This is a genomic window from Robertmurraya mangrovi, assembly GCF_034427655.1.
Taxonomy (GTDB): domain Bacteria; phylum Bacillota; class Bacilli; order Bacillales; family Cytobacillaceae; genus Robertmurraya_A; species Robertmurraya_A mangrovi.
Window position 1 is genome coordinate 403,700 of the sequence record NZ_JAXOFX010000002.1, and the last position, 57,671, is coordinate 461,370.

Here is a 57,671-nt window from a genome sequence, read left to right on the forward strand (position 1 = left end):
CCAGTAAAAGTTGCTAACCTCATTATAGCTGCCCGAAATGGTGAGCTTTCCCTACAAGCGGGTGGGGGAGGTAACTATGGAAAGGTAGCTGACCAATAGTGTAAAAATACAGACCGGTGAAAGTATCGGTCTATTTTTATTGGTCTTTACTTTTGTAAAAATAGATTCTTCTATATCCCCCTAATTCAAGAATATAATCCCAAACAAGTTGTGCTACTAGACAAAATACTAGATTTCTATGTCATATGAAATCGTGTACAGGCATAGGATTTATTAAGAGTGTTGGAAGGTAAGTTTTGACCAAGGGATTATTTTTAATAGGAGATTTTAGGAGGAAAAGCAAATGAAGAACAAAATGTACCAGAACGTTGTAGCCAATCATATTCGGGAGCATTCCTCAATTTATCTTTTTGTAGTCGTCCTATTTTTAATGGGAGTTATTTTTGGAGCGATAGTCGTTAATAGCTTAAGTTTTACTCAAAAAGAAGATTTATATTATTATTTATCACAATTTTTTACTCAAGTATCTGACGGTAAGGTTGCAGAATCAAGGGATCTATTTTTTCAAAGTTTCCTTCACAATAGCAAATTCATTGGTTTGATGTGGATATTAGGAGTTTCCATTATTGGCTTACCGGTAATTCTTATATTATTATTTATTAAAGGAATGGTGGTTGGCTTCACTGTTGGGTTCTTAGTGAATCAAATGGGCTGGGATGGATTTATCCTTTCTTTTGTGTCCGTCTTACCTCAAAACTTAATTATCATCCCTATTTTTATTATTGTAGCTACACTTTCTGTGTCCTTCTCTATGAAGATGGTTCGAAGACAGTTTATGAAAAAACTAGCACAACCGGTAATGCCTCTATTAGGTAGATATGCGTTTGCTTTATTTGTAGCAGTTGTCTTTTTAACAGTTGCAGCTGGAGTAGAAGCATACATATCGCCTTCATTAATGAAAACAATTGTTAATTCCATCCAATAGCAAAGGGGTATTATTGGAGATTTTTCCTGTATTAACAAGATGCAGATTATAATTATTATTAAATAGTAAACATTATTTTTACTAAATTGTAATGATTTCATTTTGAAACCTTTCCTGTTTCTGTTATAATGGTAATTGACAGTGGCGAGGGAGGACTTTCGTTATGGAAAGCAGAATTGAAAGAATTAAAAAGCAGTTGCATTCATCTAGTTATAAATTAACGCCTCAGCGTGAAGCGACCGTTCGAGTGCTTTTAGAACATGAAGAGGATCATTTAAGTGCAGAAGATGTGTACCTCCTTGTTAAAGAAAAATCGCCTGAGATTGGTTTAGCAACTGTTTATCGAACGCTAGAATTACTTACTGAATTAAAAATTGTTGATAAAATAAATTTCGGAGATGGAGTATCTCGTTACGATTTAAGACAAGAAGGAGCTGCTCATTTCCATCATCATTTAGTATGTATCGAATGTGGTGCTGTTGATGAAATACAAGAAGATTTACTAGAAGATGTGGAAGAAATAGTAGAGCGTGATTGGAACTTTAAAATTAAAGACCACCGCCTAACTTTCCATGGTATTTGTCATCGTTGCCTAGATAAAGAAGAAATAGAAGAAGTTAAAACAAATTAAAGTCAAAACCCTTTTCAATTGAGAAAAGGGTTCTTTTTTGAATCAGGTTATGGTAAATACACGTAACCACATAATTTATGGTTCATTCAGGGAGTAATAAGGTATAATTCTTGTCCTTTTTGGCATACCTTTTAGTATAAAAGACTAGTTTCTCAATTTAATGAAGAATCTAGGAAAAGGTTGTTGGAGGATATAGAAATGAAATCTTGGTTTAAATTAGTTTTTCAAACGTTAAAAGTATTTATTCTGTTCACTGGATGCACAATTCTTTTTTATTATGGTATCATGTGGGTAAATGAAGAGTACCAGGACTATCACCGCTACGATGAGCCTAGGGGTTCTGCCGTAAAGGTTTCAGCAAGTGGAACTAGCGAGGAGTCAGGGTGGTTCGATCGTTTAATATTGTTTTACAAAAACGGGGAGTAATGTTTTTAATGGAAGACCAATTAAAGGATTTTATCCACTTCTTATTAGTAGAAAAAGGATTAGCAAAGAATACATTAGTTTCGTATGAAAGAGATTTAAAAAGCTATCTAAAGTACTTAAAAACAGTCGAAAACATAAAGGATTATAATGGTGTTCAACGGGCTCAAATTGTTCACTTCTTAGCACATCTTAAGGATCAAAGAAAATCTTCCAAGACGATTGCTAGGCATATAGCGTCTATTCGGGCATTTCACCAGTTTTTACTAAGAGAAAAAGTGGTTGATCATGATCCTTCCGTTCATGTGGAAACCCCTCAATTAGAAAAGACTTTGCCAAAGGTACTAAGCTTACCGGAAGTTGAGAGATTACTGGATACGCCCGTAGCAAATGACCACTTTGGTTTGCGGGATAAAGCGATGCTTGAACTACTATATGCAACGGGAATAAGGGTTAGTGAGCTGATTGGGCTTAACATAGGAGATGCACATATAACCATGGGCTTTGTCCGCTGTATTGGAAAAGGGAATAAGGAGCGAATCATTCCTATTGGCAGAACGGCAGCAGAAGCTATACAAAAGTATTTGGACGAAGGAAGACCTCATTTTGTTTCCAAAAAGCATCGAGATGAGTCGTTATTTTTAAATCATCATGGAAAAAGATTAACGAGACAAGGGTTTTGGAAGATCCTTAAACGACTAACGAGTCTTGCTGGTATTGAAAAGGAACTCACACCACATACACTAAGACATTCTTTTGCTACTCATCTGTTAGAGAATGGTGCTGACTTACGTGCTGTACAAGAGATGTTAGGACATGCTGATATTTCAACGACTCAAATCTATACCCATGTAACGAAAACAAGGCTGAAGGATGTATATAGTCAATTTCATCCAAGAGCTTAGTAGTTTCATATAATGTTCAAAAAGCTGCCATGAATTTGAGGGAGCTTTTTCTTGTTCAGACGAATTTTCTCTAGTAAAATACAATTAAGAGGTCAGACTTCTGACAAATGACTTCGTTAATTATTTTACAGAGGGTAACATAACTATAATTGTATAGAGTATAACAACCGAACTAATTTACCCTTTCAACAAATAAATGAACCAAGTTGTAAGCTTTAATTTTTGTAAATAGTACATAATAAAAATGTAACCGTGTTCACAAAAGGAGGAATTATCATGCCTTATAAATATAATAGAATATTTTTGATTGTGATGGATTCAGTTGGAATAGGTGAGGCACCAGATGCTGAACAATTTGGTGATAAAGGCTCAGATACCTTGGGACATATTGCTGAGAAAATGAATGGTTTACATATGCCGAACATGGCAAAATTGGGTTTAAGTAATATCCGTGAAATACAAGGAATTGAGAAAGCTTCGACACCTCTTGCCTATTTTACAAAAATGCAGGAAGCTTCAAATGGTAAAGATACTATGACTGGACACTGGGAGATTATGGGTTTGAATATTAAGACACCGTTTAGAGTGTTTCCAGAAGGCTTTCCGGCTGAATTAATTAATGAGTTAGAAGCTAGAACTGGAAGAAAAGTGATAGGAAACATTCCTGCGAGTGGGACAGAGATTCTTGATCAGCTTGGGGAAGAACATATGAAAACGGGTTCTCTCATTGTATATACATCTGCTGACTCCGTGTTACAAATTGCAGCTCACGAAGACATCATTCCTATCGAGGAACAATATAAAATCTGTAAAATTGCTCGTGAATTAACATTAGATGAAAAGTATATGGTAGGTCGTGTTATTGCAAGACCATTTGTTGGTGAACCAGGTCAATTTAAACGTACAGCCAATCGCCATGACTATGCATTAAAGCCTTTTGAACGAACCGTTATGAATGAATTAAAAGATTCAAATTTAGATGTAATAGCAATTGGGAAGATTTCAGACATTTTTGACGGTGAAGGAGTAACCCAATCTTTAAGAACCATTTCCAACATGGACGGAATGGATAAACTTTTAGAGACTTTTGATATGGAATTTACAGGGTTAAGCTTCTTGAACTTAGTAGACTTTGATGCATTATATGGCCATCGTCGTGATCCTATTGGGTATGGGAAAGCTCTAGAAGAATATGATGCTCGTCTTCCAGAAGTATTTGAAAAAATGAGAGACGGAGATTTATTAATGATTACGGCTGACCACGGAAATGACCCTGTTCACCCAGGAACAGATCATACACGTGAATATGTTCCATTACTTGTTTATGCAAAAGACATGGGAGAAGGTAAAGAGTTACCAATTAGTGAAACATTTGCAGATATCGGTGCAACAGTAGCGGATAACTTTAAAGTGACTATGCCAAAATTCGGTAAAAGCTTTTTGGATGAATTAAGTCAATAGAGAGGGAGATAAGAAAATGGATTTTAATAAAATACAAAATGCTGCAAACTTTCTTAAAGAAAAATATACACAACAGCCAAGAATTGGACTAATTTTAGGATCCGGTTTAGGGGTTTTAGCAGACGAGATTGAACAACCTGTTAAAGTGCCGTATGACTCTATCCCTGATTTCCCAGTCTCAACTGTTGAGGGGCATGCAGGTCAATTAGTATTTGGATTATTAAATGGAGTACAGGTTGTGGCCATGCAAGGCAGATTCCATTACTATGAAGGCTATAGTTTTGAGAAGGTTACTTTTCCCGTACGAGTTATGAAGGAGCTTGGGGTTGAGTCTCTCATTGTTACAAATGCAGCAGGTGGCGTGAATGAGAGTTTTTCTCCTGGAGATTTAATGTTGATCACGGACCACATAAATAATATGGGGTCAAATCCTTTAATCGGGAAAAACGATGAACGTCTAGGTGTTAGATTCCCTGATATGTCAGTTGCATATTGTAAAGATTTACGTAACCAAGCAAAAGAAATTGCTAGCTCATTAAATATTAAACTACAAGAAGGGGTGTACGTGGGGAATACGGGACCTACTTATGAAACACCTGCTGAAGTGAGAATGCTCCGTACTCTAGGTGGAGATGCAGTTGGTATGTCTACTGTTCCGGAAGTGATTGTAGCACGTCATGCTGGCTTAAGAGTATTAGGTATTTCTTGTATTTCTAATATGGCGGCAGGTATTCTAGACCAGCCTTTAAACCATGAAGAAGTAATTGAAACGACGGAAAAAGTAAAAACAAACTTCCTTCGTCTGATTAAAGAAATCGTTAAAGAGATGGGTAAATAATTCTTTCTAAAAGTGGTGATTAGGATGAGAATGGTCGATTTAATTGAAAGAAAAAGAGATGGCAAAGAATTAACCGAAGAACAAATTCATTTTATTATAAAAGGCTATACAGAAGGCTCGATTCCCGATTACCAAATGAGTGCTCTAACAATGGCCATATTTTTTCGTGGTATGACCGAAAATGAAAGAGCAACATTAACGATGGCCATGGTTGAATCAGGTGACCAAATTGATTTATCTGAAATCGAAGGGATTAAAGTGGATAAGCACTCCACTGGCGGTGTTGGTGACACGACTACACTAGTATTAGGACCGCTTGTTGCTGCAGTTGGTGTTCCGGTTGCAAAAATGTCTGGTCGTGGTCTTGGACATACAGGTGGAACGATAGATAAGCTTGAAGCAGTGGAAGGGTTCCATGTAGAAATTGATAAATCAGAATTTATTGATCTTGTAAATAAAAATAAAGTAGCTGTAATCGGTCAAAGTGGAAATTTAACTCCGGCTGATAAAAAGCTGTACGCTCTAAGAGATGTTACTGCAACAGTAAACAGTATTCCATTAATAGCAAGTTCCATTATGAGTAAAAAAATTGCTGCTGGTGCAGATGCAATCGTTCTTGACGTAAAAACCGGTGCCGGTGCATTTATGAAAACGTTAGATGACTCAAGAGAATTGGCAAGTGCTATGGTTCGAATCGGAAACAATGTTGGAAGACAAACAATGGCGGTTATTTCCGATATGAGTCAACCCCTTGGATTTGCGATTGGGAATGCATTAGAAGTGAAAGAAGCAATTGATACGTTAAGAGGACAAGGACCAGAAGACTTAACGGAACTCTGTCTAACTTTAGGAAGTCACATGGTTTTCCTAGCTAAAAAGGCTTCTTCTCTATCTGAGGCTAGAGAACTTTTAGAAAAAGCGATTCAAGACGGATCAGCTCTAGAAGCCTTTAAGACATTCTTAAAATCACAAGGTGGAGACCCATCTGTTGTGGACGATCCTACTAAGCTTCCACAAGCTAAATATAAAATAGAGCTAGAATCGAAAGAAGCAGGTTATGTATCTAATATAGTTGCAGACGAAATAGGAACAGCAGCTATGCTACTTGGTGCAGGTAGAGCAACAAAAGAATCAGAGATTGATTTAGCTGTAGGCTTAGTACTAAATAAGAAAATTGGCGACCAAGTACAAGTTGGAGAATCAATGGTTACAATCTACAGCAACTTTGAAGATGTCACAGAAGTAAGAGAAAAACTGTACGCTAATATCTCTGTTTCAAGTGAAAAAGTAGATGCACCAATTTTAATTCATGAGGAAATTACAAAATAAGTCTTTTAATTGCCAAGGGATGTGATTCCCTTGGCAATTTTTTTATTAAAACCTAAAGGTAAATCTTGTATAAAATTCTTTTTGTTGGTGAAAAATGGAGAGTATAAAGAATGGAGGGTTTATGTCATGAAAAGATTGGTTTCTTTAATGCTAATTACCATGTTGATAACAACTTTTGTAGCACCATTAGCTTCAGCAGAAGAAAAGACTGGAGTTGATTTAGTCGACAATGCCAGTTCAGCGATATTGATTGAGAGAGATACTGGTACTGTGTTATATGAAAAAAATAGTAGTGAACAATTACCCCCTGCAAGTATGACTAAGATCATGACAATGTTGTTAATTATGGAAGCGGTGGACCAAGGGAAAATAAAGATGAATGAAAAGGTTCGTACGAGTGAGCATGCAGCTTCTATGGGTGGCTCTCAAATCTTTTTAGAGCCTGGTGAAGAAATGACAACCGAGGAAATGCTTAAAGGTATAGCGATTGGATCAGGTAATGATGCATCTGTTGCTATGGCAGAAAAAATCGCTGGTTCAGAGGAAGCCTTTGTAGAAATGATGAACAAAAAAGCTAAAGAATTAGGTCTAAAAGATACAGTGTTTAAAAATACAACTGGACTTCCGGTTGATGATCATTTTAGTACAGCCCATGATATGGCTATCATGGCAAAAGAATTATTAAAGTATGAAATGATTACAAAATTTACGGGTACATATGAAGCGTACTTACGTGAAAATACAGATAAAAAGTTTTGGTTAGTCAATACAAATAAGCTTGTGCGTTTCTATCCAGGTGTCGACGGCTTGAAGACTGGGTTCACAAGAGAAGCAAAGTATTGTTTAACGGCAACAGCAGAAAAAGATGGTATGCGTGTAATTGCTGTTATTTTTGGAGCCCCAACTTCAAAGGATCGAAATGCTCAAGTAACAAAAATGCTCGATTATGCTTTTAGCCAATATAAGACTCACCCAATGTTTGAGCGTAATTTCTCTCTAGGGAAAGCTACGGTTAGTAAAGGTGCGAAAAAGCAGGTAGAAGCCCTAACAAGCGAGCCAATCTCTTTATTAACAAAAAAAGGCGAAAGCGTTGAGAAAGTAAAGAAAGAAATTACTTTAAAGAAAGACTTAAAAGCGCCAATTAAAAAAGGAGACAAAATTGGTACATTAAAGCTTGTTAAGGATGGCAAAACCATTGTAAAAAGTCCATTAGTTGCAAAAGAGAATGTTAAAGAAGCAAGCTGGTGGCAGCTGTATAAACGTTCATTTGGAATGTTCACTAAGACTGGTGAGTAGGAGTTGTTCGCAGATAAAACAAAAATAACGCGGATATATTGAGATTTTCGCGGATAAGACAAAATTAACGCGGATAAATTGAGTTTTTCGCGGATAAAACGAAATAAGCGCGGATATATCAAAAATTTCGGTGTTTTTATAACCAACTAACACACGGGAATGAAGACCATACAATAATACCTCCTAGTTTTTTTGTCGAAAGTTTGCTGTATGCCAACTTTTTTTAGCGAATCACCACTAGTTTTGTAATTAAGAAGGAAATGAAAGTACAGGTATCGAAATTGACTCACTATACCAGATAAGGAGGCTATGGATAGTGAGTCTTAACATTGAAATGGAAGTAAAGAATGATGTATTGTGCATTCGTCTCAGCGGAGAATTAGACCATCATTCAGCTGATGAACTGAGAGAACAAGCAACGATGGCAATTGAAAATTACGGTATTCGTCATATTATCTTAAACCTAGAATCTCTTTCCTTCATGGACAGTTCAGGTCTGGGCGTGATTCTTGGAAGATATAAACAAATTAAACAGCTACATGGAGAAATGGTTGTATGTGCAATATCCCCAGCTATTCAAAGACTATTTGATATGTCAGGCTTATTTAAAATTATTCGTCTTGAGCCGACAGAAGAATTTGCTTTGCAAAGATTGGGGGTAGCGTAAATGAAAAATGAAATGCAGCTTCAATTTAGTGCGTTAAGTCAAAATGAATCTTTTGCTCGGGTGACAGTTGCCGCTTTCATAGCGCAGTTGGATCCGACAATGGATGAATTAACAGAAATTAAGACAGTTGTTTCTGAAGCCGTTACAAACTCTATCATCCATGGCTATGACAATGATCCAAGTGGTATCGTGTATATAACTGTAAAGATTGAGAATGGTTTTATTGATATGACTATCAAGGATAAAGGGATGGGGATCACTGATATTGAGGAAGCCCGCCAACCGTTATTTACAACCAAACCGGAATTAGAAAGATCGGGCATGGGATTCACTATTATGGAGAATTTTATGGACGATATTGAAGTGCACTCAGAGATTGGAAAAGGGACAGAAATTCGACTAAGAAAGCAAATAGCAAAGAGTCAACTGCTATGCAATTAAGGGAGTCTTGCCTATGGATGTGGAGGTAAAAACTGAGAAGAGTCAGCCGTATTTAAAGGATCATGAAGTTAAGGAACTCATAAAAAAGAGCCAGGACGGAGACCAAAGTGCTCGTGATTTAATCGTTCAAAAAAATATGCGACTCGTCTGGTCTGTTGTCCAACGTTTCCTTAATCGAGGCTATGAACCAGATGATTTATTCCAAATCGGATGTATTGGACTTTTAAAATCAGTTGATAAATTTGATTTATCTTATGATGTTAAATTTTCAACGTATGCTGTCCCGATGATCATTGGTGAAATTCAACGATTTATTCGAGATGATGGGACCGTAAAGGTAAGCAGGTCTCTTAAAGAGATGGGTAATAAAATTAGAAAAGCTAAAGATGAGCTATCTAAAACTCTAGGAAGAATCCCGACTGTTTTAGAAATCTCTGAGTATCTTGGTATTCCTTCAGAGGACATCATCTTAGCTCAAGAAGCTAGCAGGACTCCTTCATCCATTCACGAAACGGTCTACGAAAATGATGGTGACCCTATCACCTTACTAGACCAAATTGATGATGGGAATGAAGGGAAATGGTTTGATAAAATTGCTCTAAAGGAAGCGATCCGAGAGCTCGATGAAAGAGAGCGTCTGATCGTTTACTTGCGCTATTATAAAGATCAAACTCAATCAGAAGTAGCTGAACGCCTGGGTATATCCCAAGTTCAAGTATCAAGGCTTGAAAAGAAAATTCTTCAACAAATGAAAGACCGTATGGACCTATAATGCTCCTACGGTCTTTTTCTATTTTCTCCTAAAAACACATAAATAATCCACAGCCACTTTCTTTCCTTTCTATAATATTTATTTTACCAATCCAACCATTTATTGGTGTTCATGAAGGTATTAGCTGTTACTCATACTATTTATACAAGGAAATCAATGTGTGGGAAGTGAACGTTTTGGAAAACACGATCTATATTCGCATGCGCCACCGCGTACAGGTCCGACCGCACGAATCAATTTTATTAGGCGATATTGCACAAGTTATTGCTCATGATTCCATCCATGACAGACTTAAAAACTTGGTTGTATACAAGATTAACGAACATGATCGGAACTTTGTCATTATTGACGTTATGAAAGTTATTTCGGAAATTACTCATCTGTATAACGAAATCGATGTACAAACACTTGGGCCTGCCCAAACCATTGTTGAAGTTATTTTTAAAAAGAAGAAAGTATCTATACCTATTGTTGCTCTAATATGGTTTTTACTATTTTTCGGAGCGGCGCTAACGATTATGAACTTCCATGAAGATGTTAGTATGCAGGAGGTCCAACAGCGAATTTACACCATCATCACAGGCAAAGTCGAAAAAAAGCCGCTGTTATTTCAAATTCCTTATTCTATAGGATTAGGCTTAGGAATGGTTATTTTCTTCAATCATGTGTTTAAAAAGCGACTGAACGAAGAGCCTAGTCCATTAGAGGTAGAGATCTTTAACTATCAACAAGATTTAGATCAATACGTAATCATGCATGAAAACAAAGAAAGTATGAAGAAAATCCATGACCGCTAAAATTATTTTCGTAATATTTGTAGGCTTTGCTGGAGGATTAGCTGTTGGAGCAGGATTTGTTGCCTTTTTAGCTGTTCTTGGAATCATTCCACGTCTTACTCAACTTTCGAAAACATTAAGATATATACACTTATATGAGTGGGCAGTTGTCTTAGGTGCAGTGGTAGGTGCCATCGCGACATTAAGGGATCCAGTCTTAATGATTTCGCCTTACACACTCATTCCATTGGGATTGGCCGGAGGAATTTTCGTAGGAATGTTAGCAGCGGCACTTACAGAAATATTAAACGTTTTTCCTTTATTGGCTAAAAGAATACACATTGAGGATAAGCTTCTAATTTTATTAATGGCTTTCGTCTTTGGGAAAATATTTGGTTCCTTATTTCAATGGATCTATTTCGTAAATGACTAAGAAAGGAATTTTTAACATATGGCAGAACGTCGTCGTGTCATCTTAATAACAGATGGGGATGAATATGCAAGAAGAGCCGTTGAACATGTGGCAATGGATATAGGCGGAAGATGTATTTCTATGTCACATGGAAATCCAACAGTTTTAACAGGTGCAGAAATGGTTGAACTTATAAAAAAAGCTCATCATGATCCTGTTTTAGTCATGTTTGATGACAGTGGATTTGTAGGTGAAGGGGCTGGTGAGCAAGCTCTTATGTATGTGGCACGACACCCTGACATTGAAGTTTTAGGTGTATTAGCAGTTGCTTCAAAAACAAGACAAGCGGAATGGACCAAGGTTGATATTTGTGTTGACCGATATGGGGAACTTACTCCTTATGGCGTTGATAAATATGGTGAGCCAGAGATGGATATTGGACGGATGAATGGTGATACGGTGTATTGTTTAGACCAGCTGGATGTTCCTATTATTGTTGGAGTTGGAGATATTGGGAAAATGGCAAGAAGAGATCACTATGAAAAAGGAGCCCCCATTACAAAGAAGGCAATAGAGATTATTTTAGAGAGGAGCGGTTTTTATGAGCACTGATGTGAAAAATCAAAAGCCAATACCAAAATCCTTAGATGCAATTGAAAGCTTTATGAAGGAGCGTATTGGATTAGAGGTTTCGTTCGATTTAGGAGTTAGAAAACTAAAGATTTTAAGAAAAGACGTACACGTATATTTTGTTGGAGGTCTATGTGATACGGGCTTTATTATTGAAAACTTAGAAGAACTCGTGAATATTAATGACAATGAGAAATTTTCTTCTAATTTATTTTCAATTCTAGAAAATCGGCTAGTGCATCAATCGGTTGCACAAGTTAAAACTTTAGATGAATTCGTAGACCAATTGTTAGCTGGTCTTATTGTTATTTTTGTCGAAGGAGAAACATTAGGGTTAGCGGTTGACGTACGTAGTTATCCGGGAAGATCCCCTGAAGAGCCGGACACAGAAAAGGTTATTAGAGGTTCAAGGGATGGATTCGTAGAAAATATTATTGTCAATACGGCATTAACTAGAAGAAGAATTAAGGATGAACGACTCCGCTTTGAATCAATTAAAGTTGGAGAAAGGTCTAAAACGGATGTAGTAGTAGCTTATTTAAAAGATGTTGCTAATCCAGACTTGATTGATGTAATCAGAAAGAAAATAAAGGACATTGAAGTTGATGGTCTAACCATGGCGGATAAAGCAATTGAAGAATTTATAGCTAACCAAGGGTATAATCCGTATCCACTAGTAAGGTATACGGAGCGAGCTGACGTTGCTGCTACCCATATTCTTGAAGGCCATGTATTAATTTATGTAGATACATCTCCAAGTGTCATTATTACACCTACTACTTATTTTCATCATTTGCAGCATGCAGAAGAATATAGGCAATCAGCATTTATCGGAACTTTCATCCGTTGGACACGTTTTCTTGGGGTGTTAGCATCGTTATTTCTGTTACCACTATGGTTTTTATTTGTATTAGAACCGAGTTTATTGCCTGAACAATTAGCTTTTATTGGTCCAAACGAAAAAACAAAGGTTCCTACTGTCCTACAAATCCTGTTGGCAGACATTGGGATTTTATTTTTAAGATTAGCAGCTATTCATACTCCAACCCCATTAGCTACATCAATGGGATTGATTGCAGCGGTATTAATCGGACAGATTGCTATTGATGTAGGATTGTTTGTTCCGGAAGTAATTTTATACGTAGCGGTTGCGGCAATTGGAACATTTACAACACCGAGTTATGAATTAGGAATAGCGAATAAAGTTTCAAAGTTCTTTTTACTGATTTTAGTTGCGATCTTTAAGACTCCAGGCTTCGTTATAGGAATAACCGTATATATTTTATTCCTAGCGAGTCTGCGTTCTTTAAGCAGCCCTTATATGTGGCCGTTATTACCCTTTAGCCCTAAAGCGTTCTTACAAATCTTATTTAGGCGTTCCGTACCTGGGTCTAAAATACGCCCAAGTATTGTAAAACCTTTGAATCGTAAAAGACAGCCAGCGGGGTCTTGACTATTGGATAAAATTGAAAAAAGTATACAAATTAAGCTTTAAAAATAGACAAACATAAATTGCGGTTTCCTTCATGATATGGTAAAGTAATTTTAATTAAATACAGGATTAAAGTAAAAACAAAATAGACAGTTTCTTCTGGGACACTGTCTATTTTGTTTATCATAGGGAATGAGGGAAAAAGACATGTTTTTACACGGTACATCTCGCATTAATAAAAACGGTCATTTAGAAATCGGCGGAGTAGATACGGTTGAAATCGTTGAACAATTTGGTACTCCTGTATATGTATATGATATAGCTTTAATTAGAGAAAGAGCTAGAGGTTTCAAAGAAACTTTTGATAGATTAGGGATAAACGCACAGGTTGCATACGCGAGTAAAGCATTCTCTACGGTGGCCATGGTCCAATTAGTTGATCAAGAAGGTCTATCTCTTGACGTTGTTTCAGGTGGAGAATTATATACAGCGTTAGCAGCTGATTTCCCAGTGGAAAGAATCCATTTTCATGGTAATAATAAAAGTCTAGAAGAACTAGAAATGGCAATTGAACACCAGATTGGTTGTATTGTTGTCGATAACTTCTATGAATTGGAGCTTTTAACTTCAGTATGTGAAATGAAACAAGCTAAAGCGAAGATCCTACTACGAGTTACGCCTGGTATTGAGGCTCATACCCATGATTATATTTTAACAGGTCAAGAGGATTCTAAATTTGGTTTTGACCTTCAAAATGGACAGGCAGCTTCAGCAGTAAAAATGGCTCTTGAGTCTAATCACCTTGATTTATTAGGTCTTCACTGCCATATTGGATCTCAAATTTTCGACACGACAGGCTTTATTTTAGCAGCAAGAAAAATCTTCACGAAGTTAAATGAATGGAAAAATGAATTCGGATTCGAGTCAACAGTGCTAAATTTAGGTGGAGGGTTTGGAATTCGCTATACAAAAGAAGACGATCCAATTGCTCCGTCTCAATATGTAGAAGAGATTATTAAAGAAGTAAAAGCACAAGCAAACGCATTTTCAATGACTGTTCCTGAAATTTGGATTGAACCTGGCCGTTCATTAGTTGGTGATGCAGGGACGACTTTATATAAAATTGGATCTAGAAAAGATGTTCCAAATGTAAGAAAGTATTTAGCTGTCGACGGTGGAATGAGCGATAATATTCGTCCAGCCCTGTATGAAGCAAAATACGAAGCAATTTTGGCGAATAGACCTTTAGATGAGGTAGAAGAAACGGTTTCGATTGCGGGGAAATGTTGTGAGTCGGGGGACATGCTGATTTGGGATCTTCCTTTACCGAAAGCTGAAAACAACGATATTCTTGCAGTTTTTTGTACAGGTGCTTACGGTTATTCAATGGCTAATAACTATAATCGTATTCCAAGGCCGCCAGTGGTATTTGTGGAAAATGGTTTAGCTCATTTAGTTGTACGCCGTGAAACATTTGAAGACATTGTTCGTTTCGACTTATCTTTATCTCAAAAAGTGAACAATTAAGCTGCCTAACTAGGCAGCTTTCTATATGATAATGTGAGTAGTGGTTGAACCTGTTCTAGCCGAGTTAAATGTTACAATGGAGGCATATAGTTGTGAAGAAAAATAATTGGTTATTATTCATATTTATCTTGTTAATCTCGATTATTTGGGGTGTTTACTACTGGATGTTTGTTGCACCAGGTACTTAATCATCTTGAAGTATAGGAAGTAATCCTGTATGATGGTATCGTGTTACATAATAAAGAACACTCGCATATAATAGAAAAAGTTTATAAATATCACAATATGGAAAAAATAGTATGAAAACGTGATATTAATAATGAGGGATACTATGTTAATTCGCTATAAGAAAACGTTAGAAAAGATAGCTATGGGTTTATTGTCTTTCATGCCTAACGAAAAAGATTTAAAAAAGTTACAGCAAACGATGAAGCAATATGAATCTGAGGACGATTGGCAGCTTTTCCTATGGAAAGAGGAAGATATTATTGGTTTGATAGGTGTTCATTTCTTTGATGAGTCTATAATAGAAATTCAACATGTATCTGTTAATCCATCTCATCGGCAACAAGGAATTGGTAAGGCAATGGTTAAAGCCTTGCAGGAACTTTATCAAGACAAAGAGCTAAGACCTAACGTAGATACAGCGGCATTTATTGAAAAATGTGATGTAAAAAAAGATATTATTTAAGCAGAGAATATATTTATTCCCTGCTTTTATTTTGCTTATTTTTCAGGGACTGCATACGTTCTTGAATGACATCACTTCTGTCACGTGTTGAATGTCTATGAATAAGTTCCTCGTTTGTAAGATCGCTTTCTGTACCCCACGTAAATCCTTTCATACGACATGTCCGAATACATGCCTCGATTAGTTGGGCATCACCTATTGGTAAATTCATACTATCATATGGTTTTTGCGCTTCCATTAGTTTAAGTCTCTCCTGAATTAGTATAAAGAAACCTTCCTTGTCTAACCCAAAAGAGTGTATTTTTTGTTCTTGTTTTTTAAAGATCTCAGTCGCTTTAATTAAAGTCCTTACAGCACCACTAAAATTATTACGTCTATGGTGATAAGTTGAAACCGCAAGTAAAATAAACCCTACAAGAATAGACTCTTTATTCCCACGATCTACTTTCTTCCAATATTCTTCAAGGATTTCATGACACTCAAAGTAATCCCTATCTCCATGAAAATGAACTAAATAATCAATATATTCTTGAGCATACATGTCATTCACTCCCTGGTTTACTAAATTTTTTATCTGCCCTTAAGTGTAGCATATTTTTCTGTATTATATTCAATCTGTAAAAAACAATCTAAAAAATGAAAGGAGCTGATGATCAGCTCCTCGTTAATCTATTTAAACAATCTTAGAGAATTGGTTGATTAAAACCAGGCAGTACCTATAATCACAAGTAAAATAAATAATACAACGATTAAGGCAAAACCTGCCCCAAAGTTAACACCAGCTACATCTGACATATTATATGACCTCCTGTTTTTAATTAAGTTTAAGCTGTTTTGTTGCTCCATTAAGCAATTCATACTTATTGGAGCTCTTCTTTTCTCTTCAACAGCTTAGCTACAATTACATCCTATGTAGGCTGGGCAAAAATGTCTGGGCTATTGTACTATTTTCATAAATAATCTATTCTTGGAAAATATGGAAAAACGAAAATTCAATAAACAAAAACTAAACCTTGGATAAAGAACATGAATACTCTATACTATTATTAGTTGTTTTAGGGTAAAAATAATATCTTAAAAAAAGCATGTAGAAATAATTTTATTAGAAACTTTGGTGGAATGTATGCAGTATAATGTTAAGATTGATGCGTTTGAAGGACCTCTTGATTTGCTACTTCATCTCATTAATCGTCTTGAAATAGATATATATGATATTCCAGTATCACAAATTACGGAGCAGTACTTGCTTTATATACACACAATGAAGGAATTACAGCTGGACGTAGCCAGCGAGTATTTAGTAATGGCTGCAACTTTATTAGCCATTAAAAGTAAAATGCTTCTTCCTAAGCATGAGGAAGAACTTGAGGAAGATTTCGAATTTGAGGTTGAAGATGATCCTCGAGAAGATTTAGTGGAAAAGCTAATTGAGTATAAAAAATATAAAGAGGCTGCATCTGATTTAAAATTGTTAGAAGAAGAAAGAGGACTTATGTTTACAAAGCCTCCAACCGATTTGTCCGAATTTACTAAAGACATGAAGACCGAGCGGCTTGATTTAGATATCTCATTGTATGATATGTTAGGAGCATTTCAGAAGCTTCTTAGACGTAAAAGGTTGCAAAGACCGATGAGTACAAAGATTGCTAGAGAGGACATCTCGATTGAACAGAGGATGACAGAGATCATTCATGAGCTTAAGAAAATAAAAGGTAGACAAAGTTTTTATGATCTTTTCCCCTATAAAGAAAAGGACCATATTGTTGTGACATTTTTAGCCATCTTAGAACTAATGAAAAGAAGAGAAATCATCGTAGAACAGGAAGATAACTTTTCCGAGATATTTGTTATGGGGAAGGATGTGTAAGACAGCTTGGAAATTGTAAATTGGAAAGGCATTTTAGAGAGTTTGTTATTTGCAGCGGGAGACGAAGGGCTTTCTATAAAACAAATTGTACACGTACTAGAAATTGATAATCTAATGGCCCAAGAGATTGTAGAAGGTTTAACCGATGACCTGAACTCGGATAGTAATAGAGGAATAACGGTTGTTAATCTAGCCGGAACTTATCAGTTGGCTACTAAAAAAGAGAACTCCGCTTATTTAAAAAAACTAGTTGAATCTCCTAGCACAACGACATTATCCCAGGCTGCACTAGAAACACTTGCTATCATTGCGTACAAGCAGCCCATTACTAGAGCAGAGATAGAGGAAATTAGAGGTGTTAAAACAGAACGCCCACTGCAAACTCTAGTAGGTAAAGCGTTGGTGAAGGAAGTAGGTCGTGCAGAGGGTACAGGAAGAGCGATTTTGTATGGTACAACAAAAGAGTTCCTAGACTATTTTGGACTAAGAAGTATTGAAGAACTTCCACCATTACCTGAAAGAGTGGATGAAGATCAAGTACAAGAAGAAGCAGATTTGTTTTTTGAAAAGTTTCAAGAAACAATGGATACTTGAGTTCATGACACAATCATTTAAAAATATGGTAAAATAAATCTATCTTTTTTAGTGCTTCATACATGTATGAAGCACTTTGTCATAGGTTCTATTCATATAATTTGTTATATGAATAATCGTCACATAAACTTATGACATAAACAGTTAACGTGTACATAGTTATATTCATAGATAGGGAAGGATGGTTGTATGTTAGTAAAAGTTTGTAAAGGCTTTGAACTAGAAAAAGAGAAACCAAATACTTCTGAAGACTTTTTTAATAGAAGTGAAGTTACTTTTGAGGAAGATGGTGTTGAAAAAACATTAAGCGTTTTATACGTTCGATTTTTTGAAGAAAAAATGAACGAGTTCACACCATATGAAGAAAATCCTATCATTCAAGATGGTTCAAAACCAGTAGAATTAAAGGATATCGTTGCTCTAGTTTGTTTGATTAAAAATCCTGGTCTCCGCCATCGTAAAAGAATTTATATAAATTCACAAGTTGAATTTGCTTCATATTTTAAGGGGATTGATTACAGCAAATTAGAGACTTTGTTAAAATCATTAGAATCTAATCATTCTTTTAAACTTCAGTCTCCTTTGGAGTTTATATTACAGCCATAAGTGGTATTAGATGTAATAAAGACTGGTACTCTACATTATAATTAGGGGTGTATGACTTGGGAAACTCGATGGTAAAAACTCAACTGGAAGAGGTAAAAAGTTTCTTAACTAGCACGGTAATAGAATTAGAGAATTTCTTAAATGACACGACTCTCTCCCAATTAATGGATGAAAAGTCAGGTGAAGAGGATTATTATAAAACGATTCTTTCTAATTTAAGAAAACTACTTGTGTTCTGTGAAGAGAGTCTAGATGCATGCTCAGTTATTATCCAATCTGATACCTTTCAAAAGGGTGCAGCGGAGAAAACATTGTATCGTATTTACCACCAATGTATAGAGGAATTCTTTTCACCAAAGAACGATGCTTGGTTTGAAGATAGCCGCTCGGCATACACAGGGAAAAACTCCATTAAACCTCATAAAGAAGTGCCAAATAGCATTAAGAACCTTTTGGCAGGTTTAGAGGGAGAATTCCAAAGAATGAGAGAAGAGTTAGAGTATTATGAAACCGATTATCGAACAAAAATGATCCAATCAAAATAAAGCACTAAGACCTCGTTGTGAAAGCGGGGTCTTTTTATTTGTTTAATATACAATGAATATTTGTTGTACGCTACATTTTAATAGTGCCTGGAGCGAAAAGAAACGGTCCAAAATATACGCAGAAACAACAATGATTTAGAAAAAAATTAAAAAAGTTTCCCGGAAAATAATATCATAACCTGTCGATTCACTAGGAAGTAATGACTATAAGTTTATTAAAACAAAGATACGTAACTTAAATGAAACAACCAAGCCCTACTTTCATACGATAGGAAGAACGCTTAGAGGGAGGTTTGGGAAGTGGAACGTTTCCAGAACTACATTAAAGAAGTTATAGATTGGAATGATCATATTAAAACCTTTTTGAATTCTGAGAATATAGATCGTAACGATGATATCTGGGGAAAACTAAATCAGTTAACAGACGTTATTGAAGGGATTTCAAACCCAGCAGAATTAAACCAAGAACAATTATTGAACCTTCAACAACAAGTCGATCACTTGCATGAAGATTTAGAATCGTATTTTACGAAGCGGCAGCAAATAGGTTCCATTTACATGAATGAGCCATTTGTAAATATTGGGGAACATAAGCTACCTCCTTTACCTTATTCGTATGAAGCTCTTGAGCCGTATATATCTAGGGAAATCATGAGGCTACACCATACTAAACATCACCAATCATATGTCGATGGTTTGAATAAAGCAGAGAAAAACTTAAAGGAAGCGAGAACGAAAGGTGATTTTTCCTTAGTGAAGCATTGGTCTAGGGAATTGGCTTTTCACGGATCAGGACATTACTTACACACCATTTTTTGGGATATTATGAAACCAAAAGGGGGAGGGAAACCTAGTGGTGCCCTACTTCAGGAAATCAACAAATATTTCGGTAGCTTTGATGCGTTTAAGAAACACTTTACTGAAGCAGCAAAGGCAGTTGAAGGTGTCGGTTGGGCTTTATTAGTTTGGTCCCCACGCGCAAGACATTTAGAAATTCTTCAATCAGAGCGACATATGCTTTTGACCCAATGGGACACTATTCCAATTCTTGTTTTGGACGTATGGGAGCATGCGTATTATTTACAATACAAGAATGATCGGGCCGAATACGTTAATAACTGGTGGAATATCGTAAACTGGAGAGCGGTTGAAGAACGCTTCGATAAAGCTAGCCAGTTAAAATGGAAGCCTTTTTAAATTAGGATGCTTATTTTAAACCCTTCGCTGTGAAGGGTTTATTATTTTAATATTCAAAAAATGAGGCTTTACCTAAGTTTTTGTCATAACACACCTTGTCCAGCATAAACTTGTACAAATCACAAAAGGAGACGAGGTTTTGTAATGAATTTAAAACTTAAGTTGATCATCTTTTCCCTCATAGTCTCAATAATCATTGCAAATTTTCCACAGAAGGTACAAGCTTCTGTTTCTGTAAGCGCTAGAAATGCTATTTTAATTGAACAAGAAACCGGAAGAATCTTATATGAAAAAGCAGCAAATGAGAAGAGACGGATTGCTAGTATTACCAAAATCATGACGGCTATTATAGCGATTGAGTCAGGAAAGTTGAATGATTTGGCAACAGTTAGTGAGAAGGCTGTTAGAACGGAAGGCTCCGCGATTTATTTAAAACCAAATGAGAAGATTAAATTAGAAGATTTAGTATATGGTCTAATGCTGAGATCTGGGAATGATTCAGCTGTGGCGATAGCTGAACATGTAGGAGGAAGCTTAGAGGGCTTTGTCTATTTAATGAATCAAAAAGCAGAGGAAATTGGTATGAAAAATACGAATTTTGCAAACCCCCATGGGCTAGATGATTCAGACGAACACTATTCCACTGCTTATGATATGGCTATCTTAACTAGATACGCCATGATGAATGATACATATAGAAAAATTGCTGGTACTGAAGTTCATCGTGCTCCGAATCCTAATGATAAGTGGGATAGAGTTTGGAGAAATAAAAATAGATTACTAACTGATTTATATGATTATTGTACAGGTGGAAAGACAGGGTACACAAAGCTAGCTAAACGCACGCTAGTAACAACGGCTACAAAGGATAACATGAATTTAATTGCGGTTACATTAAACGGTCCAGATGATTGGAATGATCATATTTTCATGTATGAAATAGCATTTAAAAATTATGATATGGTACAGGTTTTAGAGGAAGGGATGATTCCAACTATAAAAGATAAGATTTATAAGAATCATGTTTTTCTAGAAAGAAATTTTTCTTATCCAGTGACAAGTGATGAAAGAGATTTATTTAAAGTAGAATACAAACTTTTAAAACCTAAGAAAGAATGGAACGATGAACGAAACGTCCCTGAAGTGGTAGGTAATGCGATTGTTTATTTTGAGGACAAGGAAGTAAAGAAAGTTCCAATCTATTATAAGATGCAGGAAGAAAAGCCGACCTTCATGGATGTTTTCAAAAGTATGTTTACTTTATTTATAGGTGTGAGACCAAATGGTTAATATTATATGGGTTTGTATGACTGTCATCGGGATTATTTTTGCCATGATTAATGGCACAATGAGTGAAGTAAATGAAGCAATCTTTAATGGTGCAAAAGAAGCCGTTACTTTATGTATAGGATTAATTAGTATTCTCGTTTTTTGGCTAGGGATGATGAAAATTGCTGAGCATGCAGGCTTGCTTCAAAAATTAGCTCATTTATTTAGGCCTCTAGTTAGAAAGCTTTTTCCTGACATCCCGAATGACCACCCTGCCATGGGCTACATCTTATCAAATATGATGGCAAACTTTTTTGGTCTAGGTAATGCCGCGACTCCACTTGGAATTAAGGCCATGGAAGAAATGAGGAAATTAAACGGAGATACAACAGAAGCTAGTCGCTCCATGATTACATTTCTTGCTATTAATACATCGAGTTTAACCATTATTCCAACAACCGTTATAGCCATTCGAATGAATTATGACTCTGCAACGCCAACCGATATCGTTGGACCTACATTAATTGCCACTTTCTGTTCTACTGTTGGAGCGATATTAATTGATCGATATTTCTATTATAGAAGAACTCGCAAAGGGGTGAAGAAGTAATGGGCATTGTCTCAACGATTTCCCTTTGGTTAATTCCGATTATGATTGGTTTTATATTATTGTATGGGACTTATAAACGTGTACCAACCTATGAAAGCTTTGTTGAAGGAGGAAAGGAAGGAATAAAAATTGCCGTATCAATTATTCCCTTCCTTGTCGGTATGTTGGTTGCTATCTCTGTATTCCGTGCATCCGGGGCTCTAGGTTTCTTAATGGAGTTCCTACGTCCGGTCTTACAGGCAATAGGTGTTCCTGCAGAGATTGCGCCACTTGCTATTATTAGACCTATTTCAGGAACTGCTGCACTTGGAATGACAAGTGATTTAATAGGCACATATGGACCTGACTCGTATATTGGAAGACTTGCAGCAGTATTACAAGGAAGCACAGATACCACCTTTTATATCTTAACCGTCTACTTTGGAGCAGTAGGAATCAAAAAAATGGGAGATGCTCTAAAAGTGGGGCTCCTAGCTGACTTAGTAGGAATCATTGCATCCATCGTAATCGTTACAATTGTATTTGGTGGGTAATTGAATAGATCATATAAGTTTAGACTGTAGACAAGTTCGTGGATATTGAATTTGTCTACAGTCTTTTTATTTAGTTTAGACAAATAGCTCATCTTGCTAGCAAAGTGAATCCTCTATGACTGAAGACTCTTAGTAGGTTAGTATTAACCCTAAAGTAGACCTACTAACTATTTATTATGAGTAAGTTAGTTGATTGGAGCGGAAGGTGCTTGACTCCTGGGGGATTAGAGTTACAGTCGAGACCCCACAGGAGCTTGCGACGAGGAGGCTCGACGAACGCCCCCCGGAAAGCAAGCACCTGGAGCGCAAATCAACCTTTCACGTACAGAATAGGTTTTAAACTTTATGATTAATATCATTCATTATGCGAAAAAAGCCTTTTAAAACCATATGTCTAAACATGAAAGTTAATGTTGGTTACTTTGAAATCAAGTCGATATATGTCATAATGCATAAAGATAGAAAAATTGAATGGAATTAATTATAGAGGTGACATATGGAAAGACTTCAAAAAGTAATTGCAGCAGCTGGCTTTGCGTCTAGAAGAAAGGCTGAAGAATTAATATTGCAAGGTCAAGTTAAAGTAAACGGTAAAGTAGTGAAAGAGTTAGGTGTTAAAGTATCACCAAGCGATAGGGTAGAAGTAACAGGAATTCCCGTCGAAAGGGAAGAACCTATCTACTTTATGCTATATAAACCTAGAGGGGTCATCTCTAGTGTCAGTGATGACAAAGGTAGAAAAGTTGTTACAGATTTCTTTCATGAATACAAACAAAGAATCTATCCTGTTGGAAGACTAGATTATGATACATCAGGATTATTATTATTAACAAACGATGGTGAGTTTGCAAATTTACTTATGCACCCAAAAAATGAAATAGAAAAAGTTTATGTTGCAAAAATAAAAGGAATTCCTCCTCGTGAAAAAATTAGAAGCTTAGAAAAAGGAATCCGTTTAGAGGATGGTAAAACGGCTCCTGCAAAGGCAAAAGTGTTAAGCATCGATAAGAAAAAACAAACGGCAATTGTTGAGTTGATTATTCATGAAGGAAGAAACCGACAAGTACGTAGAATGTTTGAAGCTATTGGACATCCGGTTCTTAAACTTAAAAGAGAGAGATACGGTTTGCTAACTCTTCAAGGTCTTAGTGTTGGAGATGCGAGAGAACTCTCACCACATGAAGTAAAACAACTTCGTACATTAGCAAGTAAAAAGTAAGCTTGGTTTTAGGTTTCTTTCTCCCAATACTTACTATTTGTGGCATGAAAAAATTCATAGAAGTGTCACACTTACTTCACAATGATAACAATATGTGTATGTTGAAAAATGATATAATAGGAACCAATGTGTTCATTTTGTTTTTACAGGGGGATGCTTATGAAGAAACAGCGTTTAGTGATGCGCACGGTGATCCTAATATTACTAGCTGCTGCGGTTGGCTATACTTTATATGCAAATTTTACAAAAGATGAAGTTGAAAGGGTTGCTAAAGGAAAGATAGCACCCGATTTTGTTTTAACCGATTTGAATGGACAAAAACACCGCTTGTCCGATTATGAAGGTAAGGGAGTTTTCTTGAATTTCTGGGCTACCTGGTGTAAGCCTTGTGAAAGAGAAATGCCTTATATGAATAATCAATATCAAAATTATAAAGACCAAGGTGTAGAAATAATTGCTGTCAATGTGGCGGAGTCCGATGTGGCAGTAAAAGAATTTGCAAACCGATATCAACTACAATTTCCTATAGTTATAGATAAAGATCAACAAGTCATGACAGCATATGGGGTTAATCCTTTACCTATTACCTTCTTAATCGATAAAAATGGTGAGGTAGTAGATGTGCATAGAGGGGAAATACCTACTGAAGAGCTGCTAATTGAGCTGTTAGAAAAGATAAAACCCTAAGGGGTATGAGGAGTATTTACAATGAACGAAGTAAAGTGCGAGTGTGGACATGTAAATCCACATGGAACGATTCTTTGTGAAGCATGTGGAAAAGTATTCGAGGAACAAAGTAATGACGACAAAAAGCTACTGGATATGAGATATGAAGGAAGCGCACGTCGTTCACAAACCTACAATAAAACATTTATTGATAAAATATGGAACTTCTTCTCATCAGTAAAAGTAGGTGTATGGTTAATTGTTATTACCCTAGTTGCTTCAGCACTTGGAACCGTACTCCCTCAAGAGATGTATATTCCACCTGTTATGCCTGCTTCAGAGTATTATGAAGACCAGTATGGGTGGTTTGGAAAACTATATTATGATTTAGGTTTTCATAACCTTTATAGTTCGTGGTGGTATTTAATTTTAGTAGCGTCAATAGGTGTGTCACTTGTAATCTGTAGTCTTGATCGAGTCATACCATTGTATCGTGCACTAAAAGCACAAAAAGTAACCAGACATGATGGATTTTTAAAAAGACAACGTGTATATGGTGTTACTCAATTAAACAATAGTGAAAAACCATACGATACTATTAAGGAAAGATTAAAACTAAAACGATATCATATTCGTGAAGAAGACGGTAATCTTTTAGCGGAAAAAGGGCGTTTTTCTCGCTGGGGCCCTTATGTAAACCATGTTGGATTAATTATTTTTTTAATCGGTTGTATGCTTAGATTTGTCCCTGGGATGTATGTGGATCAAATTCTTTGGATTCGTGAAGGAGAAACAAAAGTTATCCCTGGAACAGATAGCGAGTACTTCTTGAAGAATGAAAAGTTCACAGTTGAAGTGTACGACAAAGAAAAGGATAAAGAAGTATTTAATAAAGCACTTGAGAAGTCAGGAATGGTAGCGAAAAACTATCAAAGTGACGTCGTTCTTTACAAAAAGAAAGGCGAAACAGTAGCAGGGGAAGAGGCTGAGCTTGAAAAGGTAAAGGATTATAGTATCCAAGTAAATAAGCCTTTAAAATTTGAAAAGTTTGCTTTGTACCAAGTAGATTACAAGCTAAATGAATTAAATAAAATGTCTTTCAAATTAATTAATAAAGAGACGGAAAAAGAGTTTGGTAGTCTGACTGTAGATTTATATAATCCCCAAACAGAGTATGAACTTGAACCTGGTTATTCTGTAAATATTATTAGTTACTTCCCAGATTTTCAGTTTGGAGAAGATGGCAAACCAATGACTAAGTCTCGAATTCCAAATAATCCAGCTTTTGTTTTTGAAATGTTTACTCCAGATAAGCCTGAAGGGGAAAGAAGTTTTGTTGCTATACGACAAAATATAGAGCCTTTTGGAGATAATGAGTATAAAATGGCCTTTAATGGGATTGAGACAAAACATGTTTCAGCCCTAACAGTGCGTAAGGATTTAACCCTTTGGACTATTGGAATTGGCGGAGCCATCTTTATGATTGGTGTCATCCAAGGTTCATATTGGAATCATCGTAGAATTTGGATCCGTAGGAAAGATGGAGAGGTAATCGTCGCAGCACATACGAATAAAAACTGGTTCGGAATAAAGAAAGAACTTCAGGTTGTTTTAGACGGTACCGGGATAGAAGAGCCTATAGACCAATCAATTGATGAAAAAAAAGTAAATGAAGAGAAAGTCGGATAGGGGGAATAAAGGTTGGTCACTTTAAGTGCAAATCTTTTATATATAGCTTTTTTTCTTTATTTAATCGCTGTGCCATTGTTTGGAGGAGCCATTAGACAAAAGAAAAATCTAAAAAATAATGACAAGCCTAATAGAGCAGCTAATATTGCCATTGTTGTATCTATTTTAGGTTTTATCTCTCAATTAGGATATTTTATTACAAGATGGATAGTTGCAGGACACGCACCTGTTAGTAATTTATTTGAGTTTACTGCTTTCTTTGGAATGTGTTTAGTAGGGGCATTTATTGTTATTTATTTTATATATCGAACACCAGCCCTAGGCCTATTTACGATGCCAATTGCTTTACTAATTATTGCATATGCTAGTATGTTCCCAAGAGACATTTCTCCACTCATTCCAGCTCTTCAGAGTGATTGGCTTCATATCCATGTAACGACAGTCGCTCTTGGTCAAGCTATACTTGCTGTAAGTTTTGGTGCGGCATTAATTTATTTAGTAAAAGTTGTGGATCAGACAAAAACTACAAAGAGTTCGACATGGCTTGAAGTGGTTATGTTTGGATTAATTGCAACACTTGGATTTATTTTAGTTACTTCAACATTTTCTGTTCAAGGCTATCAAGCAGACTTTAATTGGATTGATAAAAATGGTAACGAATCAAAAATGGAGTATCGTATCCCTGCATTAATCGGACCAAACGATGGAGCTCTTTTAACAGAAGGAAAATTTGAGCCATTAGTAGAAGTACCAGCTTTCGTTAATGCAAAGAAACTAAATACAGTAGTATGGTCTTTAGCAGTTGGACTAATTTTATATGGTTTATTTAGATTAATTCTTAGAAAACGAATTGGTGCAGCATTAAAACCATTAACAAAGAATATCAACTTAGATTTAATTGATGAAATCAGTTACCGCTCTGTATTAATTGGTTTCCCAGTATTTACGTTAGGTGGACTTATTTTTGCGATGATTTGGGCCCAAATTGCTTGGACTCGTTTCTGGGGATGGGATCCGAAAGAAGTATGGGCACTAATTACTTTCTTATTTTACGCAGCCTTTTTACATTTACGTCTATCAAAAGGCTGGCATGGAGAAAAATCAGCATGGCTTGCCGTGATAGGTTTCATTATTATCATGTTTAACCTAGTTGCTGTAAACCTAGTTATTGCTGGTCTTCATTCATACGCTGGCTCTTAATAAATGAATTGTATATGCCTTCACTTTTTCAATAGTGAAGGCTCTTTTTAAAATAATGAAAGCATACCAAGGGGGATTATCTATATGGAAAAAGACGTGAAAATTTTAGTTGTTGATGACGAGGAAAGAATTCGCCGTTTATTAAAAATGTATCTAGAGCGTGAAAACTATGCTATCGAGGAAGCAGAAGATGGAAATGAGGCATTAAGTAAAGCCTTATCAAATGACTATGACGTTATCCTTTTAGACTTAATGATGCCAGGTAAAGATGGGATAGAAGTTTGTCGCGAGTTAAGAGAGAAAAAAGCAACACCTGTAATCATGTTAACGGCAAAAGGGGAAGAAGTGAACAGAGTCCAAGGTTTTGAAGTGGGGACAGATGATTACATTGTTAAACCGTTTAGTCCTAGAGAAGTGGTTTTAAGGGTAAAAGCATTGCTTCGTCGCTCATCTAAAACAACCTATTTACAAACGGAAACAACAACAAAAGACGTGATCGTTTTCCCTCATCTAACAATAGATAATGATGCTCATCGTGTTTTAGCAGATGGAAGAGAAGTCAGCCTTACACCTAAAGAATATGAATTACTTTACTTCTTAGCAAAATCACCGGATAAAGTGTTTGATCGTGAACAGCTTTTAAAAGAAGTATGGCATTATGAATTCTTTGGTGACCTTAGAACAGTTGATACACATGTTAAACGCTTACGTGAGAAACTTAATAAAGTGTCTGAGCAGGCAGCTCGTATGATTGTTACCGTTTGGGGCGTCGGTTATAAGTTTGAGGTTGTCAATGAATGATGTTCTGGCGAAGTGTCGTAGGTAAACTTTGGTTTACGATTTTATTACTAGTTTCCTTTTTATTATTTATCTTAACCGTTATGCTTTTAGAGTTTTTTGAAAATTATCATATAAGAGAAACAGAAAGAGACTTAACAAATACAGCCTTTAATATTGCTCATTTCTTAGAAGACCAAGAGTTAGACATTGGGTTAGAGATCTCATGGGAACTTCTTGATGAGGTAACTGGTGCTATGGTTATGAAGAATAAAAATGAGTATTATTATTCTCCTAATAGCGCGAGCATAGCGGAATTACCAATAAAATCTATGGTAGAAGATGAACAGCTCTCAAAAGTCTTTACTAATCGAGACACGGTTAAAAAGATTGTTACTGCTCCAAACCCTGAATATTCAGAAGACGCTCGTACGTTAATTATTGGGGTACCGATTAAACAAAAAGAAGGGGAAACAGGAGCGGTCTTTATCTTCCAATCATTGCAGGTTATGCAAGAGACTACTAGATCCACAACGAAGTTTATTATATTAGCTGCAGGTGTTGCTATTATATTAACGACGATATTTGCCTTTTTCTTATCCACTCGTATTACAGCACCTCTTAGAAAAATGAGAGAGGCTGCATTTGAAGCAGCGAGAGGGAAATTTGATACAAAAGTCCCGATTTTAACAAATGATGAAATCGGAGAACTGGCTACTGCCTTTAATCAGATGGGCAGGCAGTTGAAATTTAATATGAATGCTCTTAGTCAAGAAAAAGAACAGCTTTCTAGTATCTTAAGCAGCATGGCGGATGGAGTATTAACTTTTAACAGAGATGGAACGATATTAATCACGAATCCGCCAGCGGAGAGGTTCCTACAGAACTGGCATTACGATCAAGGGGAAATGTCGTCAAAAACAGAAGCAATTCCTTCTGAAATAATGGAACTGTTTCAACTTTCCGTTAATACAGAGAAAGAACAAATCGGGGAAATTTCTGTACAAGGTAGATTTTGGGTCATTATTGTTACACCACTATATAATAATAAGTTTATACGAGGTGCTGTTGTTGTCTTAAGGGATATGACGGAAGAGAGACAATTAGATAAACTTAGAAAAGACTTTATTGCCAATGTTTCTCATGAACTAAGGACTCCTATTTCCATGATGCAAGGTTATAGTGAAGCAATTGTTGATGATATTGCAGAGAGTGAAGATGAGAAAAAAGAAATGGCTAAGGTTATTTATGATGAGTCTTTAAGAATGGGTAGATTAGTAAATGAGCTATTAGACTTGGCTAGAATGGAAGCAGGTCATATTCAATTAACGATTGAGGAAATTGAGATTAACTCTTATCTACAAAGAATTATTCGTAAGTTTCAAGGCCTTGCCAAGGAAAAAGGCATTCATTTAACTGAAACCCTCGAGACTAAAGAGACTTATTATTACTTTGATCCTGATAGAATTGAACAAGTGCTAACGAATCTTATAGATAATGCTATTAGACATACCCCAGATGGTGGAGCGGTTACCATTATGACAAAAAGCGATGCAAAAGGATTGTTAGTATCCGTGAGTGATTCTGGTTCAGGAATTCCCGAAGAGGATTTACCATTTGTATTTGAGCGCTTTTATAAAGCGGATAAAGCTAGAACAAGGGGACGTTCTGGAACTGGACTCGGCCTTGCAATTGCTAAAAATATTATAGACAGTCACAAAGGTCATATCAGTGTACAAAGTAAATTGGAACATGGAACGACATTTTCCTTCTTTTTACCTCGAAATAACGAATAAAATAGAAAATGTTGCCGATTGTTCTTGATTCATGAGAAACATTATGGAACATGTATCTTTTTAAAGATAGTAGGAAGGGTGCTAAGTAACCCTTCCTTTTTTAATAGAAAAATAATATAGTTAAAGTGTAACTTTATAAATACATATTACGACTAATTAAATGAACGGGGAGGGGAACAGATGGACTCCGTTTTCGACGAATTATACTCAAAATACCACCATGATATATTTCAATTTCTTTTTTATATGGTTAAAAACCGGGAGCAGGCTGAAGACTTAGTTCAAGAAGTTTATATTCGTGTTTTGAAGTCTTATAAACAATTTGAGGGGAAAAGCAGTGAAAAGACTTGGTTATTTTCAATTGCAAGGAACGTAGCCATTGATTCTTTCCGTAAACAAAAGGGTTGGAAGCAAAGAATTATGGAAAAGTTCGATTGGTCTACTCAGCAAGTAAAGGATGATAATCCCATTCCTGAAGAGATTGCCCTTCGCAAGGAAGAGTACCAATTGATTTATAAGTGTTTAGACCATTGTACAGTTGATCAAAAAATGGTTGTTATTATGAGATATATTCAGGATCTATCTATAGCTGAAACAGCAGAGACTTTAGGTTGGACAGAGAGTAAAGTAAAGACTACACAGCACCGAGCACTAAAGGTGTTAAAGAAAGAAATGGCAGAAATGATGGAAAAGGAGGGGACTGATATTGAAAAAGTCAGAGTGGAGCGATAAGCAACTTGAAGAACTTCTTCGTGAAATGCCAAAAATTGAAGATCATCGCGATCCTCGTGACATTTATCAAAATGTAGCTTCTAAACTAAAGAAACGTCAACAAAGAACATGGGTTGTTCCATCCATCGCAACTGTAGCTGCAGCTGCTTTATTCCTTATCCTTTCTCCAAATCTTATGAATTGGGAACAATCTACTGATCGATCTGTGGAAAGTCTTGATCAGTCTAATTCTGCAGTTGAGATGAAGATGGTCCAAAACAATGAAGCTAAAGATTCAAACATAGAATCAATAGAAGAAGAGGAACTAAAGGATGATGCACAAGGAGTATCCATCCAAAAAGATGATACAGAATCAAACAAAAGAGTCTTAACAGTTGAGGAAATGCGAAAGACTGCAGTATATGAACAGGATGCAGAAGGAAATGAAGTGTTTACGTATGCCATTCCTGATCAGAATGCCCAGTTAGTTGTCCCTGTAAGTGTTGTTGTCCCGAAAGTGGAAGGAAAAACTAAATTCACTACCTTTGAGGAATGGATGGCAAAACTATCTGAACAAGAGTGGGGGTTAACTGATTATTATCCTTTAAACGCTTCTTTACAATATGATGATGAATCTAAGGTACTCAATATCGATGTACCAAAAGACCATCAATATGGTATAGGCAGTGCAGAACAGACATCCTTTTTGAAAATTTTAAATGATACTCTATACATGATGAATATCGAAAAAGTTTCTCTAACTACTGAGGGATCACCAGGTATTATGTTTGATAATTACGGGATGAAAGAGGAAATAACGGTACAACCAACTAGTAACCATGCCTATTATTTTTTCTATCCAAATACAGAAGAAGAGAAACCTTATCTTGTGCCTACAAATGAAACCTTTAATAGTGTAGAAGAAGCATTGCAAAAAATGAAAGAACCGATGGAGGAATTAGGGCTCACGCCTTCCATTCCAAGTGATATTAACTTTGAAGTTATCCCTTCTAAATCAAAAGATCTTTTAGTTATTCAATTAGATAGTAATTCCAAATTAACAGATGACTCATCGACTTTGTATATGATTGAAGCCATATTATTAACTGCAAAGGACTTTAATTATCAAAAAGTAAAAATAGAAAACTCTAACTTAGCTCAAATTGGAGATTTTATATTCAACGAAGAATGGAAAGTACCTGTTGCTCCAAATAAGCAAACAGTCACTGAGTAACATGGAAAAGGCCAGTTTAAATGCTGGGCTTTTTTTGTTGCTCAAAATTCATTCCTAAGTCCTATTTATTACACTAGTATTTAGAGAAATATTGTCAATAAGTAGGAAAAGTTTAAGATTTTGCATAAAAAAAATACTAAAGTCCAAATAATAACAAATGTGTTTTAACAGCAAAAAATTGCTTGAAAACCAAAGGGAATGTTTGAGTGGAAAAAGGAGGTTTAGTAGTGTTGTCGTATAGTACTTTCTTTTAATGAGTTCTAAAAAAATACATGTCTACATATCGTGAAAAAGAGAGTACAAGTACAAGGAGGAAAAGAATGCGAGACTACATAAGGTGTATTATGATTGCAAGTATGTTTGCAATATGTGTAAGTGTGTTATTTCTCGGCGGTAAGCACTCTCAAGCAGCCACGAATATAAAAGATGCGACTGACCATTGGATATGGCCGGCTGATGGTATCATTACTGATACATTCGGGACGAGACAAGGTAATCATAAAGGAATAGATATAGCGGGGGATTATGGAACCCCTATTTATACAGTAGATGACGGTGTTGTAACAAAATCTTATTATTCGTACTCTTACGGTCATGTTGTGTTCGTTAGACATAATAATCACATGGAGACCGTATATGCTCATCTAAAAAGTAGAAATGTAAAAGAGGGTCAAAAGGTTTCACAAGGTCATTTAGTAGGTGAAATGGGAAGTACTGGTGATTCATCAGGTGTTCATCTACATTTTGAAGTTCATCAATCAGAATGGACTTTGAATAAAGAAAACGCTATTAATCCTGTATTAGCACTAAATGAAGTAAAAATAGGAGAAGTAGTTACCGTTTTTAAATCGATAAAAGACTCGGATGTACTAGCAGCGAATGGAAAAATGGACACAGCTGAAGTGGAGGAACTTTTACAAAAGGGGCATGTTCATGAGGGTGTCAATCTAGGAACAGACATAGAGGCAAATGAAACAAGTAATAAAGATATTGAGGAACAAAAGGTCATACATATTGTTAAATATGGAGAATCTTTATGGACGATTGCAAAAAAGTATGAAACAACTGTAGATGACATCCTTAGTACAAACAAGATAAATGGTGAGTTAATTCAACCAAACCAAAAAATTATCATTCCCAATCAGGAACAATATGTGGTTAAATCAGGTGATACGTTAAGTTCAATTGCTGCGAAAAGTAATATGACTGTTAATCAAATAAAAACTCATAACGAACTAACAAGTGATACGATAAAACCTGAACAAGTTCTAATTTTGCAAAAATGATATTGATGCTAGTCTCCTTTAAGTGTATAATGGGAAAAAATTTAAAGGGGACTGGATTCGTGCTGACTGACTATCATAATCATTTAGAAACGGGAACGTTAACATTAGAGTATTTAACTAAGTTTACTGATATGGCTAAGCAAAAAGGAATTGAGCACTTTGGAATTTCCGAACATGCTTATCATTTTTATCAAACAGCTGATATTTTGAGTAATCCTTGGGTAGAAGAGCGCAGATACTATGATATGAGTGATTATGTTAATCTTTTTCAGGAAGCATGGAAACAGAATATTGATGTAAAGATGTCAATAGAAATGGATTACACTCCAGGTAAGCATGGTGAGATGGAGAAATTCATAAAGACATATGATTTTGATTATGTCATTGGTTCAATACATTGGGTGGATACCTTTGGAATTGACTTGGCTGAATTTAAACACGAATGGGACCGGAGAGATTTATTCGACACGTATAGGAAGTATTTTGATCAAGTGGTTACTTTAGCACAATCCAATCTATTTGATATTGTAGGGCATTTAGATTTAGTGAAAATCTTTAAATATGTTCCCGAGGACGAAGAATTCCTATTAGAGCAATATGAACGTGCAACCGATGCTCTTGCAAATTCTAAAACATGTGTTGAAATTAGTACAGCAGGATTAAGAAAGCCAGTTGGACAACTGTATCCTGACAAAAGACTTCTTCAAAAGTGCTTTGATAAGAAAATACCGATAGTCTTGTCTTCTGATGCGCATTTTCCAGAACATGTTGGAGCAGACTTTGACCAAGCCATTGCACTCGCAAAAGAAGTAGGATATGAAAAGATCATGACTTTCTCCAAAGGGAAGAGAACGGAATATACAATAGGTTAGTAGTTTTGTAATAAGTAAAGTCGTAGGGATGCCTACGACTTTTGTGTTTATATTAGCTTGTTTTGTACTAATTAATACGAATACGGTTGAGTGAAACAATGTCATCAAGACTTGTTAACGATGTTAGAGATTCATCATCCAACGGTTTATCAAAAGATAACACCATGATTGCTTCTCCCCCAACTTGTTTTCTTCCTACTTGCATCGTTGCAATATTTACTTCATTATCTCCCAGTATTTTACCTACACGACCAATGACTCCTGGTCGGTCCATATGTTGAATGTACAGTAAATTTCCCTCAGGATGAAAATCAATGTTAAAGTCATTTAAATACACAATTCTAGGGCCGTAATGATCAATGTATGTTCCTCTTATTGAATAATGTTGTTTTTCACCTTTTGCTGTAACCGAAATTGCATTGGCATATCCAAAGGAATTAGTAGAAATTTTCTCTCCTATTGTAATTCCACGTTCTTTTGCTGTCAGGAGTGCATTTACTTCATTTACGTGTACATCGATTCGGTTCTTAAAGAATCCTGCTAAAAGTGCTTTCGTTAAATAGGACGTTTCCAAATCGGATACGGTGCCAGAATAGGTTATCGATAATTCATCAATGCCTTCTTTTATGCACTGAGACAGTATTAATCCTATTTTTGTTGATAAGTGATGAAACGGGCGAATTTTTTCAAAAATGTCTCTAGACATAGCTGGGAGGTTAATAGAGTTAGACACTGGTTTATCTTCAAAATACGTTCTTACTTCCTTAGCAACCTGTGTTGCCACATTTAATTGAGCCTCTTTTGTTGAGGCTCCTAAATGTGGAGTAACGATAACATTATCAAATTTAAATAACTGATGTTCTCCAGGAGGTTCGGTTACAAAGACATCGATAGCGGCTCCTGCAACGTGACCATTTCCTAGGAACTTAGCAAGTGCATCTTCATCAATAATCCCACCACGTGCACAGTTTAAAAAGTATACACCTTTCTTTGTTTTAGCTAGTGTATCTTCATTAATTAGACCTTTAGTTTGAGGTGTGAGAGGAGTATGAACCGTAATGATATCAGCTAGTTCCAAGACTTCATCTAATGAGCTTGATTCTACACCAAGTTTGTTTGCTCTTTCTTTCGTTAAGAAAGGATCGTACACATGGACAGACATACCAAAGACTTTAGCTCTTTTAGCTAACTCTGAACCGATTCTGCCCATTCCTAGAATTCCTAACATTTTTCCATATAGTTCGGTACCGATAAAGTCATTTCGACGCCATTCTAAGTTTTTTACAGATTGGTGAGCTTGAGGGATGTTTCTCATTAAAGAAGCCATCATGGCAAAGGTGTGTTCTGCAGTTGAAATAGTATTTCCATCAGGGGCATTTACAACAATAATGCCACGTTTAGTTGCAGCTGTAACATCAATGTTATCAACCCCAACACCGGCACGAGCAATGATTTTTAATTGAGGCATTTTTTCTAAGAGGTCATTTGTTACTTGTGTGGCACTTCTGACTAGCAGGGCATCGACTTTATCTAATTCCACATCCGGATCTGTTACTTTTTTGATAATTAATTGGCCATTTTTAAAGTCTAAGAGTGGTTGTAATCCGTCTTCGCTAATAGCATCAGCTACTAATATTTGATACATAAAGAACCCCCTGTAAATATGTATTGTAATTTTCTGATTATTTTACAAGACGAATATTTAATTGTCAATTGGTGAAAATGTTCATGTTTAAAATGAAAACGCTTTAAAATGTAAAAGGATGCGTTTTATTTATTATTAAGTTTTATTTTTGCGATTAGGAGCTTAGAACATGAGTAAATAAATTGCTTAAATTAATTTGGTTAACATATGTTGCCCGTTAATTTCCGCTCCAGGCACTTGCTTTCCGCAGGGAAGAATTAAAGAAAAAATCCAAAACCCGATTTTTTCAAAGAGCAAATTCTTCCTCGGGAGGGATGGGAGCCTCCTCGGCGTGCCGCCATGCGTGAGTCTCCCATTCCCTCTATCCCTGCAGGAGTCAAGTGCCCTCCGCTCCAATCAACTCAGTGATTTTAAGCTAAAATACCTTTGCTTACAATGATTCAATATCATTAATGTTCGGATATTATAAAAAGATTTATTTTCTAACACCTACCAAACAATCAAAAAAACACGCAGATTATAAATTCTGCGTGCTGTTAATGGTTATCCTCTTGCATTAAATACATCTGTTAAAATAGGTACGATTTGTTTCTTACGTGAGACTACACCTTTTAATAAAGCTTTGTTGTTTTCAAGTGTAACGTTGTATGCTTTCTCAACAGCATCTGTCGCTTGACCTAAAGCTAATGCTGTGGAGTCATTGTTAAGAATATCGGTTACTACTAATAAGAATAAATCTAAGTTTTTATTTTCGATATTTTGGTTCAGTGCTGCTTCTAGTTCGTCTTGTTTTGATAGAACATCTTGTACATCAACCGCGTTTACTTGAGCAATTTCTACCTTGGAATTACCCATTTGGAATTCTTTCGCATCAAGTGAAATTAGTTGCTCGACTGTTTTATCACTTAAGTCCGCACCAGCTTTTAGCATTTCTAAGCCGTATTGTTCAGCATTAACGCCCGCGATTTCCGCTAGTTCTTTAGCTGCATCCACATCTTCCTGTGTGCAGGTTGGAGATTTAAATAATAAAGAGTCAGAGATAATAGCTGAAAGCATTAGTCCAGCAACTTCTTTACGAATTTCTACTCCATTTTCTTTGTACATTTTCTTTAAAATCGTTGCAGTACAACCAACAGGCTCCGCGCGATAATATAGAGGGTCACTAGTTTCAAAATTTGCAATTCTGTGATGATCAATTACTTCAAGTACACGAACTTGATCAATATCATTTGCACTTTGTTGACGCTCATTATGATCCACTAAGATAACTTGATTTACTTCGCTCGCTACTGCTTCAACTAAACGAGGCTGTTTAACTTTAAATGTTTCAAGTGCATAATTTGTTTCACCGTTAATCTCCCCTAGGCGAATAGGTTCAACGTTCATTCCTAGTTCTTTCTTTAATTCAGCGTAAGCGATTGCTGAACAAATAGAGTCAGTATCTGGGTTCTTATGTCCAAAAATAAGTACTTTTTCCATGTTGATCTCCTTTTAAATGGATTTTGTTAATATGTAAAATTTGTGACTGCTGCTAACTTAAATAGCCTAATGAAAACTTGATTAATAATCAGAAGTTCCACCTAATAATTTAACATAAAATTAAGAAGAACCGCAAAAGAAATTATGCTACCTAAGCCGGTTTAGTTTGTTCCAAATTGATCATATTAGTCAATCAAGAATAGTAACTAAACAAACTTATTTCCAAATGAGAATTTGTGCGCTATAATAAAAACGTTAATTAAATATTGGTCTATCTTCGGGGCAGGGTGAAATTCCCGACCGGCGGTGATGAGATATTTTCTCTAAGCCCGCGAGCCTTTTGTTTTGGGCAGGATTTGGTGCGATTCCAAAGCCGACAGTAAAGTCTGGATGGGAGAGGATGGAGGTTCTGCAAACGTTCAAAAAATGTAAGTTTGAACGTTTATTAAGCATACCTTTTTATCTAATCCCTCAAGTGGCAGCTTGAGGGTTTTTGTATAGACTGGTATGTTAAAATTGCTGAACTTTTCTTCTTTAAGCGAGATGGCCTAAAAGGAGAGAGGAAGAAATGAAAAAACTTAATGTTAAAGCTTTAGTTTCAATTGGAATGTTGAGTAGTTTGTCTTACATCTTGATGTTATTGAATTTTCCACTGCCGCCATTTCCACAATTTTTAATGATCGATTTCAGTGATGTACCTGCATTAATTGCCGCCATCATCTTTGGTCCAGTTGCAGGAATACTAGTAGAGTTATTGAAAAACATACTAGATTACTTTATGACAGGTAGTGCGACAGGAGTTCCGGTGGGGCATTTTGCAAACTTCATAGCAGGCATACTATTTGTACTTCCGACTTACTATGTGTACCAAAAGCTTAAAACTACTAAAGGCATGACAATTGCTTTAGTAGTAGGCTCAGTGACAATGGCTGTATTAATGAGTGTATTAAATTATTTTGTCATTTTACCTGCCTATACATTCTTTTTGAATATGCCAGCAATGTCGGGAGCTGAAACTCGTACACTAATCGTAACGGGTATACTACCATTTAATTTAATTAAAGGTGCTTTTATTGCTGTTATCTTTATGCTGTTATTTACTAGAATGAATACATGGATTATGAAGCAAAGTACGTATAAAAGTGCTTAATAAATATAAGTTAACAACAGCAACGATGGAAACGTTGCTGTTGTTTATTTTGTGACAAAAAAAATCCCCTACTAGGGGATTTTTTATTGAATACTATTCAAATTTTAATGCATCGCCATCAAAAGATTCGTCTGCAACTTTAATTGAATCAGTTGGACAGCCTTCGAATGCATCCATCATATCGTCGATTAATACATCAGGAATTTCTACAATCCCTTGGTTGTCGTCAAGAGTAACGAACGCAATGCCTTCATCATCATAATCATAAATATCTGGTGCAGCTGCTCCACAAGCGCCACATGCGATACAAGTTTCTTTGTCTACAATTGTGTATTTTGCCATGAAAAAAAACCTCCCAATGAATTAAAACATTTTTCTCTTAATAGTGTATTCCATTTTAATTTAAATGGAAACGCATTCCTCATCTTTTATTGTAAAGGTGAATGAATAACTTTTCAATAGAAAAAGCATTGAGAATGCTTATCATATAAGGGTTTAGACAACTTTTAGCCTTAAAATAAGGACAGGATGTTTAAAAAAATGTTTTTATTATGTGAAAAATGAATCCTGAACTAAACACACTAGGAAGTTAAAGAAGAATTTACTTCAACTTAATTATTCTATTCGTGATAAAATAGAATTATGTTTAAAGTGAGAAATTTGCATATTAATCACTAACCAGGAGTTAAAATATTTTCTTACAATATTATTACCATGGTTATATTGATTATTTAGTCACAAAAAAATATTATTCCTAAGGTGATTGAATGAACCTTCTATTTATAGAAAAAGTTATCCTATTCTGTTTATATAAAATAGACGGTGAGAGGACCATTTATTCTATATACCACCTGTTAAAAGGCAAGAAGTCTTCCCAAACTTTACAGGATGCCCATCTTTTTCAGCTGTTACCTTATTTTGGTTCCTACCATCAGATAACACGTGAACAGTTAGAATCTATTATTAAAACCTTGCTGAATCAAGGACACATTATGAAAAAACAAGATTCACATGTTTTAGTAACTGAAAAAGGTTTAGAAATTGTAAAACCCTTTTGTAATCAATACCCAATATTAAAATATTTAAACGGCTGGACCTTTCAGTATACAGAAATATTTTGGAGAAGGCTTTCCTTGTTGGTACAAGTTGCATCCAACCTTCAACATGGGGAAACAAGGTATTTGCCGATTCAAAAAGATAGAGAAGTTCAAATTTGGCTTAAGAAATTCTTACTTACTATTCCAGTTAATCGTAGTGAGTTAAGCGAAGTCCTTTTAAAAGAATTAATTGGCTGTTTTGAAAATGAACCTGATTTAGACCCTTCATCTGTCGTTATTAGATTAACAGGTTACAACACAATAGGGTTAACTGATCAACAAGCTGCAGGGGTGTTAAATATAGAGAATAGCTTTTATCATTATAATTTTATTAGTTTATTACATTATATGATTAGCGTCATTTCCACGAATCCTGAATGTTACCCCATATTGTTCTCTATGATTGATAATTTTAATGAGGAGCTTCCACTCACACATTCTACCAAAAGTACTTATAATCTTATCCAAAAAGGCTACTCAATAGAGGAAATAGCCTTTATGAGGAGGTTGAAAATGAGCACCATTCATGACCATATTGTTGAGTTAGCTCTGAACATGAAAAACTTCAGTATAGAACCTTATGTTAACGAAAATGAACAAGCTGAAATATTAGCTGCTGCTAAAATATCTCCCTCAAAACAATTAAAGCAAATTAGACAGTATGTTCAACATATGGATTATTTTAAAATACGCTTAGTCATTTCAAAATTTGGTGATTCAAAATGGAGCTAGAATCACTATTAAAAAAGCATTTTAATTATCATTCATTTAAACATGGACAAAAAGAGGTCATCACTTCTATTTTGTCAGGCTCTCATACGATGGCCATGTTACCAACCGGGACCGGTAAATCACTTTGTTATCAACTGCCTGCTTATTTATTAGAGGGACAGGTACTAATTGTTTCACCTTTATTATCGTTAATGCAGGACCAAGTCGAGCAGCTTATTATTCGTGGAGAGAAAAGAGTGGTAGCTCTTAACTCTTTTCTAGATAAAAATGAAAGAACACAGATCTTTTCACGTCTTGATCAATATAAATTTATCTTTATTTCTCCTGAAATGCTTTCAATTGATTTTGTCGTTCATAAACTTAAACAGCTTAACATTGCTCTTTTTGTAGTGGATGAAGCCCATTGTATCTCCCAGTGGGGTTATGATTTTAGGCCAGATTATATGAAACTTGGAACAGTGAGAGAAAAGCTAGGCAATCCTCTTACGTTAGCTTTAACCGCAACGGCTACAAAAGAGGTCGTTAGTGACATCATTCAGTCACTGAACCTTGAAATGTGGAATGAATTTATTTATTCAGTAGACCGTCCGAATATTTCGATTCGAGTAGAATCGTTAGAAAGTGTTGTTGATAAACAAAAAAAATTAATCGAATTAGTCTCTACCTTACAAGGACCAGGAATCATTTATTTTTCTAGTAGAAGATTAGCAGAGGAAATGGTCGAGTTACTAAGGGGTAGCGGAGTTCAAAAAGTTATGGCCTATCATGGTGGACTTGACCAAGAAAGTCGAATTTTAATCCAACAACAATTTCTTAACGGTCAGCTAGACTTTATTTGCGCAACGAGTGCATTCGGAATGGGCATTAATAAAGAAAATGTCCGCTTTGTCATACATTATCATATGCCTTTGCAGCTCGAGTCCTATTTACAGGAAATTGGTAGGGCCGGCAGGGATGGTAAGGAAAGTATTGCAATACTATTATATATTGCTGGTGATGAACAACTTCCTTATCAATTAGCAGAAAGTGAATTACCCAATGTTAAACAAATTGAATTATGTTTTAAATGGATTCTTAATTGTCCTGACAACCTTTCAAATATAGCGGATTTTGAAGCTGAACTTCGTATTTTAGCAAGGTTAACAGATATACAGTGGAGGATGATTCGAGATTATTTACAATCATTAAATGCTAATGAGTTAAATCTTACCAAATACATGAATGAATTTAAACTTTTTGTCGAACAACGATTGAATATCAAAAGGGATAAAATCAATGAAATTACAAGATGGACAAACTCGATTCAATGTCGAAGAGAAAAAATCTTGAATTATTTTGACGAACAGAAGAAAATGGATATAAGGAATTGTTGTGATATATGTGGAATGGATATGCAGTCTTTTTACAAAAAAGAGAATGAAGCCCATTCAATAGATTTTCAGTTCCATTGGAAAGATTACTTACAAGCCATGCTAACTAAGTGAGTGTACAATATGAATAATAAGTATAGAGAATTAATTAATGAGATTTCTGACAGGGAATTAATGTTCCATCTATTAGCAACTCAAGCCATTCTTTCAGTTGTTTCTTTTGTTGTAGGTATATTTCTATTTGATTCATACACAGATTTTCAAAGCCTTTTCATTTGGAATGACATAAGAATTATTTACATTGGTGGTTTAGTTGGAGTTCTTATCGTATTAGTAGACATTTTCTTTATGAAAGTACTTCCAAAATCTTATTACGATGATGGAGGTCTAAATGAAAAATTATTTAAAAATAAAAGCATCATACAAATTGCTTTTATTGCAGCAATGGTAGCAATATGCGAAGAAATTTTGTTTAGGGGCGTATTACAAACTCACTTTGGATTAGTGATTACAAGTATCATTTTCGCTCTTGTACATTATCGTTATTTATTTAATGCATTTCTTTTTATTAATATCATGGCACTTAGCTTTTTAATTGGATTCATCTATATGAAAACCGAGAATCTAGCAGTCACAATCTTTATGCACTTTATTATTGACTTTCTATTAGGTCTTAAACTGAGATATTCTAATAGGAATGGACTTCGTGAACAGGAAGGGATTATACATGACTAGGGAAGGCCGAACACGTGATCAAGCTGAACGGTTAAGGAAGCGAATAGAGCAAAGCGAAGAACTAAATATAGACGAAGTTGAAGTTGTAAGTGGAGAAGGGGTAAAGAATAAAAAATTACCACCTAGAAGTAGACTTCATAAAAACAAAAAACAGAAAACCAAGTTTAAACTAAAATATCCTATTATTAGATTGCTCGTATTGTCATTCATTCTTCTTCCAATCGTGATTTTTAGTTTCTACACATACAACGAGAATCAAAAAGGCACTTTAAAAACTTCAACAGGAGAAACGGACGGCTACGAAACAGTCGACCTAGAAAAGGAGGAATCATCCGACCCTTCTAGCAATCTTGATGAAGTAGAAGAAAATGAAGAGGAGCTTGAAACAGAAGAGCAACCTGAAAGTAACAATGAAGCGCAGAGTGTTGTAGAGCAAACGGAAAGCAAGGATAACGACAATTCTGCATCAGTAAATTATGATAAAGGTGGTTCTCCAACACCTACAGAGCAAAAAACAAAAGTTAAAAAAGAGGAAAAACAGGAAAAAGAAGAAAATAGCTCAGCAACGGAACAACAAAAGAAAATGGTCTATCATACTGTACAGCCGAGCGAGACTCTGTTTCGCATTGCGATGAAATACTATAACTCTCAAGCAGGAATACAAATCATTTCAGAAGCAAATGGTATCGTTAATAACGAAATACAAGTTGGACAAGTTCTTAAAATTCCTTTGAACTAATTGAACATAAAAACAGACATAGAAATTTATGTCTGTTTTTTATTATTTTTATTCATTTTCCCGTGGACAAACTCATAAAATTGTATAGATATGCTAGGGGAATGGAGAGGGAAGAATGGAATCATCAATTATCATGTTAGATGACAGAACAGATCAAGCGACCAAGCAGATGCTTCAAAAGATTGTTGAGAAAAAAAAGAAGTTTGATTTATTTAAGTTCAGACACTTGCTGTCTATGTGGGCATCTATATTTTCTTCCTTTTTTTACTTTTACTATCTTTATAAAACAATCATGATTCCTTATTCCTACTCTTTTGCTTCTATGTTTTCAGTTTATGTGAATCAATCAAAAAACCTCTATATTTTAGTGTTTATTGTAGGCTTATACGGATTAATGAATCTTTTAAGAGAAAAGAGAGAGAAAGCCGAGAAGGAATATCATGCATTAAGATGTGAAATTATCGATAAAAGTAAGGATCTTTGGAAAAGAGAAGAAGCTTGGAGAACTCGCCATCATGTATATGAAATGATGAAGAAAAACTATGATATTAATCTCTTTCATGAGAGTAAATAAAGAAGCAGCAACTGCTGCTTCTTTATTTTTCCCTTGAAAAATTTAGTCAATATCATTTAATAACAATTATTTTACAGAATTTTTAAATTTTTGTGGCAATTAACATATAAGTATGCTAATTTAGTATGAAAAGATAGGTATTTTCCGCTTACTGTGGAATATATAAATTAAGTGTTTATTCTAACCCTGAGGTGATATGTATGTTTGTAAAAGGCATAATGATTCCAAAACATCATTGCTTTACAATTGAACACAACGAGAATTTAACTACTGCACTGGATAAATTAGAATCTCATCAAATTGATGGTTTACCAGTTCTAGAAGGGAATAAATACGTTGGTGTTGTAACGAGATATGGAATTTATGAAAGCTTTTTCAACTCTAGTAAAGCAAGAGACGAATATTTAAACGGTACAACGGTTGCTGAGGTTGCCACACATTCAGATATGTATCTTAGCGGAGATGAAATCTTCGAAAGAACATTACTAGACCTTAAGGATTTTCCATTACTCGCTGTAGTAGATGAGAATACTAAGTTTTTAGGAATTGTTACTAGATCCGATGTGTTAGAACAATTTGGTTCAGCGTTTGGGACTCATAAGCCAGGAGTTCGTATTGCCTTTACTTCCGTTGAGACGGAAGGTAGAATTGCTCGTTTGGCAGAAATTGCGCATCATTTCCATGAGCACATTATCTCTCTAGTAACTTTCGACGAGACAGATAAACTTGTCCGTCGTATTGTAATGAAAGTTGAAAAGAAGGATAATATTGATAAATTTACAAAGAAACTAGAAGAATCAGGCTTTAGAATTCTAAATATCCAGGAAGACTAATTTGTTTCGTTTGAACCGATGTTCTTATTTTCTTTTTAATTATATTTATCATTAGAATTACAAAATTAAGCTATCCTCTCATTTCTCCTGAGAGGGTTTTTTTCTGTACAGACTAGGGTATAAAAATCATGACTAACTTAGTGACTTTTTAAATTCGAAATGTGTATGTTATGATTTTTATGGATGAATGAGTAACGAGGAGGACATATGATTTACATAATATTAGCGATAGTGGTTATTGGGGCAGTTTTAATATTATATATGCTTAAAGAAGGGTTAGATAATAGGGTTATTAAAAAAGAATTGGTTTTTCCAAACTTTCCTGATAGCTTTGAAAAAATAAAAATATTCTTCATTTCAGATATACATAAAAGGGAAGTTACGGAAGAACTGTTGAGCCAGATTACAGAAAAAGTGGATTTAGTCATAATAGGAGGAGACCTCCTTGAGAAAGGTGTCCCTTTACTGAGAGTGAAAGAGAATATTTCGAAGTTAAAACAATTAGGTCCTGTATATTTTGTTTGGGGAAATAACGATTACGAGGTTGACTATCGGGAGCTGGACGCAACCCTTTTAGATTTAGGTGTGAAAATTTTAGACAATACCGCTGTTTCTTTTGAATCATTATCAGGGGAACGTTTTATCTTATTAGGAACGGACGATTTGAAACAGGAAAGGGACCGTTTAGATCTGGCTCTTCAAGATAGTGGGGATGAAGGATTTAAAGTTCTTGTAAGCCATGATCCGGAGATTGTTAAGAAAATAAAAAAGGAAGACAATATAAGTCTAGTGTTAAGTGGTCATACTCATGGTGGACAAATTCGGTTCTTAGGATATGGACTTTATGAAAAAGGCTCCTATAAAAAGATGGACCATACTAGTATCCTTATTAGTAATGGATATGGTACCACCACTGTTCCATTTAGATTAGGGGCAAAGTCAGAAACACATGTACTAACATTAAAAAAGGGCTAAAGCCCTTTTTTTGTCATTTTACTTTATTGTAAAACTGATATTAGTCTGTGACGAGAGCTTATATAAAACTTCTTCATAGCCTATACAAATTTTACACAACTAATACTGTAATATATAATGATGTTAAATTTTTTATAAAGCATTTAGATTAATCGGTTTCATAAAGATTTAGTTATAAAGGATAACTTTTAGTTTCTAATTAAATTATATAACTTGAATTTTAATCGGATGCTATGAAATCGGTTCATATGGGGGATTTTAAATGTCTAACAATGAGGGGAAATATAACATAAAAGCAGTCTCAAAAATGCTTGGCATTCAGCCTGGTACATTAAGAGCTTGGGAAAGACGTTATCAAATGGTAGCACCTAAGCGTAATGAATCAGGACATCGTTTATATACTGAAGAACATGTAAAAATACTAAAATGGCTTATTTCAAAGCTCGATCAGGGATTTACAATTAGTCAAGCCGTCTCCCTTCTTGAGAACAATGAACAAATGGAACAAGCTTCAAATGAGAAAGTTTACGACGGAGACCAAGTAGCTGAGTTGACGGACAAGTTGTTAGATGCCCTTTTACAATATGATGAAGTGAAAGCACATGAAATGATTAATCAAGCTTTTAGCCTATTTACCATTGATAAGGTTTTAATTGACATATTAGGATCATTATTGGTGAGAATAGGGAATATGTGGGAAGATGGTAAAATTACAACCGCACATGAACACTTTGCTTCTGCTATTTTGAGGTCTAGAATAGGAATTATTTTACACTCGTTTCCTCATAACGCTTATTTACCTAAAGTAGTTGCTGTTTGTGGACCAGGAGAAATGCATGAACTTGGCTTACTAATTTTCACTCTATTCTTAAGGAGAAAAGGCTTTGAAGTCATTTATTTAGGGGCTTCCATCGCTGAAGAAGATGTAGATGAAGTTATTCAGATTGTTAAACCAAGATTTTTCTTTATGTCCTGTACGATGAAACAAAATGTAGAAGGCACTCTACAATTATCTGAGCGATTGGCTCGTGAATACGAGGATTTATACGTTGGATTAGGCGGGTTCGCTATAGATACTCTCCCAGAGGAAATAAAAGGAAAATATCACCCTCATATTCTTGGAGCCCATAAGGAGCAATGGGATGAATGGATTAAAAATCGAATGGTAAATATTTAGCCGAATCACCTTCCTGCATTTTTTTCATACACTAAAGCAAGAGTTGTAATGGCAGGGGGCATTGTAATGCGCTTAGAACGGCTAACATATAATAAAATTAAAATTTTCCTCACAACTGATGATTTATCAGAGCGGGGTTTAACGAAAGAAGATATATGGAAAGATTCTTTAAAATGGCATCAACTCTTTCATGAAATGCTTGAAGAAGCGAGTGCAGAGTTTGGTGTGGAGATTCAAGGTTCAGTTGGAGTAGAGATATTCTCCATGCAAGCTCAAGGTATGATTATGATCGTAACTGTAGATGAACAAGATGAAGAAGAAGAGTACTTAGATGATGGATTTATTGATATGCAGGTTACTGTTGAGGGAAATGAAGAAATTCTTTTTCATTTTCAAGAACTTGAAGAGGTTATCCAACTCTCTAAGCGTTTAAACTTGATGAACTATATGGGTGGCAGTTTATACGCTATGAATAACTCTTACTATTTATATTTGGATGATGTTACACCACAAGAGGTAAACAAAGTAGTTGCAATCCTTGCTGAATATGGAAATGTAACAATGGAGAGCATACATCGAATTGAAGAATACGGTAAATTAATAGCAAAAAATACAGCGGTTGAAACTCTTAATCATTATTTTAAATAATGATTAAGAGTTTGGCTTTTTTATTTGCTCTATTTTTCATTAGGTAGGTTTGTTTTTTTGTTTCTTCTACATACAATATGAAATGTTTCAGATAATAAGAGGTGTACTTATATTAAGATTGGCCGTTGCGGGATATTTGAAGTTATATTGATATAACGAATGAAGTACTTACTGATGAACAACTAAATAGGCGTCAATAAGGGTTTATGAATGTTCTTTATAGGGAAAATAGAAAAATAAATATACTGAAAAATCCTTTAAATAATAATATTGGTAGCGGTTTCATAAGTTTGAGAAAAAATGAAGAAAAGTTTATTTTTTATCTTGCATAAATTAACCAAAGGTGTATACTTGTGACTGAAAGCGGACAACTTCCGCAAAAGCGATTTTTTTAGGAGGTTTACTAATGGTAGCCGAGAAAGGTACTGAAAATATAAATCACGAAGACAAGCTTGACGTTTTAAAGTCAACTCAAACTGTCATTCATAAAGCTTTAGAGAAACTTGGATATCCTGAGGAAGTATATGAATTGCTTAAAGAACCAATTCGAATGATGACGGTTAAAATTCCAGTTCGAATGGATGATGGATCGGTTAAGGTCTTTACTGGCTACCGGGCTCAGCATAATGATGCTGTCGGTCCAACTAAGGGCGGAATCAGGTTCCACCCAGGTGTAACAGAGAAGGAAGTAAAAGCCCTTTCTATATGGATGAGTCTTAAATGTGGAATTGTAGATTTACCTTATGGTGGAGGTAAAGGCGGAATTGTATGTGATCCTCGAGATATGTCTTTTAGAGAGTTAGAAAGATTAAGTCGCGGATATGTACGTGCAATTAGCCAAATCGTAGGACCAACAAAAGATATTCCTGCTCCCGACGTGTTTACAAACTCACAAATCATGGCGTGGATGATGGATGAATATAGTCGTATTGATGAGTTTAATTCACCTGGATTTATCACTGGTAAACCACTAGTTTTAGGTGGGTCACATGGTCGTGAATCAGCAACGGCAAAGGGTGTAACCATTTGCATTAGAGAAGCTGCTAAGAAAAAAGGCATCAAACTTGAAGGTGCTCGCGTAGTTGTTCAAGGGTTTGGTAATGCTGGTAGCTATCTGTCTAAGTTCATGCATGATGCTGGTGCAAAAGTGGTTGGTATTTCCGATGCTTATGGTGGCTTATATGATCCTAATGGTTTAGATATAGATTATTTATTAGATCGTCGTGATAGTTTTGGTACAGTAACAAAACTATTTAACAATACAATTACGAATAAAGAACTGCTTGAGCTAGACTGTGATATCCTTGTTCCAGCAGCGATAGAGAATCAAATTACCGAAGATAACGCACATAATATTCGTGCAAGCATTGTCGTTGAGGCTGCTAATGGCCCTACTACATTAGAAGCAACTAAAATTCTAACTGACCGTGGAATATTACTTGTACCTGACGTTTTAGCTTCTGCTGGTGGGGTAACAGTATCTTACTTTGAGTGGGTACAAAACAATCAAGGTTACTATTGGACAGAAGAAGAAGTCGAAGAGAAACTTGAGAAGGTAATGGTAAAATCTTTCGAGAATATTTATGAAACCGCTCAAACACGTCGTTGTGATATGAGACTTGCTGCTTATATGGTTGGGGTTCGTAAAATGGCCGAAGCCTCAAGATTCCGTGGCTGGATTTAATTTGACACAATCGTTCTAGGATAATAATTTGAAACTTATTGAAAAATCTCCTATCATTATTAGATAGGAGATTTTTTGTTTACATACTTTTGTTCTTTTGGATAAATTGTTTAGGAGTGAATATATGAAGAAAGAAGATATCATTATTGTTGGGGGAGGACCTTGTGGGTTAGCTGCATCTATTGCCCTAAAGGCAATAGGAAAGAACCCTTTAATCATCGAAAAAGGTAATATCGTAAATGCCATCTATCATTACCCTACCCATCAAACATTTTTTAGTACAAGTGAAAAACTTGAAATAGGGGATGTTCCATTTGTAACGGAGGAATATAAACCAAAAAGGAATCAAGCACTTGTTTATTATCGAGAAGTGGTTAAAAGAAAAGAGTTAAGAGTAAATTCCTTTGAGACAGTATTAGAAGTAGATAAACAAGACACTGGGGACTTCCTTGTCAAAACAGATAAGGAAACCTATCAAGCTCCTTATGTTGTTATTGCTACGGGTTACTATGACCACCCTAATTACATGGGAGTAACTGGTGAAGATTTACCAAAAGTGTCTCATTACTTTAAAGAAGCACATCCATACTTTGATACAGATGTTGTGGTTGTTGGTGGAAAAAATTCAAGTGTTGATGCTGCCATCGAATTAATAAAGGCAGGGGCTCGAGTAACTGTTATCTATAGAGGAAGTGCCTACTCCCCAAGTGTTAAACCTTGGATCTTACCTGAATTTGATTCTCTAATACGTACTGGTAAAATAAAAATGGAATTTAACTCCTATATAAAAGGAATAACCCCTGAGTCTGTTGTCTACGAGAAGGATGGACAGCGATTTGAGATAAAAAACGATTTTGTTTTTGCCATGACCGGATATCATCCCGACCATGACTTTCTGGGGAAAATAGGAGTGGAGATTGACGAGGAAACAGGTAGACCTATTTACCATCAGGATACGATGGAGACAAATGTAAAAGGTATTTATATTGCAGGTGTAATCGCGGCTGGTAATAATGCGAATGAAATCTTCATTGAAAATGGGCGTTTCCACGGGGCACAAATAGCAGAGGCTATTAAACATAAAGAAAAGGTCTGAATCAAAAAATGATTCAGACCTTTTCTATACTTGAAAAATACTCTCTATTTCTTTTACATTTTTATTTGAAGCTAGTCCAATCAGAAGTTTTAATCTAGCCTTTTGGCCGTTTAATCCATTAGAGAATATAGCTCCTAATTCTTTTAGGTGTTTACCTCCGCCTTCATAACCGTACACATCTTGTGCGATACCGTTAAAACAACGCGATACTAAAACAACAGGAATGTTGCTCTTTATTAATTGTTTAAGGCCTTCTACTGTAGCTGGTGGTAAGTTACCTTGTCCAAGTGCTTCTATGACGACTCCATCAAATTGTAAATCATGGATGGCATTTAGAAGTGAAGAATCCATCCCCGCATGTGCCTTTATTAAAACGACTCTTTTTGACACATCGGAAATTTCATAACACTCTCGTTTGGTCGGTGCATGGTGGAAGAATACCCCTCTTTTTGTAACAATCCCTATCGGTCCATATTGTGGACTTTGAAAAGTAGATACATTACTAGTGTGAGTTTTGGTCACGTTTTCGGCCGTATGAATTTCGTCATTTAATACAACTAGAACACCTTTATTAATAGCCTGTTCACTCGCTGCTACTTTAATAGACGATATTAAATTATAAAGTCCATCGGCTCCAATTTCATTACTTGACCTCATCGCACCTGTGACAACAATAGGAATGGTTGTATCAACCGTTAAGTCTAAAAAATAGGCTGTCTCTTCAAGTGTATCTGTACCATGTGTAATAACAACACCTGAAATGAGTTCCTGTTTAGCATATTGATCAATAATCTTTTTTAAAGTAAGCATTTCTGCTGGTGTTATATGGGGGGAAGGTAAATGGAACGGCTCTTCGATTAAAATATCGGCCATTTCAGTCAGATTCTTTGTTACTTCTGTTAATGGATTTTTATCACCTGGTTGAACAGCACCTGTTGAAGCATCTTCACTCATGGAAATGGTTCCGCCAGTGTGAATAACTAGTATTTTCTTTTTCATATCATTTGCCTCCAAACTGCATATATAAAAAGGCTTCGCCAACATCATTCTATACTAAGTTTAGGAAAAGATAAATGGATACATATTTGAACTAAATCTGAATATTTCATTTTAAATCTATACATAACATGTTAGGATTATATAAAAGGATTTGAAAAGAGGATTATCATGTTCGGAATTTTGTCTGCCGGGATTGCACCTGGATTGGCATTGTTGAGTTATTTTTATTTAAAAGATGAATATGAATCTGAGCCAATTTCAATGGTTTTACGTACCTTCATATTTGGTGCTTTACTTGTGTTTCCTATCATGTTTATCCAATATGTATTTGAAGTTGAAAACATTGTTCAATCGGACTTTATAAAGGCTTTCCTTTCAACAAGTCTATTAGAAGAATTTTTTAAATGGTTTATTTTATTTTATACTGTGTACCAACATGTCATTTTTGATGAACCTTATGACGGGATCGTGTATGGAGTTTCCGTTTCGCTAGGGTTTGCTACAGCAGAAAATATTCTTTATTTAATTGCCAATGGACTTGAGCACGCGATCGGGAGAGCCCTTTTACCTGTGTCAAGTCATGCACTTTTTGGAGTGATTATGGGCTATTACTTAGGTAAAGGGAAATTTAGCCAAGTTCTTAAATCAAAATGGATTCTACTGTCCTTATCTGTTCCTTTTCTTTTACATGGAGTTTATGACTATATTCTTATTTCTTTTGATTATTGGGTGTTTTATATTCTACCTTTTATGGTTTTCTTATGGTGGTTAGCCCTACGGAAAGTAAAAATTGCTCGTTCTCTAAGCGGTAAACATAGCGACCCATCAATCGAAGTACCAAACAGCCTTCATTTATGAGATGAAGGCTGTTTTTTTGCTTGTCGGGGCTAACCAAGACGCTTCCACTTTTCTTGAATTTCAATATTAGGAAATACTTTTGTATAAAAATCCATGTACTACAAAAAATAGGTTTAATGTTAATAAGATTTACATCTGGGGGTTGCAAACCATGAAAAGAAAAATTTTATTAATGAAAGTATTCATATTAGTAACTATTTGTGTGTTACTGGTTCCAATGTCGATACCAGAACATCAAGTGAATGCTTTTTCGCCACAAATAATCCAGCACGGTGCAGTTGGAGATGATGTAATCGAGCTTCAATCTCGTTTACAGTATTTAGGTTTTTATAATGGGAAAATTGATGGTGTTTTTGGATGGGGAACGTATTGGGCGTTAAGAAATTTCCAATATGAATTCGGGTTACCTATAGATGGGTTAGCCGGACAAGAAACAAAGAATAAATTAGTAAAAGCCTCAAAATATAATGAGCAACACGTAAAAAATGCATTAAACAAAGGCAAAAAGTTTACCCACTATGGCGGAGTCGATTTAAACAAACAAAAGGGTCCTGCAACAGGTGGAAATCAACAAGCTAGGCAGCAGCCAACAGGGCAGACAACTCCTCAAACTCAACAACCACAAGCTCAGGGTGGAGCAGGGCAACAAGCTGCACAGCCTCAAGCGCAGCAAAAGCCGTCAGCAACAAACGTACCAAACGGCTTTTCACAAAATGATATTCAACTTATGGCGAATGCCGTTTACGGTGAGGCAAGAGGTGAGCCTTATGTAGGACAAGTGGCGGTAGCAGCCGTAATATTAAATCGTGTAAGAAGTGCAACATTTCCGAATACGGTTTCAGGAGTAATTTTTGAGCCACGTGCATTTACAGCAGTGGCGGACGGACAAATTTGGTTAACTCCAAATGAACAAGCGAAAAAGGCCGTATTAGATGCGATGAATGGCTGGGATCCGACTGGACATGCACTGTATTATTTTAACCCTGACACAGCAACGAGTGGATGGATATGGACAAGACCACAAATCAAGAAAATTGGCAAGCATATATTCTGTAAATAGGGGTGAGATCATTGCTTAGGGGTATCCTTATAGGAATTTTAACTTTAGGCGTTGCAGGTACAGCATTCTGGGGCTATCAAGAACATCGAGAAAAAAATGCTGTCTTATTAAATGCGGAAAACAGCTACCAAAGGGCATTCCATGATTTAACGTACCAAGTGGATTTGTTGAACGATAAAATTGGAACAACACTGGCAATGAATTCAAGGGAATCATTATCTCCTGCTCTTGCTGAGGTTTGGAAAATCACTTCAGAAGCACATAGTGATGTAGGCCAATTACCTTTGACGTTGTTACCATTTAATAAGACGGAGGAATTTTTAGCGAAGATTGGAGATTTTAGTTATCGAGCGGCAGTAAGAGATTTAGGCGATGAACCGCTTTCCGACAAGGAATATAAAACACTCAAGGGATTGTATAAACAATCTGCAGAGATTCAAAAGGAACTAAGAACGGTACAACATATGGTTCTAGAAAAAAACTTAAGATGGATGGATGTTGAATTAGCTTTAGCGTCTGAAAAAGCACCAAATGATAATACCATTATCGATGGTTTTCAAACAGTTGAAAAAACTGTTGAAAGCTACGGTGAGACAGATTTTGGTCCAACATCAATCGGGCTCCAAAAACAAGATGATAACTACAAATATTTAAAAGGAAAGACGATTTCAGAACGAGAAGCAATTAAGATTGCGAAAAAGTATGCTGGAGCTAATGGAAATGTGGATGTACGGGTTACGGAAAACGGTAAAGGTTCAAATTATGGTTTCTTTAGCGTCTCTCTTCTCAACAAAAAAACAAAGAATGAATCAAACATGGATATCACTAAAAAAGGTGGCTACCCCATTTGGTTCATTAACGACCGGGATGTTAAAAAACAATCGATTAGTTTAAATGATGCGACTAACCAAGCGATTAAATTTTTGAGAGATAACGGATTTGAGAATTTAGATTTATTTGAGAGTAATCAGTACGATAATATTGGTGTTTTTACATTTGTTACGAATGAAAATGATGTAAGAATTTATCCTGACGCAATTAACGTCAAAGTTGCTCTAGATAACGGAAAAATTATCGGTTTATCAGCTGAAGAATATTTAAAATCTCATCATCAAAGAGAGATTCCAAAGGCCAAAATGGCTAAAGGTGAGGCCAAGGATAAACTGAATCCTAATGTAAAAGTAATGGAAGACAGAGTGGCAGTTATAGTTAACGACTTAAATGAAGAAGTATTGTGCTATGAATTTCTAGGTGTGCTAGGAGACGACACTTATCGAATTTTTATCAATGCTGAAAGCGGTATAGAAGAAAAAGTAGAAAAGCTAAGAAACGCTGAGCCACTTTATGAGGATGTTGTTTAAAAAGGCTACTATAATAAATTGCTAAGTAACATAAACTCTGTGAGGAAAAGTCATTTCGACTTTTCCTCTTTCTATGGAAGAGAGGATTCTTTGGAAAAGGATATCCAAAATTAGGTGATTCTGTAATAAAGACAACACTTTTAGGTGGAAATTTTATTAGTTTTCATATAAATTAAGATTAGTAGTAAATTTAACCTATATGGGCAAAAAAGTGGAAGCATAATTGGGAAATAGGAAAGTGTGAGTACATGTTAAAAATCGGAGATAACATTATTTTAGAGATTAAGTATTCTGATAAATTTGAAAAGCTAAAGTGTAAGCTTGTTGAAAGAAAAGGAAATCATCTTTATATCGATTACCCTATAAATACACAGACAAATAAAACAGCCTTTCTCCTAGACGGCACTCAATTAAAAGGGTCTTTTGTTACACAGGAGGGGACCGTTTATCTCTTTGAAACGGAAGTATTAGGCAGGTTAAAACAAAACATCCCTATGTTAATACTGTCTTACCCTGGAGATGAACATTTAATTAAAATCCAAAGAAGACAGTATGTAAGAGTGGAGACAGCTATAGATATTGCTGTTCATTCTACCGATCAAGAATTTCCTGCTTTTACAACTGTAACGGATGATATTAGTGCAGGTGGAGTGGCATTTATAACAAACAATCACTCAAAATTAAAAGCTGGAATGAAGATTAATACTTGGCTTGTCCTACCGTTACAAAATGGAGAATACCATTATTTAAAATTTGAGAGCAGTATCATTAGGATAATCCCTTTAGATGCTGAGAGAAACAAGGTTTCTGTTCAGTTTACAGACATAAACCCTACTGATCGACAATTACTCCTTCGTTTTTGTTTTGATCGACAGTTGCTATTAAAGAAAAAAGGCTTATAGATTAGAATAAATTCACCTGAGATCCCCCATAATGGTAGTAAACTACACGGGGGAGAAATCGATGAAAATCATAGAAAGAATCTTAATAAAAGTAATCGTAGTCCAATTTATATTTCTAATTATCACGCAAGTATTCTTTCATAAATACGACGCATTTCCAGAACTAAAAGAAATTACACAATACGAAGGTGTAACAGAAAACAACTTCTCTGAACTTTTAGAAACCTTTAATGGAAAATAAAAATTTAAGTTATTATAACTATTACTTTTTTGTTTAAGTAATAAGTCCTCTAACATAATACCCGGTTATTAGTTGATTGGAGCGTAGGGTGACGACTCCTGCGGGAATAGTGTGGACTTGAGACCCCGCAAGGAGCGAAGCGACTGAGGAGGCTCAAGCTACACCCCGCGGAAAGCGTTCGCCCGGAGCGGAAATCAACGGTTTAGTAAGTCAATTTTAATAGAGCATGTAATCTTAAAACTATTTAATAGTATAAATAAATTTAACGCAGGTAGAAAATACCTGTTTTTTTATGCTCTTTTTTGGACACTAGTTTTTTTATTTAATAATACTAAATTAATTCCCATTAAGTTTTACATAAATATTTAACGGGTAGTAAGAAAAAATAAAAAATAGAAGTATATAGCAAAATAACCACTTATGATAAAATAAAGTAGTTGCTTTATAAATGGACAATTATACAAAATTAGTTGTTCAAACATAATACTTAGACAACCAATGTACTTTAGGAGGAAAAACATGAGTCGTATTTCGATTGCAATAGATGGGCCTGCAGCTGCTGGAAAAAGTACAGTAGCAAAAATAATTGCAGAAAAGCTATCATATATATATATCGATACAGGAGCAATGTATAGAGCTATCACATATAAAGCGCTAGAAAATAACATTGACCTTCAAGATGAAGCAGGATTAATTAACACCCTTAGAGAAACAAAAATAGAGCTATTTCCAAGTGAAGAGGGACAACTTGTTTTTCTTGATGGAAAAAATGTAACAAATGAAATTAGAACATCAGAAGTTACGAACAATGTTTCAGTTGTTGCTAAGCACAAAGAAATTCGGGAGGAAATGGTTAAAAGACAACAACAATTTGCTGTAGATGGCGGCGTTGTTATGGACGGTCGAGACATCGGAACTCATGTGCTTCCACATGCTGAAGTAAAAATCTTTCTTTTAGCAAGTGTAGAAGAAAGAGCGAAACGCCGTCATGAAGAAAACCTTAAAAAGGGATTTCTTTCAGACCTAGAGCAATTAAAAATGGAAATCGCTAATCGAGACAAACTGGATTCAGAGCGTGAAGTGGCTCCTCTTACAAAAGCTTCGGATGCAGTTGAAATTGATACAACTTCCCTAGGAATCCATGAGGTTGTTGATCAGATTATGTCTATAGCAATAGAAAGGATCGGATGAATGTGACGTTTTACTCGTTTGCCAAAACCGTGGTGTACTCTATTTTTAAACCTTTATATCGAATAGAGATTGTTGGTGCTGAAAATATGCCGAAAGAAGGTGGAGTCCTTCTTTGTGCTAATCATATACATAATTTCGACCCACCTGTTGTCGGCATAACTGCACCACGTCCTGTTCATTTTATGGCAAAAGAAGAACTATTTTCAGTTCCCGTTCTTGGCAAACTCGTAAATCATTTAAATGCATTTCCTGTTAAAAGAGGGATGAGTGACCGAGAGGCACTGCGTAAGGGTTTAGCAGTATTAAAAGAAGGAAATGTCCTTGGACTATTTCCTGAGGGAACGAGAAGTAAAAATGGGGAAGTAGGGAAAGGATTAGCGGGAGCTGGGTTCTTTGCCTTACGGTCTGATTGTTATGTTGTGCCTTGTGCCATCATTGGTCCTTATAAGGCATTTAATAAACTAAAAGTGGTGTTTGGTAAACCGATTCAAATGGATGAATTAAGACAAAGGAAAGCATCTGCAGAGGAAGTTACAGATACCATTATGAATGAAATTAAACTCATTATGAAGAGTAATAAATAAAGGCTCTTTTCTAAAACTTTGTTGCTTTTCGCTTAGATATACTTGCCTAAAGGTTATACATGCTACATTGGATTTATAAGGTTATCAGTTTTAGAAAAAGCCTTACCATCAAAATATGTAGCACTCTTTAACTAGTTAGGGTAAAAATCGGCTTCTGGATTTTTACTTTAACAACAATCATTACGAAAACAGCCTAAATAAAATATTGATGTAAAAATATCTAGGTTAATTCAAGATGTTTTAGTAGAAGTAAGAAGGTTCTTGCTTGACAAAAAACCGGTTTTGTAAGAAGTTATTAAAAAGGGATTTTTTAGATTTTTCTAAAAGATTCAGAGAGAATGTTTTCATATGTGATACCACATCACTGACATAACGATTATGGAGTAGTCATTGGATAAGGAGGAGTACATATGTCTGAAGAAATGAATCAAGTAGAAGTTAGAAATTTTGAGGTTGGAGACAGAATAAAAGGGCAAGTAACAAAGGTGGAAGAAAAACAAGTTATTGTTAATATTGAAGCTAGTAAACTCGATGGAATCATTCCAATTAGCGAATTATCTAGTATCCACGTTGAGAAGGCAAATGACGTGGTTGCTGAAGGGGATGAGCTTGACCTTGAAGTAACTAAAGTCGAAGAAGATGCCCTTATTTTAT

Annotated in this window: 62 protein-coding genes and 1 riboswitch (2 of these 63 running past the window's edge); of the genes, 56 read left to right on the forward strand and 6 right to left on the reverse strand. The window is 35.5% G+C overall.

What is annotated here, in order from left to right; all coding sequences use genetic code 11:
• From SM124_RS05140 to SM124_RS05225, 18 genes are all read left to right on the forward strand, one after another.
• Nucleotides 1-99 carry the 3' end of an endonuclease Q family protein gene (locus SM124_RS05140; RefSeq protein WP_322445197.1) on the forward strand. 1,071 nt of this gene lie to the left of the window's left edge, so the window shows 99 of its 1,170 coding nt (coding positions 1,072-1,170); the start codon falls outside the window, past its left edge; its stop codon occupies nucleotides 97-99.
• Between the two features lie 244 nt (nucleotides 100-343).
• Nucleotides 344-985 (forward strand): stage II sporulation protein M, encoded by a 642-nt coding sequence (gene spoIIM, locus SM124_RS05145; protein WP_322445198.1) that lies wholly within the window; start codon nucleotides 344-346, stop codon nucleotides 983-985.
• A 163-nt stretch (nucleotides 986-1,148) separates the two neighbouring features.
• The gene (fur, locus tag SM124_RS05150; protein WP_322445199.1) at nucleotides 1,149-1,616 is read left to right on the forward strand and encodes a ferric iron uptake transcriptional regulator; all 468 of its coding nucleotides are present in this window, start codon (nucleotides 1,149-1,151) and stop codon (nucleotides 1,614-1,616) included.
• A 198-nt stretch (nucleotides 1,617-1,814) separates the two neighbouring features.
• Nucleotides 1,815-2,042: a YqzK family protein gene (locus SM124_RS05155; RefSeq protein WP_322445200.1), complete on the forward strand. Its 228-nt coding sequence runs from the start codon at nucleotides 1,815-1,817 to the stop codon at nucleotides 2,040-2,042.
• An 8-nt stretch (nucleotides 2,043-2,050) separates the two neighbouring features.
• A complete protein-coding gene (gene xerD, locus SM124_RS05160; protein ID WP_322445201.1) occupies nucleotides 2,051-2,944 on the forward strand; it encodes a site-specific tyrosine recombinase XerD in 894 nt (297 codons plus the stop codon).
• A 276-nt stretch (nucleotides 2,945-3,220) separates the two neighbouring features.
• On the forward strand, nucleotides 3,221-4,405 hold the full coding sequence (gene deoB / locus SM124_RS05165) for a phosphopentomutase (protein WP_322445202.1): 1,185 nt from the start codon (nucleotides 3,221-3,223) through the stop codon (nucleotides 4,403-4,405).
• Between the two features lie 16 nt (nucleotides 4,406-4,421).
• A complete protein-coding gene (locus SM124_RS05170) occupies nucleotides 4,422-5,243 on the forward strand; it encodes a purine-nucleoside phosphorylase (protein WP_322445203.1) in 822 nt (273 codons plus the stop codon).
• Nucleotides 5,244-5,267: 24 nt separating this feature from the next.
• On the forward strand, nucleotides 5,268-6,572 hold the full coding sequence (locus SM124_RS05175; RefSeq protein WP_322445204.1) for a pyrimidine-nucleoside phosphorylase: 1,305 nt from the start codon (nucleotides 5,268-5,270) through the stop codon (nucleotides 6,570-6,572).
• Between the two features lie 126 nt (nucleotides 6,573-6,698).
• Nucleotides 6,699-7,868, forward strand: a complete 1,170-nt coding sequence (locus SM124_RS05180) for a D-alanyl-D-alanine carboxypeptidase family protein (RefSeq protein WP_322445205.1) — start codon at nucleotides 6,699-6,701, stop codon at nucleotides 7,866-7,868.
• A 316-nt stretch (nucleotides 7,869-8,184) separates the two neighbouring features.
• Nucleotides 8,185-8,535: an anti-sigma F factor antagonist gene (gene spoIIAA, locus SM124_RS05185; protein WP_322445206.1), complete on the forward strand. Its 351-nt coding sequence runs from the start codon at nucleotides 8,185-8,187 to the stop codon at nucleotides 8,533-8,535.
• Nucleotides 8,536-8,976, forward strand: coding sequence for an anti-sigma F factor (gene spoIIAB / locus SM124_RS05190; RefSeq protein ID WP_322445207.1), 441 nt, complete (start codon nucleotides 8,536-8,538; stop codon nucleotides 8,974-8,976).
• A gap of 13 nt (nucleotides 8,977-8,989) precedes the next feature.
• On the forward strand, nucleotides 8,990-9,748 hold the full coding sequence (sigF, locus tag SM124_RS05195) for an RNA polymerase sporulation sigma factor SigF (RefSeq protein WP_322445208.1): 759 nt from the start codon (nucleotides 8,990-8,992) through the stop codon (nucleotides 9,746-9,748).
• 176 nt (nucleotides 9,749-9,924) lie between these two features.
• Nucleotides 9,925-10,545: a stage V sporulation protein AA gene (locus SM124_RS05200; protein WP_322445209.1), complete on the forward strand. Its 621-nt coding sequence runs from the start codon at nucleotides 9,925-9,927 to the stop codon at nucleotides 10,543-10,545.
• Nucleotides 10,535-10,957: a stage V sporulation protein AB gene (locus tag SM124_RS05205; protein ID WP_322445210.1), complete on the forward strand. Its 423-nt coding sequence runs from the start codon at nucleotides 10,535-10,537 to the stop codon at nucleotides 10,955-10,957. Before SM124_RS05200 ends, SM124_RS05205 begins: the two co-directional genes overlap by 11 nt.
• 18 nt (nucleotides 10,958-10,975) lie before the next feature.
• Complete coding sequence (spoVAEA, locus tag SM124_RS05210) at nucleotides 10,976-11,548, forward strand: stage V sporulation protein SpoVABEA (RefSeq protein WP_322445211.1); 573 nt, start codon at nucleotides 10,976-10,978, stop codon at nucleotides 11,546-11,548.
• A complete protein-coding gene (locus SM124_RS05215; RefSeq protein WP_322445212.1) occupies nucleotides 11,538-13,019 on the forward strand; it encodes a spore germination protein in 1,482 nt (493 codons plus the stop codon). Before spoVAEA ends, SM124_RS05215 begins: the two co-directional genes overlap by 11 nt.
• A gap of 186 nt (nucleotides 13,020-13,205) precedes the next feature.
• Entirely contained in the window at nucleotides 13,206-14,525 is a 1,320-nt protein-coding gene (lysA, locus tag SM124_RS05220; RefSeq protein WP_322445213.1) for a diaminopimelate decarboxylase, read from the forward strand.
• A gap of 331 nt (nucleotides 14,526-14,856) precedes the next feature.
• Entirely contained in the window at nucleotides 14,857-15,216 is a 360-nt protein-coding gene (locus tag SM124_RS05225; protein WP_322445214.1) for a GNAT family N-acetyltransferase, read from the forward strand.
• Between the two features lie 13 nt (nucleotides 15,217-15,229).
• On the opposite strand, the gene SM124_RS05230 is transcribed toward SM124_RS05225, so the two are convergent.
• Together SM124_RS05230 and SM124_RS05235 are read right to left on the reverse strand one after the other, a co-directional pair.
• Entirely contained in the window at nucleotides 15,230-15,757 is a 528-nt protein-coding gene (locus SM124_RS05230; protein WP_322445215.1) for a DUF309 domain-containing protein, read from the reverse strand.
• A gap of 158 nt (nucleotides 15,758-15,915) precedes the next feature.
• Nucleotides 15,916-16,011: a YjcZ family sporulation protein gene (locus tag SM124_RS05235; RefSeq protein ID WP_322445216.1), complete on the reverse strand. Its 96-nt coding sequence runs from the start codon at nucleotides 16,009-16,011 to the stop codon at nucleotides 15,916-15,918.
• 328 nt (nucleotides 16,012-16,339) lie between these two features.
• On the opposite strand from SM124_RS05235, the gene SM124_RS05240 reads away from it, so the two are divergent.
• From SM124_RS05240 to SM124_RS05325, 18 genes are all read left to right on the forward strand, one after another.
• Nucleotides 16,340-17,083, forward strand: coding sequence for a segregation/condensation protein A (locus SM124_RS05240; protein ID WP_322445217.1), 744 nt, complete (start codon nucleotides 16,340-16,342; stop codon nucleotides 17,081-17,083).
• A 6-nt stretch (nucleotides 17,084-17,089) separates the two neighbouring features.
• Entirely contained in the window at nucleotides 17,090-17,677 is a 588-nt protein-coding gene (gene scpB / locus SM124_RS05245) for an SMC-Scp complex subunit ScpB (RefSeq protein WP_322445218.1), read from the forward strand.
• A gap of 189 nt (nucleotides 17,678-17,866) precedes the next feature.
• On the forward strand, nucleotides 17,867-18,283 hold the full coding sequence (locus tag SM124_RS05250; protein ID WP_322445219.1) for a hypothetical protein: 417 nt from the start codon (nucleotides 17,867-17,869) through the stop codon (nucleotides 18,281-18,283).
• A gap of 56 nt (nucleotides 18,284-18,339) precedes the next feature.
• Nucleotides 18,340-18,828 (forward strand): YpuI family protein, encoded by a 489-nt coding sequence (locus SM124_RS05255; protein ID WP_322445220.1) that lies wholly within the window; start codon nucleotides 18,340-18,342, stop codon nucleotides 18,826-18,828.
• A gap of 300 nt (nucleotides 18,829-19,128) precedes the next feature.
• Entirely contained in the window at nucleotides 19,129-20,025 is an 897-nt protein-coding gene (locus SM124_RS05260; protein ID WP_322445221.1) for a superoxide dismutase, read from the forward strand.
• Between the two features lie 144 nt (nucleotides 20,026-20,169).
• Nucleotides 20,170-21,315, forward strand: coding sequence for a D-alanyl-D-alanine carboxypeptidase family protein (locus tag SM124_RS05265; protein ID WP_322445222.1), 1,146 nt, complete (start codon nucleotides 20,170-20,172; stop codon nucleotides 21,313-21,315).
• A complete protein-coding gene (locus SM124_RS05270) occupies nucleotides 21,308-21,904 on the forward strand; it encodes a nucleoside recognition domain-containing protein (protein WP_322445223.1) in 597 nt (198 codons plus the stop codon). The genes SM124_RS05265 and SM124_RS05270 overlap by 8 nt, the downstream gene beginning before the upstream one ends.
• Nucleotides 21,904-22,437, forward strand: coding sequence for a spore maturation protein (locus SM124_RS05275; protein WP_322445224.1), 534 nt, complete (start codon nucleotides 21,904-21,906; stop codon nucleotides 22,435-22,437). The genes SM124_RS05270 and SM124_RS05275 overlap by 1 nt, the downstream gene beginning before the upstream one ends.
• 496 nt (nucleotides 22,438-22,933) lie before the next feature.
• On the forward strand, nucleotides 22,934-23,656 hold the full coding sequence (gene rluB / locus SM124_RS05280; protein ID WP_322445225.1) for a 23S rRNA pseudouridine(2605) synthase RluB: 723 nt from the start codon (nucleotides 22,934-22,936) through the stop codon (nucleotides 23,654-23,656).
• 159 nt (nucleotides 23,657-23,815) lie between these two features.
• The gene (resA, locus tag SM124_RS05285) at nucleotides 23,816-24,343 is read left to right on the forward strand and encodes a thiol-disulfide oxidoreductase ResA (RefSeq protein ID WP_322445226.1); all 528 of its coding nucleotides are present in this window, start codon (nucleotides 23,816-23,818) and stop codon (nucleotides 24,341-24,343) included.
• Between the two features lie 21 nt (nucleotides 24,344-24,364).
• Nucleotides 24,365-26,011, forward strand: coding sequence for a cytochrome c biogenesis protein ResB (gene resB / locus SM124_RS05290; protein WP_322445227.1), 1,647 nt, complete (start codon nucleotides 24,365-24,367; stop codon nucleotides 26,009-26,011).
• A 12-nt stretch (nucleotides 26,012-26,023) separates the two neighbouring features.
• The gene (ccsB, locus tag SM124_RS05295; protein ID WP_322445228.1) at nucleotides 26,024-27,211 is read left to right on the forward strand and encodes a c-type cytochrome biogenesis protein CcsB; all 1,188 of its coding nucleotides are present in this window, start codon (nucleotides 26,024-26,026) and stop codon (nucleotides 27,209-27,211) included.
• 84 nt (nucleotides 27,212-27,295) lie between these two features.
• Complete coding sequence (locus SM124_RS05300) at nucleotides 27,296-28,012, forward strand: response regulator transcription factor (RefSeq protein ID WP_322445229.1); 717 nt, start codon at nucleotides 27,296-27,298, stop codon at nucleotides 28,010-28,012.
• Nucleotides 28,009-29,784, forward strand: coding sequence for an ATP-binding protein (locus tag SM124_RS05305; RefSeq protein WP_322445230.1), 1,776 nt, complete (start codon nucleotides 28,009-28,011; stop codon nucleotides 29,782-29,784). Before SM124_RS05300 ends, SM124_RS05305 begins: the two co-directional genes overlap by 4 nt.
• Before the next feature lie 180 nt (nucleotides 29,785-29,964).
• Nucleotides 29,965-30,516 (forward strand): RNA polymerase sigma factor SigX, encoded by a 552-nt coding sequence (gene sigX, locus SM124_RS05310; protein WP_322445231.1) that lies wholly within the window; start codon nucleotides 29,965-29,967, stop codon nucleotides 30,514-30,516.
• Nucleotides 30,491-31,729, forward strand: coding sequence for a GerMN domain-containing protein (locus SM124_RS05315; RefSeq protein WP_322445232.1), 1,239 nt, complete (start codon nucleotides 30,491-30,493; stop codon nucleotides 31,727-31,729). Before sigX ends, SM124_RS05315 begins: the two co-directional genes overlap by 26 nt.
• Nucleotides 31,730-32,049: 320 nt before the next feature.
• Nucleotides 32,050-33,015, forward strand: coding sequence for a peptidoglycan DD-metalloendopeptidase family protein (locus SM124_RS05320; protein ID WP_322445233.1), 966 nt, complete (start codon nucleotides 32,050-32,052; stop codon nucleotides 33,013-33,015).
• Between the two features lie 59 nt (nucleotides 33,016-33,074).
• Complete coding sequence (locus tag SM124_RS05325) at nucleotides 33,075-33,887, forward strand: histidinol-phosphatase (protein ID WP_322445234.1); 813 nt, start codon at nucleotides 33,075-33,077, stop codon at nucleotides 33,885-33,887.
• 67 nt (nucleotides 33,888-33,954) lie between these two features.
• Here the strand turns inward: SM124_RS05325 and serA are convergent, their stop codons facing one another.
• Nucleotides 33,955-35,532, reverse strand: coding sequence for a phosphoglycerate dehydrogenase (gene serA / locus SM124_RS05330; RefSeq protein WP_322445235.1), 1,578 nt, complete (start codon nucleotides 35,530-35,532; stop codon nucleotides 33,955-33,957).
• A 543-nt stretch (nucleotides 35,533-36,075) separates the two neighbouring features.
• Nucleotides 36,076-37,011, reverse strand: coding sequence for a manganese-dependent inorganic pyrophosphatase (locus SM124_RS05335; protein WP_322445236.1), 936 nt, complete (start codon nucleotides 37,009-37,011; stop codon nucleotides 36,076-36,078).
• A gap of 269 nt (nucleotides 37,012-37,280) precedes the next feature.
• A riboswitch (FMN riboswitch) is annotated at nucleotides 37,281-37,417 on the forward strand.
• 162 nt (nucleotides 37,418-37,579) lie between these two features.
• Between SM124_RS05335 and SM124_RS05340 the strand changes: the two genes are divergently transcribed.
• Nucleotides 37,580-38,161: an ECF transporter S component gene (locus SM124_RS05340; RefSeq protein ID WP_322445237.1), complete on the forward strand. Its 582-nt coding sequence runs from the start codon at nucleotides 37,580-37,582 to the stop codon at nucleotides 38,159-38,161.
• A 93-nt stretch (nucleotides 38,162-38,254) separates the two neighbouring features.
• On the opposite strand, the gene SM124_RS05345 is transcribed toward SM124_RS05340, so the two are convergent.
• Nucleotides 38,255-38,503: a ferredoxin gene (locus tag SM124_RS05345; protein WP_322445238.1), complete on the reverse strand. Its 249-nt coding sequence runs from the start codon at nucleotides 38,501-38,503 to the stop codon at nucleotides 38,255-38,257.
• Nucleotides 38,504-38,928: 425 nt separating this feature from the next.
• Between SM124_RS05345 and SM124_RS05350 the strand changes: the two genes are divergently transcribed.
• The 11 genes from SM124_RS05350 (at nucleotide 38,929) to SM124_RS05400 (ending at nucleotide 49,821) form a co-directional block, all read left to right on the forward strand.
• Nucleotides 38,929-39,990 (forward strand): YpbB family protein, encoded by a 1,062-nt coding sequence (locus SM124_RS05350; protein ID WP_322445239.1) that lies wholly within the window; start codon nucleotides 38,929-38,931, stop codon nucleotides 39,988-39,990.
• On the forward strand, nucleotides 39,981-41,474 hold the full coding sequence (locus SM124_RS05355; protein WP_322445240.1) for a RecQ family ATP-dependent DNA helicase: 1,494 nt from the start codon (nucleotides 39,981-39,983) through the stop codon (nucleotides 41,472-41,474). Before SM124_RS05350 ends, SM124_RS05355 begins: the two co-directional genes overlap by 10 nt.
• A 9-nt stretch (nucleotides 41,475-41,483) precedes the next feature.
• Nucleotides 41,484-42,095, forward strand: a complete 612-nt coding sequence (locus tag SM124_RS05360) for a CPBP family intramembrane glutamic endopeptidase (protein ID WP_322445241.1) — start codon at nucleotides 41,484-41,486, stop codon at nucleotides 42,093-42,095.
• Nucleotides 42,088-42,834, forward strand: coding sequence for a LysM peptidoglycan-binding domain-containing protein (locus tag SM124_RS05365; protein ID WP_322445242.1), 747 nt, complete (start codon nucleotides 42,088-42,090; stop codon nucleotides 42,832-42,834). Before SM124_RS05360 ends, SM124_RS05365 begins: the two co-directional genes overlap by 8 nt.
• A 115-nt stretch (nucleotides 42,835-42,949) precedes the next feature.
• On the forward strand, nucleotides 42,950-43,408 hold the full coding sequence (locus SM124_RS05370) for a YpbF family protein (protein ID WP_322445243.1): 459 nt from the start codon (nucleotides 42,950-42,952) through the stop codon (nucleotides 43,406-43,408).
• Nucleotides 43,409-43,608: 200 nt separating this feature from the next.
• Nucleotides 43,609-44,241 carry a CBS domain-containing protein gene (locus tag SM124_RS05375; RefSeq protein WP_322445244.1) on the forward strand — a complete coding sequence of 211 codons (633 nt, stop codon included), beginning with the start codon at nucleotides 43,609-43,611 and terminating at the stop codon, nucleotides 44,239-44,241.
• A 207-nt stretch (nucleotides 44,242-44,448) separates the two neighbouring features.
• Nucleotides 44,449-45,216, forward strand: a complete 768-nt coding sequence (locus SM124_RS05380) for a metallophosphoesterase (protein ID WP_322445245.1) — start codon at nucleotides 44,449-44,451, stop codon at nucleotides 45,214-45,216.
• 262 nt (nucleotides 45,217-45,478) lie between these two features.
• The gene (locus SM124_RS05385; RefSeq protein ID WP_322445246.1) at nucleotides 45,479-46,393 is read left to right on the forward strand and encodes a MerR family transcriptional regulator; all 915 of its coding nucleotides are present in this window, start codon (nucleotides 45,479-45,481) and stop codon (nucleotides 46,391-46,393) included.
• 66 nt (nucleotides 46,394-46,459) lie between these two features.
• Nucleotides 46,460-47,041, forward strand: coding sequence for a genetic competence negative regulator (locus tag SM124_RS05390; protein WP_322445247.1), 582 nt, complete (start codon nucleotides 46,460-46,462; stop codon nucleotides 47,039-47,041).
• A gap of 406 nt (nucleotides 47,042-47,447) precedes the next feature.
• Entirely contained in the window at nucleotides 47,448-48,725 is a 1,278-nt protein-coding gene (locus SM124_RS05395; RefSeq protein ID WP_322445248.1) for a Glu/Leu/Phe/Val family dehydrogenase, read from the forward strand.
• Between the two features lie 124 nt (nucleotides 48,726-48,849).
• Nucleotides 48,850-49,821 carry a YpdA family putative bacillithiol disulfide reductase gene (locus SM124_RS05400; RefSeq protein WP_322445249.1) on the forward strand — a complete coding sequence of 324 codons (972 nt, stop codon included), beginning with the start codon at nucleotides 48,850-48,852 and terminating at the stop codon, nucleotides 49,819-49,821.
• A gap of 24 nt (nucleotides 49,822-49,845) precedes the next feature.
• Here the strand turns inward: SM124_RS05400 and SM124_RS05405 are convergent, their stop codons facing one another.
• The gene (locus SM124_RS05405; protein WP_322445250.1) at nucleotides 49,846-50,820 is read right to left on the reverse strand and encodes an asparaginase; all 975 of its coding nucleotides are present in this window, start codon (nucleotides 50,818-50,820) and stop codon (nucleotides 49,846-49,848) included.
• A 168-nt stretch (nucleotides 50,821-50,988) separates the two neighbouring features.
• Between SM124_RS05405 and prsW the strand changes: the two genes are divergently transcribed.
• From prsW to rpsA, 8 genes are all read left to right on the forward strand, one after another.
• Nucleotides 50,989-51,678, forward strand: a complete 690-nt coding sequence (gene prsW / locus SM124_RS05410) for a glutamic-type intramembrane protease PrsW (protein ID WP_322445251.1) — start codon at nucleotides 50,989-50,991, stop codon at nucleotides 51,676-51,678.
• Between the two features lie 151 nt (nucleotides 51,679-51,829).
• The gene (gene sleB / locus SM124_RS05415; RefSeq protein WP_322445252.1) at nucleotides 51,830-52,738 is read left to right on the forward strand and encodes a spore cortex-lytic enzyme; all 909 of its coding nucleotides are present in this window, start codon (nucleotides 51,830-51,832) and stop codon (nucleotides 52,736-52,738) included.
• An 11-nt stretch (nucleotides 52,739-52,749) separates the two neighbouring features.
• Complete coding sequence (gene ypeB, locus SM124_RS05420) at nucleotides 52,750-54,099, forward strand: germination protein YpeB (RefSeq protein WP_322445253.1); 1,350 nt, start codon at nucleotides 52,750-52,752, stop codon at nucleotides 54,097-54,099.
• 248 nt (nucleotides 54,100-54,347) lie between these two features.
• Nucleotides 54,348-55,001: a flagellar brake protein gene (locus tag SM124_RS05425; protein WP_322445254.1), complete on the forward strand. Its 654-nt coding sequence runs from the start codon at nucleotides 54,348-54,350 to the stop codon at nucleotides 54,999-55,001.
• A 61-nt stretch (nucleotides 55,002-55,062) separates the two neighbouring features.
• Nucleotides 55,063-55,242, forward strand: a complete 180-nt coding sequence (locus tag SM124_RS05430; protein ID WP_322445255.1) for a YpfB family protein — start codon at nucleotides 55,063-55,065, stop codon at nucleotides 55,240-55,242.
• Nucleotides 55,243-55,761: 519 nt separating this feature from the next.
• The gene (gene cmk / locus SM124_RS05435) at nucleotides 55,762-56,433 is read left to right on the forward strand and encodes a (d)CMP kinase (RefSeq protein WP_322445256.1); all 672 of its coding nucleotides are present in this window, start codon (nucleotides 55,762-55,764) and stop codon (nucleotides 56,431-56,433) included.
• A 2-nt stretch (nucleotides 56,434-56,435) separates the two neighbouring features.
• Complete coding sequence (locus SM124_RS05440) at nucleotides 56,436-57,017, forward strand: lysophospholipid acyltransferase family protein (RefSeq protein ID WP_322445514.1); 582 nt, start codon at nucleotides 56,436-56,438, stop codon at nucleotides 57,015-57,017.
• Between the two features lie 410 nt (nucleotides 57,018-57,427).
• Nucleotides 57,428-57,671: the beginning of a 30S ribosomal protein S1 gene (gene rpsA / locus SM124_RS05445; protein ID WP_322445257.1), read on the forward strand. The gene runs 896 nt beyond the window's last position; the window shows 244 of its 1,140 coding nt (coding positions 1-244); the start codon lies at nucleotides 57,428-57,430; the stop codon falls past the right edge of the window.

Excerpts from the sequence above, each read along its gene's own strand:
- spoIIM (WP_322445198.1), top strand. The coding sequence starts at position 344 with ATGAAGAACAAAATGTACCAGAACGTTGTAGCCAATCATATTCGGGAG.
- fur (WP_322445199.1), top strand. The coding sequence starts at position 1,149 with ATGGAAAGCAGAATTGAAAGAATTAAAAAGCAGTTGCATTCATCTAGT.
- SM124_RS05155 (WP_322445200.1), top strand. The coding sequence starts at position 1,815 with ATGAAATCTTGGTTTAAATTAGTTTTTCAAACGTTAAAAGTATTTATT.
- xerD (WP_322445201.1), top strand. The coding sequence starts at position 2,051 with ATGGAAGACCAATTAAAGGATTTTATCCACTTCTTATTAGTAGAAAAA.
- deoB (WP_322445202.1), top strand. The coding sequence starts at position 3,221 with ATGCCTTATAAATATAATAGAATATTTTTGATTGTGATGGATTCAGTT.
- SM124_RS05170 (WP_322445203.1), top strand. The coding sequence starts at position 4,422 with ATGGATTTTAATAAAATACAAAATGCTGCAAACTTTCTTAAAGAAAAA.
- SM124_RS05175 (WP_322445204.1), top strand. The coding sequence starts at position 5,268 with ATGAGAATGGTCGATTTAATTGAAAGAAAAAGAGATGGCAAAGAATTA.
- SM124_RS05180 (WP_322445205.1), top strand. The coding sequence starts at position 6,699 with ATGAAAAGATTGGTTTCTTTAATGCTAATTACCATGTTGATAACAACT.
- spoIIAB (WP_322445207.1), top strand. The coding sequence starts at position 8,536 with ATGAAAAATGAAATGCAGCTTCAATTTAGTGCGTTAAGTCAAAATGAA.
- sigF (WP_322445208.1), top strand. The coding sequence starts at position 8,990 with ATGGATGTGGAGGTAAAAACTGAGAAGAGTCAGCCGTATTTAAAGGAT.
- SM124_RS05205 (WP_322445210.1), top strand. The coding sequence starts at position 10,535 with ATGACCGCTAAAATTATTTTCGTAATATTTGTAGGCTTTGCTGGAGGA.
- spoVAEA (WP_322445211.1), top strand. The coding sequence starts at position 10,976 with ATGGCAGAACGTCGTCGTGTCATCTTAATAACAGATGGGGATGAATAT.
- SM124_RS05215 (WP_322445212.1), top strand. The coding sequence starts at position 11,538 with ATGAGCACTGATGTGAAAAATCAAAAGCCAATACCAAAATCCTTAGAT.
- lysA (WP_322445213.1), top strand. The coding sequence starts at position 13,206 with ATGTTTTTACACGGTACATCTCGCATTAATAAAAACGGTCATTTAGAA.
- SM124_RS05225 (WP_322445214.1), top strand. The coding sequence starts at position 14,857 with ATGTTAATTCGCTATAAGAAAACGTTAGAAAAGATAGCTATGGGTTTA.
- SM124_RS05230 (WP_322445215.1), bottom strand. The coding sequence starts at position 15,757 with ATGTATGCTCAAGAATATATTGATTATTTAGTTCATTTTCATGGAGAT.
- SM124_RS05235 (WP_322445216.1), bottom strand. The coding sequence starts at position 16,011 with ATGTCAGATGTAGCTGGTGTTAACTTTGGGGCAGGTTTTGCCTTAATC.
- SM124_RS05240 (WP_322445217.1), top strand. The coding sequence starts at position 16,340 with ATGCAGTATAATGTTAAGATTGATGCGTTTGAAGGACCTCTTGATTTG.
- SM124_RS05250 (WP_322445219.1), top strand. The coding sequence starts at position 17,867 with ATGTTAGTAAAAGTTTGTAAAGGCTTTGAACTAGAAAAAGAGAAACCA.
- SM124_RS05265 (WP_322445222.1), top strand. The coding sequence starts at position 20,170 with ATGAATTTAAAACTTAAGTTGATCATCTTTTCCCTCATAGTCTCAATA.
- SM124_RS05270 (WP_322445223.1), top strand. The coding sequence starts at position 21,308 with ATGGTTAATATTATATGGGTTTGTATGACTGTCATCGGGATTATTTTT.
- SM124_RS05275 (WP_322445224.1), top strand. The coding sequence starts at position 21,904 with ATGGGCATTGTCTCAACGATTTCCCTTTGGTTAATTCCGATTATGATT.
- rluB (WP_322445225.1), top strand. The coding sequence starts at position 22,934 with ATGGAAAGACTTCAAAAAGTAATTGCAGCAGCTGGCTTTGCGTCTAGA.
- resA (WP_322445226.1), top strand. The coding sequence starts at position 23,816 with ATGAAGAAACAGCGTTTAGTGATGCGCACGGTGATCCTAATATTACTA.
- resB (WP_322445227.1), top strand. The coding sequence starts at position 24,365 with ATGAACGAAGTAAAGTGCGAGTGTGGACATGTAAATCCACATGGAACG.
- SM124_RS05300 (WP_322445229.1), top strand. The coding sequence starts at position 27,296 with ATGGAAAAAGACGTGAAAATTTTAGTTGTTGATGACGAGGAAAGAATT.
- SM124_RS05305 (WP_322445230.1), top strand. The coding sequence starts at position 28,009 with ATGATGTTCTGGCGAAGTGTCGTAGGTAAACTTTGGTTTACGATTTTA.
- sigX (WP_322445231.1), top strand. The coding sequence starts at position 29,965 with ATGGACTCCGTTTTCGACGAATTATACTCAAAATACCACCATGATATA.
- SM124_RS05320 (WP_322445233.1), top strand. The coding sequence starts at position 32,050 with ATGCGAGACTACATAAGGTGTATTATGATTGCAAGTATGTTTGCAATA.
- serA (WP_322445235.1), bottom strand. The coding sequence starts at position 35,532 with ATGTATCAAATATTAGTAGCTGATGCTATTAGCGAAGACGGATTACAA.
- SM124_RS05335 (WP_322445236.1), bottom strand. The coding sequence starts at position 37,011 with ATGGAAAAAGTACTTATTTTTGGACATAAGAACCCAGATACTGACTCT.
- SM124_RS05340 (WP_322445237.1), top strand. The coding sequence starts at position 37,580 with ATGAAAAAACTTAATGTTAAAGCTTTAGTTTCAATTGGAATGTTGAGT.
- SM124_RS05345 (WP_322445238.1), bottom strand. The coding sequence starts at position 38,503 with ATGGCAAAATACACAATTGTAGACAAAGAAACTTGTATCGCATGTGGC.
- SM124_RS05350 (WP_322445239.1), top strand. The coding sequence starts at position 38,929 with ATGAACCTTCTATTTATAGAAAAAGTTATCCTATTCTGTTTATATAAA.
- SM124_RS05355 (WP_322445240.1), top strand. The coding sequence starts at position 39,981 with ATGGAGCTAGAATCACTATTAAAAAAGCATTTTAATTATCATTCATTT.
- SM124_RS05360 (WP_322445241.1), top strand. The coding sequence starts at position 41,484 with ATGAATAATAAGTATAGAGAATTAATTAATGAGATTTCTGACAGGGAA.
- SM124_RS05365 (WP_322445242.1), top strand. The coding sequence starts at position 42,088 with ATGACTAGGGAAGGCCGAACACGTGATCAAGCTGAACGGTTAAGGAAG.
- SM124_RS05370 (WP_322445243.1), top strand. The coding sequence starts at position 42,950 with ATGGAATCATCAATTATCATGTTAGATGACAGAACAGATCAAGCGACC.
- SM124_RS05375 (WP_322445244.1), top strand. The coding sequence starts at position 43,609 with ATGTTTGTAAAAGGCATAATGATTCCAAAACATCATTGCTTTACAATT.
- SM124_RS05380 (WP_322445245.1), top strand. The coding sequence starts at position 44,449 with ATGATTTACATAATATTAGCGATAGTGGTTATTGGGGCAGTTTTAATA.
- SM124_RS05385 (WP_322445246.1), top strand. The coding sequence starts at position 45,479 with ATGTCTAACAATGAGGGGAAATATAACATAAAAGCAGTCTCAAAAATG.
- SM124_RS05390 (WP_322445247.1), top strand. The coding sequence starts at position 46,460 with ATGCGCTTAGAACGGCTAACATATAATAAAATTAAAATTTTCCTCACA.
- SM124_RS05395 (WP_322445248.1), top strand. The coding sequence starts at position 47,448 with ATGGTAGCCGAGAAAGGTACTGAAAATATAAATCACGAAGACAAGCTT.
- SM124_RS05400 (WP_322445249.1), top strand. The coding sequence starts at position 48,850 with ATGAAGAAAGAAGATATCATTATTGTTGGGGGAGGACCTTGTGGGTTA.
- SM124_RS05405 (WP_322445250.1), bottom strand. The coding sequence starts at position 50,820 with ATGAAAAAGAAAATACTAGTTATTCACACTGGCGGAACCATTTCCATG.
- prsW (WP_322445251.1), top strand. The coding sequence starts at position 50,989 with ATGTTCGGAATTTTGTCTGCCGGGATTGCACCTGGATTGGCATTGTTG.
- sleB (WP_322445252.1), top strand. The coding sequence starts at position 51,830 with ATGAAAAGAAAAATTTTATTAATGAAAGTATTCATATTAGTAACTATT.
- SM124_RS05425 (WP_322445254.1), top strand. The coding sequence starts at position 54,348 with ATGTTAAAAATCGGAGATAACATTATTTTAGAGATTAAGTATTCTGAT.
- SM124_RS05430 (WP_322445255.1), top strand. The coding sequence starts at position 55,063 with ATGAAAATCATAGAAAGAATCTTAATAAAAGTAATCGTAGTCCAATTT.
- cmk (WP_322445256.1), top strand. The coding sequence starts at position 55,762 with ATGAGTCGTATTTCGATTGCAATAGATGGGCCTGCAGCTGCTGGAAAA.